The sequence below is a fragment of the Sphingobacterium sp. BIGb0116 genome (assembly GCF_024808035.1).
Lineage (GTDB): Bacteria > Bacteroidota > Bacteroidia > Sphingobacteriales > Sphingobacteriaceae > Sphingobacterium > Sphingobacterium paramultivorum.
Map to the genome: position 1 here is coordinate 230,687 of NZ_JANUDT010000003.1, position 57,671 is coordinate 288,357.

At 39.2% G+C, this 57,671-nt stretch carries 52 protein-coding genes (1 of these 52 cut by a window edge); 31 read left to right on the forward strand and 21 right to left on the reverse strand.

Going from position 1 to position 57,671, the window contains the following annotated elements:
* Positions 1 to 72 precede the first annotated feature (72 nt).
* A complete protein-coding gene (locus tag M2419_RS09825) occupies positions 73 to 762 on the forward strand; it encodes a Sir2 family NAD-dependent protein deacetylase (RefSeq protein WP_159726873.1) in 690 nt (229 codons plus the stop codon).
* A 32-nt stretch (positions 763 to 794) separates the two neighbouring features.
* On the forward strand, positions 795 to 1,892 hold the full coding sequence (locus M2419_RS09830) for a DUF2891 domain-containing protein (protein ID WP_153845907.1): 1,098 nt from the start codon (positions 795 to 797) through the stop codon (positions 1,890 to 1,892).
* On the opposite strand, the gene M2419_RS09835 is transcribed toward M2419_RS09830, so the two are convergent.
* Positions 1,881 to 2,246: a helix-turn-helix domain-containing protein gene (locus M2419_RS09835; RefSeq protein WP_120336182.1), complete on the reverse strand. Its 366-nt coding sequence runs from the start codon at positions 2,244 to 2,246 to the stop codon at positions 1,881 to 1,883. The two genes, M2419_RS09830 and M2419_RS09835, sit on opposite strands and share 12 nt — an antisense overlap.
* Before the next feature lie 91 nt (positions 2,247 to 2,337).
* Between M2419_RS09835 and M2419_RS09840 the strand changes: the two genes are divergently transcribed.
* The 4 genes from M2419_RS09840 (at position 2,338) to M2419_RS09855 (ending at position 7,194) form a co-directional block, all read left to right on the forward strand.
* A complete protein-coding gene (locus M2419_RS09840; RefSeq protein ID WP_159726871.1) occupies positions 2,338 to 2,709 on the forward strand; it encodes a DoxX family protein in 372 nt (123 codons plus the stop codon).
* Positions 2,710 to 3,708: 999 nt separating this feature from the next.
* Positions 3,709 to 4,416: a hypothetical protein gene (locus tag M2419_RS09845; protein ID WP_182332162.1), complete on the forward strand. Its 708-nt coding sequence runs from the start codon at positions 3,709 to 3,711 to the stop codon at positions 4,414 to 4,416.
* A gap of 15 nt (positions 4,417 to 4,431) precedes the next feature.
* A complete protein-coding gene (locus tag M2419_RS09850; protein ID WP_259254893.1) occupies positions 4,432 to 6,666 on the forward strand; it encodes a TonB-dependent receptor in 2,235 nt (744 codons plus the stop codon).
* Positions 6,667 to 6,747: 81 nt separating this feature from the next.
* Complete coding sequence (locus tag M2419_RS09855; protein ID WP_088161445.1) at positions 6,748 to 7,194, forward strand: VOC family protein; 447 nt, start codon at positions 6,748 to 6,750, stop codon at positions 7,192 to 7,194.
* 622 nt (positions 7,195 to 7,816) lie between these two features.
* Here M2419_RS09855 and M2419_RS09860 read toward each other — a convergent pair.
* Positions 7,817 to 8,617, reverse strand: a complete 801-nt coding sequence (locus M2419_RS09860) for a CPBP family intramembrane glutamic endopeptidase (protein ID WP_153845912.1) — start codon at positions 8,615 to 8,617, stop codon at positions 7,817 to 7,819.
* Positions 8,618 to 8,812: 195 nt separating this feature from the next.
* Here M2419_RS09860 and M2419_RS09865 point away from each other — a divergent pair, with 195 nt between their 5' ends.
* From M2419_RS09865 to M2419_RS09900, 8 genes are all read left to right on the forward strand, one after another.
* The gene (locus M2419_RS09865) at positions 8,813 to 10,165 is read left to right on the forward strand and encodes a Gfo/Idh/MocA family protein (protein ID WP_153845913.1); all 1,353 of its coding nucleotides are present in this window, start codon (positions 8,813 to 8,815) and stop codon (positions 10,163 to 10,165) included.
* Positions 10,166 to 10,296: 131 nt separating this feature from the next.
* Complete coding sequence (locus tag M2419_RS09870; RefSeq protein WP_159726863.1) at positions 10,297 to 11,223, forward strand: NAD-dependent epimerase/dehydratase family protein; 927 nt, start codon at positions 10,297 to 10,299, stop codon at positions 11,221 to 11,223.
* Positions 11,224 to 11,554: 331 nt separating this feature from the next.
* Positions 11,555 to 12,388 carry a phosphatase PAP2 family protein gene (locus M2419_RS09875; RefSeq protein WP_159726861.1) on the forward strand — a complete coding sequence of 278 codons (834 nt, stop codon included), beginning with the start codon at positions 11,555 to 11,557 and terminating at the stop codon, positions 12,386 to 12,388.
* Complete coding sequence (gene eptA / locus M2419_RS09880; RefSeq protein WP_159726859.1) at positions 12,375 to 13,895, forward strand: phosphoethanolamine--lipid A transferase EptA; 1,521 nt, start codon at positions 12,375 to 12,377, stop codon at positions 13,893 to 13,895. The genes M2419_RS09875 and eptA overlap by 14 nt, the downstream gene beginning before the upstream one ends.
* Positions 13,896 to 13,934: 39 nt before the next feature.
* A complete protein-coding gene (locus M2419_RS09885) occupies positions 13,935 to 14,789 on the forward strand; it encodes a helix-turn-helix domain-containing protein (RefSeq protein ID WP_159726856.1) in 855 nt (284 codons plus the stop codon).
* Between the two features lie 96 nt (positions 14,790 to 14,885).
* Positions 14,886 to 15,536: an HD domain-containing protein gene (locus M2419_RS09890; protein WP_153845918.1), complete on the forward strand. Its 651-nt coding sequence runs from the start codon at positions 14,886 to 14,888 to the stop codon at positions 15,534 to 15,536.
* A gap of 321 nt (positions 15,537 to 15,857) precedes the next feature.
* Positions 15,858 to 16,661, forward strand: coding sequence for a class D beta-lactamase (locus M2419_RS09895; protein ID WP_194932868.1), 804 nt, complete (start codon positions 15,858 to 15,860; stop codon positions 16,659 to 16,661).
* Between the two features lie 51 nt (positions 16,662 to 16,712).
* Entirely contained in the window at positions 16,713 to 17,330 is a 618-nt protein-coding gene (locus M2419_RS09900) for a trans-aconitate 2-methyltransferase (RefSeq protein WP_153845920.1), read from the forward strand.
* A 72-nt stretch (positions 17,331 to 17,402) separates the two neighbouring features.
* Here M2419_RS09900 and M2419_RS09905 read toward each other — a convergent pair whose 3' ends face one another.
* A complete protein-coding gene (locus M2419_RS09905; RefSeq protein WP_153845921.1) occupies positions 17,403 to 17,744 on the reverse strand; it encodes a helix-turn-helix domain-containing protein in 342 nt (113 codons plus the stop codon).
* A 93-nt stretch (positions 17,745 to 17,837) separates the two neighbouring features.
* On the opposite strand from M2419_RS09905, the gene M2419_RS09910 reads away from it, so the two are divergent.
* Positions 17,838 to 18,473, forward strand: coding sequence for a peroxiredoxin-like family protein (locus M2419_RS09910; protein ID WP_153845922.1), 636 nt, complete (start codon positions 17,838 to 17,840; stop codon positions 18,471 to 18,473).
* A complete protein-coding gene (locus tag M2419_RS09915) occupies positions 18,470 to 19,273 on the forward strand; it encodes a DNA alkylation repair protein (RefSeq protein ID WP_159726854.1) in 804 nt (267 codons plus the stop codon). The genes M2419_RS09910 and M2419_RS09915 overlap by 4 nt, the downstream gene beginning before the upstream one ends.
* A gap of 215 nt (positions 19,274 to 19,488) precedes the next feature.
* On the opposite strand, the gene M2419_RS09920 is transcribed toward M2419_RS09915, so the two are convergent.
* The 4 genes from M2419_RS09920 to M2419_RS09930 form a co-directional block, all read right to left on the reverse strand.
* Positions 19,489 to 20,640, reverse strand: coding sequence for an efflux RND transporter periplasmic adaptor subunit (locus tag M2419_RS09920; RefSeq protein ID WP_153845924.1), 1,152 nt, complete (start codon positions 20,638 to 20,640; stop codon positions 19,489 to 19,491).
* Complete coding sequence (locus tag M2419_RS09925) at positions 20,633 to 24,160, reverse strand: CusA/CzcA family heavy metal efflux RND transporter (RefSeq protein WP_310441520.1); 3,528 nt, start codon at positions 24,158 to 24,160, stop codon at positions 20,633 to 20,635. The genes M2419_RS09920 and M2419_RS09925 overlap by 8 nt, the downstream gene beginning before the upstream one ends.
* Positions 24,157 to 25,029 (reverse strand): efflux RND transporter permease subunit, encoded by an 873-nt coding sequence (locus tag M2419_RS27380; protein ID WP_310441522.1) that lies wholly within the window; start codon positions 25,027 to 25,029, stop codon positions 24,157 to 24,159. Before M2419_RS27380 ends, M2419_RS09925 begins: the two co-directional genes overlap by 4 nt.
* 107 nt (positions 25,030 to 25,136) lie before the next feature.
* Positions 25,137 to 25,514: a hypothetical protein gene (locus tag M2419_RS09930; protein WP_153845926.1), complete on the reverse strand. Its 378-nt coding sequence runs from the start codon at positions 25,512 to 25,514 to the stop codon at positions 25,137 to 25,139.
* A gap of 609 nt (positions 25,515 to 26,123) precedes the next feature.
* On the opposite strand from M2419_RS09930, the gene M2419_RS09935 reads away from it, so the two are divergent.
* Positions 26,124 to 26,597, forward strand: a complete 474-nt coding sequence (locus M2419_RS09935; RefSeq protein ID WP_182332144.1) for a hypothetical protein — start codon at positions 26,124 to 26,126, stop codon at positions 26,595 to 26,597.
* 12 nt (positions 26,598 to 26,609) lie between these two features.
* Here the strand turns inward: M2419_RS09935 and M2419_RS09940 are convergent, their stop codons facing one another.
* Positions 26,610 to 27,143, reverse strand: a complete 534-nt coding sequence (locus tag M2419_RS09940) for an O-acetyl-ADP-ribose deacetylase (protein WP_259254898.1) — start codon at positions 27,141 to 27,143, stop codon at positions 26,610 to 26,612.
* Positions 27,144 to 27,429: 286 nt separating this feature from the next.
* Between M2419_RS09940 and M2419_RS09945 the strand changes: the two genes are divergently transcribed.
* On the forward strand, positions 27,430 to 27,822 hold the full coding sequence (locus M2419_RS09945; RefSeq protein ID WP_159726846.1) for a DoxX family protein: 393 nt from the start codon (positions 27,430 to 27,432) through the stop codon (positions 27,820 to 27,822).
* A 75-nt stretch (positions 27,823 to 27,897) separates the two neighbouring features.
* On the opposite strand, the gene M2419_RS09950 is transcribed toward M2419_RS09945, so the two are convergent.
* Positions 27,898 to 28,956, reverse strand: coding sequence for a metallophosphoesterase (locus M2419_RS09950; RefSeq protein ID WP_182332140.1), 1,059 nt, complete (start codon positions 28,954 to 28,956; stop codon positions 27,898 to 27,900).
* Between the two features lie 489 nt (positions 28,957 to 29,445).
* Between M2419_RS09950 and M2419_RS09955 the strand changes: the two genes are divergently transcribed.
* Positions 29,446 to 29,799 carry a helix-turn-helix domain-containing protein gene (locus M2419_RS09955; RefSeq protein ID WP_046676278.1) on the forward strand — a complete coding sequence of 118 codons (354 nt, stop codon included), beginning with the start codon at positions 29,446 to 29,448 and terminating at the stop codon, positions 29,797 to 29,799.
* A 78-nt stretch (positions 29,800 to 29,877) separates the two neighbouring features.
* Here the strand turns inward: M2419_RS09955 and M2419_RS09960 are convergent, their stop codons facing one another.
* The 3 genes from M2419_RS09960 to M2419_RS09970 all read right to left on the reverse strand — a co-directional run bounded on the left by M2419_RS09960 (position 29,878) and on the right by M2419_RS09970 (position 33,119).
* Positions 29,878 to 31,068, reverse strand: a complete 1,191-nt coding sequence (locus M2419_RS09960; protein ID WP_159726842.1) for a hypothetical protein — start codon at positions 31,066 to 31,068, stop codon at positions 29,878 to 29,880.
* Positions 31,069 to 31,162: 94 nt separating this feature from the next.
* Complete coding sequence (locus tag M2419_RS09965) at positions 31,163 to 32,344, reverse strand: glycosyltransferase (protein ID WP_159726840.1); 1,182 nt, start codon at positions 32,342 to 32,344, stop codon at positions 31,163 to 31,165.
* Positions 32,345 to 32,642: 298 nt separating this feature from the next.
* Positions 32,643 to 33,119 (reverse strand): hypothetical protein, encoded by a 477-nt coding sequence (locus M2419_RS09970; RefSeq protein ID WP_159726838.1) that lies wholly within the window; start codon positions 33,117 to 33,119, stop codon positions 32,643 to 32,645.
* A 229-nt stretch (positions 33,120 to 33,348) separates the two neighbouring features.
* Here M2419_RS09970 and xth point away from each other — a divergent pair, with 229 nt between their 5' ends.
* Together xth and M2419_RS09980 are read left to right on the forward strand one after the other, a co-directional pair.
* Entirely contained in the window at positions 33,349 to 34,134 is a 786-nt protein-coding gene (xth, locus tag M2419_RS09975; protein WP_159726836.1) for an exodeoxyribonuclease III, read from the forward strand.
* Positions 34,127 to 34,594 carry an NUDIX domain-containing protein gene (locus M2419_RS09980; RefSeq protein ID WP_159726834.1) on the forward strand — a complete coding sequence of 156 codons (468 nt, stop codon included), beginning with the start codon at positions 34,127 to 34,129 and terminating at the stop codon, positions 34,592 to 34,594. The genes xth and M2419_RS09980 overlap by 8 nt, the downstream gene beginning before the upstream one ends.
* A gap of 34 nt (positions 34,595 to 34,628) precedes the next feature.
* Here the strand turns inward: M2419_RS09980 and M2419_RS09985 are convergent, their stop codons facing one another.
* Together M2419_RS09985 and M2419_RS09990 are read right to left on the reverse strand one after the other, a co-directional pair.
* A complete protein-coding gene (locus tag M2419_RS09985) occupies positions 34,629 to 35,039 on the reverse strand; it encodes a DUF6157 family protein (RefSeq protein ID WP_159726832.1) in 411 nt (136 codons plus the stop codon).
* A 124-nt stretch (positions 35,040 to 35,163) separates the two neighbouring features.
* The gene (locus M2419_RS09990; protein WP_075992526.1) at positions 35,164 to 35,634 is read right to left on the reverse strand and encodes a hypothetical protein; all 471 of its coding nucleotides are present in this window, start codon (positions 35,632 to 35,634) and stop codon (positions 35,164 to 35,166) included.
* A 620-nt stretch (positions 35,635 to 36,254) separates the two neighbouring features.
* Between M2419_RS09990 and M2419_RS09995 the strand changes: the two genes are divergently transcribed.
* Positions 36,255 to 38,429, forward strand: a complete 2,175-nt coding sequence (locus M2419_RS09995; RefSeq protein ID WP_259254901.1) for an ATP-binding protein — start codon at positions 36,255 to 36,257, stop codon at positions 38,427 to 38,429.
* 16 nt (positions 38,430 to 38,445) lie between these two features.
* On the opposite strand, the gene dapB is transcribed toward M2419_RS09995, so the two are convergent.
* On the reverse strand, positions 38,446 to 39,249 hold the full coding sequence (gene dapB, locus M2419_RS10000) for a 4-hydroxy-tetrahydrodipicolinate reductase (RefSeq protein ID WP_259254902.1): 804 nt from the start codon (positions 39,247 to 39,249) through the stop codon (positions 38,446 to 38,448).
* 151 nt (positions 39,250 to 39,400) lie between these two features.
* Between dapB and M2419_RS10005 the strand changes: the two genes are divergently transcribed.
* Complete coding sequence (locus M2419_RS10005; RefSeq protein ID WP_153845939.1) at positions 39,401 to 40,486, forward strand: hypothetical protein; 1,086 nt, start codon at positions 39,401 to 39,403, stop codon at positions 40,484 to 40,486.
* A 529-nt stretch (positions 40,487 to 41,015) separates the two neighbouring features.
* Here the strand turns inward: M2419_RS10005 and M2419_RS10010 are convergent.
* The gene (locus M2419_RS10010) at positions 41,016 to 41,252 is read right to left on the reverse strand and encodes a hypothetical protein (RefSeq protein WP_075992529.1); all 237 of its coding nucleotides are present in this window, start codon (positions 41,250 to 41,252) and stop codon (positions 41,016 to 41,018) included.
* A gap of 206 nt (positions 41,253 to 41,458) precedes the next feature.
* Complete coding sequence (locus M2419_RS10015; protein ID WP_259254903.1) at positions 41,459 to 42,178, reverse strand: DUF3575 domain-containing protein; 720 nt, start codon at positions 42,176 to 42,178, stop codon at positions 41,459 to 41,461.
* Positions 42,179 to 42,384: 206 nt separating this feature from the next.
* Here M2419_RS10015 and M2419_RS10020 point away from each other — a divergent pair, with 206 nt between their 5' ends.
* Positions 42,385 to 42,792 (forward strand): putative quinol monooxygenase, encoded by a 408-nt coding sequence (locus M2419_RS10020; protein WP_182332123.1) that lies wholly within the window; start codon positions 42,385 to 42,387, stop codon positions 42,790 to 42,792.
* A 108-nt stretch (positions 42,793 to 42,900) separates the two neighbouring features.
* Here the strand turns inward: M2419_RS10020 and M2419_RS10025 are convergent, their stop codons facing one another.
* Both M2419_RS10025 and M2419_RS10030 read right to left on the reverse strand, forming a co-directional pair.
* The gene (locus M2419_RS10025; protein WP_153845942.1) at positions 42,901 to 44,421 is read right to left on the reverse strand and encodes a glycoside hydrolase; all 1,521 of its coding nucleotides are present in this window, start codon (positions 44,419 to 44,421) and stop codon (positions 42,901 to 42,903) included.
* Positions 44,422 to 44,914: 493 nt separating this feature from the next.
* Positions 44,915 to 46,267: a DUF3472 domain-containing protein gene (locus M2419_RS10030; protein WP_259254904.1), complete on the reverse strand. Its 1,353-nt coding sequence runs from the start codon at positions 46,265 to 46,267 to the stop codon at positions 44,915 to 44,917.
* A gap of 235 nt (positions 46,268 to 46,502) precedes the next feature.
* Here M2419_RS10030 and M2419_RS10035 point away from each other — a divergent pair, with 235 nt between their 5' ends.
* Together M2419_RS10035 and M2419_RS10040 are read left to right on the forward strand one after the other, a co-directional pair.
* Entirely contained in the window at positions 46,503 to 46,691 is a 189-nt protein-coding gene (locus M2419_RS10035) for a hypothetical protein (protein WP_153845944.1), read from the forward strand.
* Positions 46,692 to 46,798: 107 nt separating this feature from the next.
* Positions 46,799 to 47,527, forward strand: coding sequence for a CPBP family intramembrane glutamic endopeptidase (locus M2419_RS10040; protein ID WP_200845524.1), 729 nt, complete (start codon positions 46,799 to 46,801; stop codon positions 47,525 to 47,527).
* Between the two features lie 121 nt (positions 47,528 to 47,648).
* Here the strand turns inward: M2419_RS10040 and M2419_RS10045 are convergent, their stop codons facing one another.
* Both M2419_RS10045 and M2419_RS10050 read right to left on the reverse strand, forming a co-directional pair.
* Positions 47,649 to 48,065, reverse strand: coding sequence for a DUF4440 domain-containing protein (locus tag M2419_RS10045; protein WP_153845945.1), 417 nt, complete (start codon positions 48,063 to 48,065; stop codon positions 47,649 to 47,651).
* A 76-nt stretch (positions 48,066 to 48,141) separates the two neighbouring features.
* Complete coding sequence (locus tag M2419_RS10050) at positions 48,142 to 48,714, reverse strand: Crp/Fnr family transcriptional regulator (protein ID WP_153845946.1); 573 nt, start codon at positions 48,712 to 48,714, stop codon at positions 48,142 to 48,144.
* An 803-nt stretch (positions 48,715 to 49,517) separates the two neighbouring features.
* Here M2419_RS10050 and M2419_RS10055 point away from each other — a divergent pair.
* The 5 genes from M2419_RS10055 to M2419_RS10075 all read left to right on the forward strand — a co-directional run.
* Positions 49,518 to 50,102: a helix-turn-helix transcriptional regulator gene (locus M2419_RS10055; protein ID WP_159726824.1), complete on the forward strand. Its 585-nt coding sequence runs from the start codon at positions 49,518 to 49,520 to the stop codon at positions 50,100 to 50,102.
* 338 nt (positions 50,103 to 50,440) lie between these two features.
* Entirely contained in the window at positions 50,441 to 51,613 is a 1,173-nt protein-coding gene (locus M2419_RS10060; RefSeq protein WP_153845948.1) for a HEAT repeat domain-containing protein, read from the forward strand.
* Between the two features lie 12 nt (positions 51,614 to 51,625).
* Complete coding sequence (locus tag M2419_RS10065) at positions 51,626 to 53,062, forward strand: glycosyltransferase (RefSeq protein WP_153845949.1); 1,437 nt, start codon at positions 51,626 to 51,628, stop codon at positions 53,060 to 53,062.
* The gene (locus M2419_RS10070) at positions 53,055 to 55,871 is read left to right on the forward strand and encodes a tetratricopeptide repeat protein (RefSeq protein ID WP_259254907.1); all 2,817 of its coding nucleotides are present in this window, start codon (positions 53,055 to 53,057) and stop codon (positions 55,869 to 55,871) included. Before M2419_RS10065 ends, M2419_RS10070 begins: the two co-directional genes overlap by 8 nt.
* A protein-coding gene (locus M2419_RS10075; protein ID WP_259254908.1) for a DUF4838 domain-containing protein crosses the window boundary here: on the forward strand, positions 55,858 to 57,671 show its 5' portion. 322 nt of this gene lie beyond the right edge of the window; 1,814 of the gene's 2,136 nt are visible here — the first part of the coding sequence; it begins with the start codon at positions 55,858 to 55,860; its stop codon lies beyond the right edge, outside the window. The genes M2419_RS10070 and M2419_RS10075 overlap by 14 nt, the downstream gene beginning before the upstream one ends.

A 57,671-nucleotide genomic window follows, 5' to 3' on the forward strand; every position in this document is an offset into this window, starting at 1 on the left:
ATCTACAGACATGATGAAAGTCATATAAAAAGTCAATCTTAACTATAATATGGTGTAACAAATAGACTTAAGATGGAAAAGAAAAATATTGTTGTATTGACGGGGGCCGGTATTTCGGCTGAAAGCGGTATACCTACATTTAGGGATGTCAATGGATTATGGGAAGGGCATGACGTCATGGAAGTTGCTTCAATTGAAGGTTGGCACAAAAACCCAGCCTTAGTCCAGGAGTTTTATAATCTGAGACGGAAAGCGGCTTTGGTGGCACAGGCAAATGCAGCTCATTATGCGCTGGCAAGATTAGAATCAGCGTACCGGGTGAGTATTGTAACGCAGAATGTAGATCTGCTGCATGAACAGGCGGGATCATCTCATATTGTTCATTTGCATGGCCGCTTGGATCAGGCCAAGTCGTCTATCGATGATCGCTTGGTTTATCCCGTTGTCGGTGATGAGATCAAGATGGGCGATCTTTGCGAGAAAGGTAGTCAGCTGAGGCCAAATATAGTCTGGTTTGGAGAAGCTGTGCCAGCCATTGAGGAGGCCATAAGCCTGGTTTCGAATGCCGATATTTTGATTATTGTTGGAACCTCCCTACAGGTTTATCCTGCTGCAGGACTTAAAGAGTTTGCGCCTAGTCACTGTCAAACGTTTTTAATTGACAAAAAAATACCTAGTGACAGGGCTTTACGTAATATACAGTGTTTTGAGGAGGCAGCGACAATAGCTGTTCCTAAATTGGTAGAACAATTACTTTATTAAGTATTGTATAGTAATATATAGAATAGAGGTTTATGAAAAAAATAATAGGAATCCTTTGCCTATCCGTTGCTTTCGCTGCATGTCAAAATAATTCGGAAATCAAAGTAAATACGAGTTCAAATGATCAGCCCTTGACCTTGGATAGTGTCCAAGCCAAGCATTTGCTCAGTTTGCCATTGCATTGCATCGAAGTGGAGTATCCCAATAAGTTAGGGCAGGTACTCGGGAGGGATAGTGATCTAAAAGCACCGCGCACATTACATCCAATTTTTTACGGTTGTTTTGACTGGCATTCTTCTGTACACGGATATTGGTCAATTGTGCATATTTTGAAGGAATTTCCAAATTTGGACAGTTCGGGTGAAATTCGCCGCCAATTGAACCGAAATATTACAGCGGAAAATGTGGCTGTTGAATTAGATTTCTTTCAAGATAAGAACAATAAGAACTTTGAGCGTACGTATGGCTGGGCCTGGTTGTTGCAGCTGCAGAAGGAATTATTAACTTGGGAAGATACAGATGCAAAACGCTGGGCATCGAATCTTGAACCGTTGGTGAAACACGTTGTAAAATCTTATCAAGAATATCTGCCCAAATTAGTCTATCCGATTAGAACAGGGTATCATGATAATTCGGCATTTGGCCTTTCTCTGTCCCTGGACTATGCAAGAAGTACAGGAAATGTGACGTTTGAAAAATCATTAATGACGAATGCTTCTCGTTTATATAGTCAGGATAAGAACTGCAACATTTCTTTTGAGCCAAGTGGAAGCGACTTTCTTTCTCCTTGTCTTGAAGAAGCCCTCTGTATGAGTTTGGTGTTGCAACAGGAGGATTACCGTAAATGGTTAAAGGATTTTATGCCAGATCTGTTTAATCCCGATTTCAATTTAGAACCAGGTATCGTGAAAGATCGAACAGACGGACATTTGGTCCATCTGGATGGACTTAATTTTAGTCGCGCAAACTGTTTAAACGGTATCGCAAAAGCGCTGCCTGAGTTAAGTTACTTGCATAAGTTGGCAAATAAACATTTAAAGTACTCTTTGCCCAATATTACCACCAAGGATGATTATATGGGGTCACATTGGTTAGGTACATTTGCACTCTATGCACTATCAAAGCATTGATTCGGGGAGATTATCTTCTCCCCATTTATCCATTAGTGTTAATATTTCCTCGAGTGAACGGCCGAGCGCAGTTAATTCATATTCTACCTTTGGCGGGACTTGTTGATATACTATTCGAGTGATCAGGTTGTCCTGTTCCAGCTCCTTTAATTTAGCAATCAGCATACGCTCTGATATGCCTACGAGCCTTTTTCGCAACTCACTATAGCGGAGTTTACCTTCATTTAGCAGATAGGAAAGAATGTTGATTTTCCATCTGCCACCTATGGTGGCTAAGGTAAATGCAATACCACAACGATCTTTCCAGTATAGCTCATTGATGTGATTGGTTGAATTCTCTTTTCGCGTGTTCATACGAACTTTTTTGTTGGTATCATACAATCTTGTATGTACTGTTATTCATGCAAATTAATAAAGAAATTTGTAGGAAAACAAAAAGTATAAAATGGAAATGATTAAATCAGTCGCTCATTGGTTGAGCTATGCGTATTACCTTTATGTATTTGGTTATGCATCATTGTTCAAAGTGTTTCAGAAAAGCTCCATGATGCAAAGCATGCAGTCTCTGGGTTTTAATAAGACTTGGACGGTCATTATTGGAATAGGTGAACTTATAGGAGTGGTATTGCTCTTAATAGGTTTGTATAACCCGCAATTTAAGAATGGGGCAGTACTGGTATTGTTCCCGTTTGCAGTAGCAGCATTTACAGCGCATATGGCACATCAGGAATATCATCATTTCTACAACTCATTGCTTATGTGCATACTCAGTATTTTACTGTTGGCCACAGACAGAACCTTTAAAATTATACTTTAAATCTTGCATCCGCTTAAGTATGATCGTCAGAAAATTTAGGTCATTTCTGCGGCTTAATTTTCTGATGATCTTGTGTTTATTCCGATGAAACTGGAGCTTAAGATACAGGGGATAGCCTAATGAATTTAAATTATAAGCGGGATGGCTAGTCGGTTTCCTGTGAGGTTATTGGATTCATGTACTGCTATACATGCTTTCGCTATAAATAATCTGGACTATCCTTGTTTATTTATGGCCGATAGCCACAAAATAAATGAATAATAGGTTAGAATATGAAATCGTGATTTGTGCTAGTTTGAGTCTGTTGGTTTATTCGTAAAAGCCTTGTTTTTTTATATTTTATTGGTTTATTATCGGTTTAAGCGAAGTTTTTGTCTTATTTATCTAGCTGTCTTTTCTTTTTCTAGGTTATAAAAAGGCTATAAAATTCAAGATTTGTGCTACTCTATAAGGTCAAACTTATAATAAATTTGATCTATCAATCCCATAGGGATGTGACATGCTATGTATAGGTATATAAGACATCTTTTAATGTTATTGCCCATTGTTTTTTCCTGTATATTTTTTACAGGTAAAATAAACAAGGATGTCTTTTCACATGCTGCCTATAAAAACGCGTCAAAACCGTCAATAGCTTCATCACAATCTCATTTCGATTTTTATGTCGGGTCGATCGAAGAATGCTCATTCGAATTGAGTTATGATCAACATTTAGCATATGCCGTTCGGCTCTGTGCTTTGGGACTGATTCTGCCTATTTTCTTGCTATTTACGGATAAGAAGTCGTGGCATAGTTTTTATGAACTCCAAAATAAATATTTGTCTAACAGACTACCAGACAAGTGTATCCTATACCATTCCTTTAAAATTTTCGGTTAAATCCCTTTTTCTTTTGGTGAATATCATCGGTTGAGTCGAAACACGGCTATATAACCTATGTAACAAATCGTTGCTTGAAGAAAGCGGCTTAATCATCTGCTTTGCTATTAAATTATTTATATGAACACAACACTTTACGCATTAGCTATTACAGCTATTACGATCAGTTTTTTTCATACTGCATCGGGCCCCGACCATTATCTGCCCTTTATTGTATTGTCCAAATCGAAAAAATGGTCGTTGGGGAAAACTATATTATGGACAATTATATGTGGACTTGGGCATGTTTTCAGTTCGGTCATCCTGGGGATTATTGGCGTTTATCTTGGATGGCAGCTCAATAAAATCAGCTGGTTACAGGACGTGCGTGGCAATGTTTCGAGTTGGGCACTATTTATTTTTGGACTTGGATATTTGATTTACGGGATCTGGAAAATGTCTAAGAAGCATTCCCATAAGCATTTTGATGTGCTGGGCGATGAAGTTTATGTGCATGAACATACCCATGGGAAAAGCGCATCAGGGCATCACCATCATCAAAAAACGAAGGTAACGCCTTTGGTATTATTTGCAATTTTCGTCATGGGACCATCGGAACCATTGATTCCACTTTTATTCTTTTCAGGTGCACACCGCTCAATGGCGGAGGTGATTACCCTGATTAGCACTTTTACCATCACGACAGTGGTAACTATGGTCGGAATGGTCTTGTTGGGAATTTATGGTTATAACTTGCTCAATACCGAAAAACTTGATCGATATGTACACGCCATTAGTGGCGCTGTCCTGTCAATTTGCGGTGCGGGCATGTTATTTCTGGGATGGTAATTTTTTAAATATTATATGAACAAACGTCAAATCACCTTTTTTATAGGCCTACTGGCTGCGACCCACAGTTATGCACAGCAACATGTGATTCAGGGAACTGTGAAAGATAAGGATAGTAAACAGCAATTAGAAGAAGTCAATATACGCTACCAACGTGGAATAAAGCATAGTCATACCGCATTGAATGGTGCTTTTTCCGTACAGCCGGGAACATTTCCGGACACCTTACTGTTGAGTAGGATAGGCTATCTCGATCAGATGTACATCCTAAAAGAAGCAAAGTCTCCTATTGAAATCGAGATGCAAAAAAATGAAGTGCAGTTGAGTCAAATTCAGGTGGATGCATTCAATAGCAGTAAAACATTGAGCAAAGTTGATTTAAGTAAGATTCCTGTTAATTCGGCGCAAGATCTATTACGGAAAGTTCCTGGGCTCTTTATAGCACAGCATGCCGGCGGTGGAAAGGCTGAGCAGATATTTTTACGTGGATTTGATAATGACCACGGTACAGATATTGCCATTACTGCAGATGGTATCCCAGTTAATATGGTCTCTCATGCGCACGGTCAGGGATATGCAGATCTCCATTTTATTATTCCAGAAACGGTTAAAGATATTGATTTTGGCAAGGGGGCCTATTATGCAGACAAAGGTGATCTGAATACATCGGGTTATGTTAATTTTACAACTTTGGATCATTTGGATCATAATCTTTTTAAGGTTGAAGGGGGGTCTTTTGACTCCTGGCGTACGGTAGCCATGCTTAATCTGGTGAATAACCATGAGCAGAATAAGTATGCCTATGCTGCAGGTGAGTTCAATTATTCGAATGGTCCTTTTGACATCAAGCAAAATTTTAGTCGTGTCAATCTATTTGCGAAGTATAATCAGTGGATCGATGAGAAACATTATATCAATTTCCAGGGGTCAATATTCAGTTCGGGTTGGAATGCATCGGGTCAGATTCCGGAGCGGGCCGTTCGGCAGGGACTGATTAGCCGTTGGGGGTCGATCGATTCTACTGAAGGCGGAAATACATCCCGCATGAATTTGGCGATGCAATATCGTGCGCTGATCAGTGATCAGGAAAGCTGGGAAAGCAATGTTTACTTGTCGCGCTATAAATTTCAGCTGTTTTCCGATTTCACTTTTTTTCTGAAAGATCCCATTCATGGCGATGAGATAGAACAGGTTGATGATCGATACCTGTACGGGATTGAAAACAAATACAATCACCAATTTCAGTTTGATCATAGTCAGCTTTCTTGGACATCGGGTTTTGGACTCCGAGTGGACGATATCAAAGATCTTCAACTGAACCATGTTTATCAGCGCGACGAATTATTGGATCGGCTTTCGCATATTTCGGGCGTAGAAATGAATCTGCATGCCTATAGTAATCTGGATTGGCGTATTGGTAAATGGACTATTAATCCTGCAATACGTGTCGATCATTTGATTTTCAACTTGCATGATAAGCTGAAAAGTGACCCCGCCGGACAAGAGGCTTCCGCGACAAGGATTAGTCCAAAGCTTAATTTTGGATATACGTTCAGTCATCGCGCACAATTATATTTGAAAACGGGTATGGGATTTCATTCCAATGATATCCGCGTGGTGATGGAACAACATGGAAAAGATATTATGCCTATTTCCTATGGTGCAGATCTTGGCTTGATCTGGAAGCCAACTGATAACCTCTTTATTCAGCCTGCTTTATGGGGGTTATACCTTCAGCAAGAATTTGTGTATGTCGGGGATGAAGCTGTCGTAGAGCCTTCAGGGAAAACGAAACGTCTGGGGGCAGATTTGAGTTTACGCTATCAAGCTACCCCTTGGTTATATTTTGACGGCGACATAAATTATGCTTACGCGCGGGCGATTGACGAACCTAAAGGCGAAAACTATATCCCGCTGGTGCCTTCTTTAACAAGTACAGGAGGGGTATCTGTGAAGTTACCGCTTGGCATTTCGGCCAATTTGCGCTATCGTTATATGAATACAAAACCAGCGATAGAAGATAATTCGGTACGTGCTAAAGGTTATTTTGTCAATGACCTCCTGCTAAACTATGGCCTGGGAAAATGGAATTTTTTGGTGCAGATCCAAAACTTATTTGACACCAAGTGGAATGAAGCGCAGTTTGAGACCGAGACTCGATTAAGAAATGAACAGCAGTCCGTTTCTGAATTGCATTTCACTCCTGGAACACCTTTTATGGTAAAAGCGGGTCTGAGTTATAAATTCTAAAGACTGGGCGCGATGGTAGCTTTAAAATTTTCCTTTGTATCTTTAATAGAGATTATAACTCCTTATAAATAATGATGTATTATGGAAAAGAGTAAGTTACTTCGAATGGATAATATGGGTATCGTGGTGGAGTCGTTGGACAACGCGATTTCGTTTTTTTCAGAACTTGGTTTATATCTGGAAGGGAGAGCACAGATTGAAGGTGAATGGGCAGGTAGAGTGACTGGTCTCGGTGCGCAGCATGTGGAGATCGCCATGATGGTGACACCAGATGGACATAGCCGATTGGAGCTTTCAAGATTTATTGATCCAGCGATAATTGCAGATCATAGAAATGCTCCGGTCAATGCCTTGGGCTATTTGCGGGCAATGTTTACGGTTGAAGATCTAGATGATGTACTGCGGAGGCTAATTGGCAATCATGGCGCTGTCCTCGTAGGGGAGGTGGTACAATACGAAAATGCTTATCGCCTTTGTTATCTAAGAGGAGTAGAGGGATTATTGATTGGTTTAGCCCAACCTCTATAAGGTAAATGATTGAATCGAACCTTTGTGCGAAAAAAAAGAAAATTTAAGAAATTTCTATGTTGTACAAAATAAATAGAAAACTAAGACGTTATTGATACAAATACTTTTCATAAAATAGGTTAATATATGGCTAAGACCCTAGAGTTCCCCGCTCTAGGGCTTTTTTGTAATTATACGTGTGGGAATAACGAAGTTTAGCACAATCTGTTCGGATTGTGTTCTTTCCTGATCAATAAAGTGAAATTTATCTGCTTGATGAAAGCCATGGGGAAGGCCTAAGAATCTATTTTTTTAGACTCTATTTTCAATGATGAACTCGTCATTACGTTCATGACTGGTTTTACAATTTTGCCCAAACTGGATGTAATTTAGGCAATTTTTGAACATGTGGTCATTAGTACAATCACACATAGGACGAGCAATATAATAACAGATGTGGTGTAAGGCGTTCTTCTCATAATACTTTTTTTTACTTAGTAGTTTACAAAAGCCGTGCCTTTATTTTTAGAACTTGCAGTGAGTCTGATTGTTGTAGCTTCGTGTCTACAGGATAGTCGATATAAAAAAGGGAATTATATGTTGGCAAAAGCTTTTAACGATGGTTTGTGCATCGATTTTTGGATTAATCGATCGGGCTACTATTGTTCCCCTGAAACGATGTTTTTTTTGATAGCATATAGACGATCAGAATACCTAAAAGCATTACGATGGTATAGGCAATAAACGCGATGTTTTCAGACTGATGTTCACTGCCCTTTGCAACACTTTCTACCCATAACCCTGTACTATTTTTAAACCCCAAAGCCCAATGGGTTAGGTTCCAGCCGAAGTGCAGTCCAATAGATAGTGCAATATTGCGGGTTCTTAGTACAGCAAGACCAAAAAGTACAGCTCCAAGTCCTGAACCCAGTACTGCCGCCTTTAGTGTAAAACCGGTAAATAAATGTTCTAAAATAAAAACAAGTACCATAATCGAAAAGGCTACAACAGTGCCGAGTTTATCTTTCAGGCGCCATAAGAAATAGGTTCTAAAAACCAACTCTTCCCGACAGGCGACGAAAAAGTAAAGAAGAATATGTATTGCCAATAATTTAGTGTCGATAAATGCCTGTTTCTTAAAAGATACTTCGGCAAAATTTGTTAGTATTATAACCATAAGGCCGACCATAACAATACCTAAGCATAAGCCAGCGCTAAAATTGAGCACACTCTTTTTGTTAAATCCTAACCCAATTTGAGAAAAACTAATTTTATCCCAAGCTTTAAACAGGTAAACTAAACCCAAGCTGAGGAATGTCGCGAGGCTGAGTGAAAGTAAATCGGGGAACATTGTTTGTTTGGTTATGCCTGCAGCGAAAGCAAACACCACGAGGGAGGCAAAGTAAAATAATATTACTTTCAAAAATACCATTTCTCTTTTCATGTCTTAATTGTTTAGCTCGATATGAATTTACGCTATTTTGGCTTAAATGAAAAAAAATGCTGTGCTACTTGTTGATCTTAAAGTGCAGGTCTTGTTCCTGTAGGTAGGTTCTTTTGTTTACAACGCATGTTGCCTCTTAAAACAGGTTGATTTATCGTTTGTTTTTTCTTATATTAGGCAATAAACCAATGAATTATGGCTATGGTCAATCTAAATCGGAGAAAATTTATTCAAGGAGCGGGGGCAGTTTTAACTTTATCAGCCTTAGAAGTTAAGGGGCTTTCATTTCGTGATGCGATTAAAAATTTTCGGGTCGGATTGATTGGTGCAGGTTGGTATGGGAAAAGTGATTTATTCCGTTTAATTCAGGTTCGGGATGTCGATGTCATCGCCATATGCGACGTCGACGACAATCAGCTGCAGGAAGCTGGGCGGCTGGTTAGTGAGCGTCAAATTTCAAAAAAAGTTCCAAAACTGTATAAAGATTATAGGGAAATGCTCGCCAGTCATAAATTCGATCTCATTCTCATTGGAACACCAGATCACTGGCACGCCAGACAGGCAATTGATGCGATGCGTTCGGGTGCTCATCTCTATTTGCAGAAACCGATCAGTGTTGATGTGCTTGAGGGGGATGCTATATGGCGTGCGGCAAGAAAATATAACCGGAAAGTTCAAGTGGGAACACAACGGAGAAGTACAGCCCATCTCATTGATGCCAAGAAGCGAGTGATCGATAGTGGCTTACTTGGTAAGATTTCGCATGTGGAAATGTGCTGCTATTATCATATGCGAAAGAACGGCAATCCACCGATCGAGCCGGTTCCAGATTTCCTGGATTACGAACTTTGGACCGGACCAGCACCTTTGCGGGCTTATGATGGTTTGCCTCATGGTGGCTGGTGGCGAACTTTTATGGCCTATGGGAATGGAATAACCGGGGATATGGGAATGCATATGTTTGATACTGTGCGTTGGCTTCTGCAGCTTAAATGGCCCAAAAGCGTACATGCGAAAGGTGGTATTTATGTGCAAAAAGGAGGGAAATCGACGATCGCGGATACGCAGACAGCCTTATTTGAATACGAAGATCTTAATTGTGTCTGGCAGCATAGGACATGGGGGGCAGCAGCAGACCCTGAATACCCTTGGGCATTTGTGATATATGGTGACAAGGGTACCTTAAAGGGAAGCGTGATGAAATATGAATTTATTCCAATCGGAGAAGGCAAGCCAATTCGACAGGATGTTATCTTAGAAAAGGAGAAGTTCCCCAAAGATTTGACGGAGCACCGAATCGAATTGCATACAGCGCCTGCAACGAGACAACATATGCTTGACCTTTTATCGGCAATTGAAAATAATCATCTTCCTGTAGCGGATATTGAAGAAGGCTATATATCCACCGCAAGCTGCATTTTGGCGAACTTGTCGATGCAGTTGAATCGCCCCTTGATTTATGATCCAATACAAAAAATATGTGTCGATGATCCTGAAGCAACTCAATTACTGCAAAGACCGTATCGCAGTCCATGGCAACATCCTTAATAGCATAGGTCATGGGCACTGAGCAAAGTTGAGGTCGGGAGTTATTCGGTATTGAACCGAAACGGTGCGGTAAATTGAACAAATATCAATATATTGGTATCAGATGGTCACAACATAGAAAAAGGAATATTATGCAGACTATATTGGGTGCCAATGGACAAATTGGAGAAGAACTGGCGCGCGAGCTAAAGCGAAATTTTACTTCTGCTATCCGCATAGTCAGTCGAAACGCAAAAAAAGTAAATGATACTGACGAAGTTTTTTCTGCGGATCTATCGATCCGTGAACAGGCAATCGAGGCGGTGAAGGGGAGTGATATTGCCTATTTCACTTTAGGGCTTCCTATAAGTTCGGATCTATGGGAGGAACAGTTTCCAGCTATTATTCGTCATGTGATTGATGCCTGTAAGATCAATGGTACTAAGCTTGTCTTTTTTGATAATACATATATGTATCCTCAAGACGATCGTGTTTTGACGGAGGAAAGTACCTTTGCTCCTGTTGGAAGAAAGGGGAAAGTGAGGCGGAACATGGCAGAAATGGTACTTGCTGAGATAGCATCGGGCCAGCTTGAAGCCGTTATTTGTCGAGCGCCTGAATTTTATGGTCCTGGCAAAACACAAAGCATTACCAATACCCTAATTTTTGATAACATCAAAGCGGATAAAAAACTGAAAGTGCCTTTACGGGTCGATAAAAAACGAAGTTTGATTTGGACTCCCGACGCAAGTCGAGCAACTGCACTTATCGGAAATACACCCGATGCATATGGACAGACCTGGCATTTGCCCGTGGATAAAGCGCATCCCACTTACCGGGAGTTTATCAGAATGGCAGCAGATATTTACGGTAGGGAATTCAAATATACTGTAGTTCCCAAATTTATCTTTAAAATAGGGGCTCTGTTCAATAAGCGGTTAAAGGAGTTTTTGGAACTTCTTCCACGATACGAACACAATAATCTATTTGATGATTCAAAGTTTAGAAATAGATTTCCTGAATTTGAGGTTACTTCTTACGAGCAAGGAATCGAACAGATTCAGCAAGACAAGTTTTAACTTATGCATAAATGAGAGCGCAAGCGACTTTGTTCACCTGGCAACAACCGCATCTGGTCATAATATTATGCTTAAGGAGCCAACTTTGGTCATCAGCACTTTTTCACAGCTGCTGGGAAAACTGTAAGATAAGGAAACCGATCTTCAGCCTTGTGGTCTGAGATGAAGCAAAATACGTTGAATATCGGTTTCCTTTTATGATAAAGCTTTTTTTGAGGAGCAAGTGAATCAATAATGGGCACGGAATAAGAAAACCTACCCTGCATTTGTAAATTCTAAATTTCTACAGAATTCGTTCCGTTCTTTACGCGTTTAAAAAGACGCGTGCGAGATGAATATTAATTCGGCGATAATCCATAATTATGCTAGGCTTAGAAAATCGTTGTTCTTTCTACCTATAATTCTGCTAGTTCTGCTCATTCTATTTCTTTATTTTAATCATGCATTGAATGTATATGGCTATACCGTCATTCAGAAGAGTAGCTTTTTCGCGATAAATGCTTATCTGGGGCGATATCCAAATCTTGAGTCCAATTTTACACAGTTTGGAGATTGTTTAATCAGTCTCTCGCTTTTGAGTGTCTTTCTGCGCTATGGTCCTAAATTATGGGAGGCGTTAATATCAGCATCTCTAATTTCTGCCTTCTTTTCGATCCTTTTAAAAGTACTATTTGCTGTGCCACGACCCGCAGCAGTATTTAATCATACTAGTTTTTTGATTACCGGTAAGATGCTTCTGGGGAACAATAGCTTGCCTTCTGGCCATTCCATCACGATATTTACAACGTTGACCGTTATCATGTATGCTTTTATGCCGCAACGATTGAGTTATAAAATAATGTGGTTTTTAGGTTTAACATTTATTGGGTTAATGCTTGCTTTATCTCGCGTCGCATTGGGGGCACACTATCCATTAGACGTGGTCTGTGGCTGTATTATTGGATATCTTTCGGGGCTGTTCGGAATTTTTTTTAGCAGGGAATTTAAAACATGGAATTGGGTCAACAACAAACGGTATTATCCAATTTTCATATTATTGTTCCTCGTTTTCAGTATTGTATTGATCAATAGAATAATTAATGATAATTTGCTAATATTTTATTTTACATTTATCTGCTTAATTAGTGCACTTTATAAAATCATTACGGTTTATGCTAAAAAATAGCTTAAAATTAATTCATTTTGTCCTTTTCATGAGTGTGTTGAATTTTATATTCTTCCATTTTCCATTTTATACTTTTGTTTTTAATAATGTTGATTACAGCAGCTTTGGGGGTATTGTTCTGATCGGTAGTTTAATGGTTCTGATGCTGGTGATGAATGCTTTTGTACTTTATCTATTTTTTTCGGCGTCACGTCGCTTCGGGAAATCCATACTTGTTTTGTTCTTTCTGATCAATTCAGTCGCCGTTTATTTTGTTAACACCTATAGCGTTATTTTGGATGAAACAATGATCGGTAATATCTTGAATACCCGATATTCCGAGTCCAGCGGTTTCTTTTCCCTGAAACTGATCGTCTATCTCGTGTTTCTCGGTATTATACCCAGTATCTTCATCATTAAAGCTAAAATAATAAAGGATAAACCAAGGAAATTTTTTATCACTTCCTCACTTTCGTTATTATTTATCGTTATTTTAATATTTGCCAATGCGACTAATTGGTTGTGGATCGATAAGAATTCGAAGACTTTGGGTGCACTTGCCATGCCTTGGTCTTATACCGTCAATATTTCGCGCTTTTATATTCATGAATATCAAAAAAATAAGAAAGAGATTTTATTGCCGGATGCGACGATAACTGACCACAAAAAGACAGTAGTTGTACTTGTTATAGGTGAATCTGCTCGAAGAGATAATTTTTCGTTGTATGGCTATCAGAAGAATACAAATCCTCTGCTTTCCAAAACACCCAATCTTTATCATTTTGACGCAACTTCTTGCTCTACCTATACGACAGCTGGAGTAAAATGTATTTTGGAACATAAAAATACGGATGATTTGTACGAAATCCTGCCAAATTACCTCTATAGAAATGATGTCGATGTGATCTGGCGAACAAGTAATTGGGGGGAGCCACCTGTACATATTAAAGAATATGAAACGAATGATCAACTTGCTACAAACTGTAAAGGTGAAGGATGTGCTTACGATGAGGTACTTTTAACAGGTCTAAAGGAGCGGATATCATCCAGTAAAAAAGACAAGATTTTTGTTGTGCTCCACACAAGTACAAGCCATGGACCAACATATAGCAAGAAATATCCCGCTCAATTCGAGCAGTTTAAGCCGGTCTGCAATAGTGTTGAATTAGGGAACTGTTCTAAAGAAGAATTGATAAATGCTTATGATAACACCGTTGTTTATACAGATTATATTTTGCATAATCTGATTGAGGATCTAAAGCAATTGAAGGAATATAACAGTGCCATGTTGTTCGTCTCGGATCATGGAGAATCACTGGGTGAAAATAACCTGTATATGCACGGACTGCCGATGAGCATTGCACCAAAAGAGCAATACGAGATTCCTTTTATTGTCTGGGTGTCTGATCATTCAAAACAGTTGAAACCAAATAAAACCTTGACCCAAAATCATGTATTTCATAGTGTGCTGAAATTTCTGGATATGAAGAGCCCTATCTATGACGAGAATATGGATATTTTCAAATAGCGAGCAAAAGAGATTGTCAAGGTTTATTGATTTTACAGTATGAAATCAGCTAAGAAGATTATAATCGAACCTGTAATAGATGATTCTTTTTCTATAAGTCGGATAGATCACCACCTTAACGATCATGAAACATTTAATAGACTGACCTATCATCGTATTTTTTTTGTCGAAACCGGTGCTGGCTATCTTTCTATTGATAATAATGTATTTGAGCTACATGACAATAGCATTTTTCTCTTATCCAAGGGACAGATCTATGCTTTTTCAGATCAGACTTCGGTAATGGGTTTTTCCATTTCCTTTGGAGATTGTTTTTGGCAAAAGATACCTCCGAGCGCAAGTAACTGTAAAGCTGTATTGTTCAATAACACCAGTGCAAATCCATATCTGAAGCCTAATACTACCGAAGTAGTAGAGCTGTTATTTCTATTTAATGCACTGTTGTCGGAATATTGTGGTCCCCAGTATATCAATCAGATGGATGCTCTTGCGGCGTTTTTGAAAATTATTATGATTAAACTTGCGAACGTTAAACTGACCGCGGAAGCAACTTTCGATAGTCAGGATTACATCTTGTATCGCAAATTTATGGAAATGCTCAGTGCACAGTTTGATCAATATCATGCCGTGTCGGATTATGCCAAAATGCTTCATATTTCAGCACGAAGATTAAGCGAACTTTGTAAACGATGTAGCGGGATTAAGGCGAAGGAGATCATTAATGGGCAGCTCATAGCAGAAGCGAAACGATTGCTGCAGTTTAGTGCGATAACAGTGAAAGAAATCGCCTATTCACTTAATTTTAATTCGGCGGAACAATTTAGTCATTTTTTTAAAAAGAATACAAAACTGTCTCCCCTGAACTACCGTAATCAATTTGTTGATGCAGATTGAAAGTTGCACACGGTAAATTTTGACATTTCAAACGTACTTATTGCTATTCCTATGGGGCTGTTACCATCATAACTTTGTCCTAAATATCTTAAAGTTATGGCAGTAAATCATCTAAAAAAAGTGGCCGGCATTGTTATTCCGGACAGTAAAATCGCAACGCAAGCGACAGCATTACTATTGGAACATGGTACTGAATTTATCTACAACCATTCGTTGCGTGTCTTCCTATTTTCATCTTTGAATGCAAAACGCAAAAATTTGGTCTACGACAGTGAATTGTTGTATGTAGCTTCCTTATTTCATGATTTGGGCTTAGTATCGCATTACAGCAGTGCAGATCTTCGTTTTGAAGTGGATGGCGCTAACGCCGCCCGAGACTTTCTAAAAAGCCATGGTGTAGAGTCGACGAAATTACAGCTCGTATGGGATACCATAGCACTCCATACAAGCATAGGAATTGCTGAACACAAAGAAAATGAAGTTGCCCTGATGTACTCGGGCGTTGGGCTTGATGTGATGGGAGAGGGCTATGCGCATTTAAGTGCCAAAAATAGAGAAGAGATTGTTCAAGCCTTTCCTAGGGATAATTTTAAAAAGAAAATTATTCCGACTTTTTTTGAAGGTTTTGAGCATAAGACAGAAACCACATTTGGCAATATAAAGGCAGATGTGTGCGCTTTTATGATCCCTAATTTTGAGCGAAAGAACTTTTGCGATTGTATTCTTCATTCGCCTTGGTCTGAATAGTAAGTCTAAGTCCGAGGACTGAATAACAGGCTCGGATCACATAGCTTTCGGGGCTATCTTGCTTTAGCAATAGTCCCGATCTATTTTCTCCTATTCAATACTATTGCAATAATCGATGACTGACTTCTAACCGAGCTAAAGCACATTTTGTATGTCTATCATTTATTGGAATTTGAAATTCGTTAAATTAATGTCTTAACTTTATAAAGACTCTAGTATAGTTTTCAAGTTTCAATTTGTATAATGGCTTTTTAATGGTATCAACGTATGGTTTTAAATAGTATTTATCGGATGGTTTTCAAATCGCTTTTGTTTATAACAATGACGGTGATTTCGTTTGACTTGTTGGCCCAAGCTCGAAATCCTGAGAAGAAGATCATTAGATCTGACTTTCAAAAATATTTTGATGAGTGTCATGTTAAGGGCGCTGTTGCACTTTATGACAATAACAAAAGAGCTTGGATTTTGTCCGATACATCGGACACACAAGTTGCAACATTACCTGCGTCAACTTTTAAGATTATAAATATGTTGATTGCCTTGGAAACGAAGACGATCAAAGATGAAAATAGCATTGTTCCATGGCCAGGATCAACAGATACCTTAAAATATGGCTACCGACCAGATATTTATAAAAATATCAGTGTAAAAGAAGCATTTGCGGTGTCTGCAGGTTGGGCCTTTATCGAGTTAGCGAAGAAAATTGATCGTTCTGTCTATCAGAAGTATCTCAAAGCTTGTAACTACGGGAATGTGGACCTTTCCGAATCAGGTCCCGACTTCTGGAATTTTGGTCCAATGGGCATCTCACCAATTAATCAGGTTGAATTTTTGAAAAAGCTTTATGATGGAGATTTGCCATTTTCAAAAAGAAATATGGATATTGTCAAAGGTGTCATGATTTCGGAACAAAACGCGGACTATACGGTTCGGTCTAAAACGGGCTGGACAATGGCCAATCAGATCAACACCGGATGGTGGATAGGCTATGTTGAACAAAAGGAAAATGTTTATTTCTTTGCAACGCGACTTATTCAGGACCGGAAGTTCAACAGCCCTGATTTCTCGAGCTGCCGCAAGGCGATTACACGGAAAATTTTTAGGGATCTAAAGATTTTGCCCTAAAACCAAGGTTGATCGTTATCAGTCAATAAATTTTATCAGGACAATAGACAGATGGAAAATTTCAATCGAAAAAAGCATTGGGAAGAGATATACGAAAATAAGCCGCTGGAATCAGTTAGCTGGTATCAGCCTACCCCAGAAGTATCACTACATTTTATAAATCAATCTAGTCTTCCAAAAAAGGCTAAAATTATTGATATAGGTGGTGGTGACAGTTTCCTGGTTGATTTCTTATTAAAAGCAGGATTTGAAGATATTACTGTATTGGATATTTCCAGCGCTGCCATTGAAAGAGCGCAGAAGCGATTAGGGGATCAAGCGACTAAAGTCAAATGGATTGTTTCAGATATCTTGGACTTCGTTCCCGATACACCATATGATTTTTGGCATGATCGGGCCACATTTCATTTTTTGACTGTTCGCCAGGAGATTGAACGCTACATCGAAATCGCAGATCAAGCAATTGCAGTGGGAGGTATTTTGGTTGTTGGAACCTTTTCTGAACAGGGACCAACGAAATGCAGTGGCATTACAATTAAACAATATTCAGCACAATCGATAAGCGATTTGTTCCAGACATATTTTAGGAAAATTGAATGTATAGATATTGACCATATAACACCCTTCGACACGAAACAGCGTTTTGTGTTTTGCAGTTTTCGCAAATAGCTGTTATAGCAGGGTCGAATACTTCTCTCGTAAATTGAGCATCGCTGTGTCGATCGAATCTGCCCGTTTGTGCTAACTTTTATTGGAATTTTCCAATAAAAGTTCTCCCCAAGCATTCAATTTCCAGAGTACTTCCATCAAACTTTTCCCTAAGGGGGTCAATGAATACTCCACTCTTGGAGGAAGCTCATGGAAAGATTGTTTGGTTAGAATGCCATCATTGACCATTTCACCCAATTGTTGGTTTAGCACTCGTCTATCAACTTTTGCAATACCACGAAGCATTTCACTTGGGCGTTTTTCCCCTTCATTGATACGCCATACAATCGGAATTTTCCATTTCCCACTAATCGCATTGACGGCAAATTCCAATGGACATATTTTTTGTTTTATTGCTTTCTCTGTTATACGCATAAAATTGACTTTTTTGTCCCATAGGGATAATAAAATGCGGTATTGTGATTGTGCATTTACTTTTAAAACTTTGCAGAAATAACATACAGCATCATGAAAAATTTAGAATACGAAATTGCTAAATTAAATGCGAATTTAGCAACTCTTCCTCTCGAAATAAAGGAAATATTTGGCAGATCGATTCAGGATCTACAGTCTGGGGATCTAACCGAAAAGAGCCCGCAGATAGGGGACAAGTTCCCTGATTTTAGTTTGGTGAATTCGAAGCGTGAAGAAATTGAGCTGGGAAAACTTCTGAACAAAGGAAAAGTCATTGTGGCCTTTTTCCGCGGTAGCTGGTGTCCCTACTGTAATCTCGAGTTAAGAGCTTTACAACAGAATTTGACTCATTTTACTGCTGTTGAAGCCACTCTTCTTGCAATTTCGCCACAAGTGCCTAAATTTAGCGAAGCACTTCTGAAGGACAACAATTTGGATTTCGAGTTGTTGTTTGACGAAGATAATACTTTGGCAATCAGTGTTGGCATCTCATTTGAACTTCAGGATTATGCCATTTCAAGCTATGAGCGCTTGGGAATCAATTTGTCCGCCTACAATGGTAATGACAGCAACATACTGCCGGTCCCTGCTGTTTTTGTGATCGATCCTGATTATACGATATCTTATCGATTTATGGATGTCAACTATATGAATAGGCTTAATATTGAAGAGTTAATAGCACAGCTATGAGTAAAATACAACGTAAAGGAGCAAGACGGATAGCGGATATTTCGATAGATTGCCTGGCCAGTCTGAACCGCGGAGAAATTGAAACTGCAAATCTTATGGAGTGGCTCGCTGTTGACCAACGGTTTTTACTCGAGCATATCCTTCAGCAAAATGGGCGCATTCATTACTTGAAACCAATCTTGGTACTGCTCGATCAGTTACAGAAACCGACGGTAAATTCCATCAATGAAACGATCGGGCGGGCGCTGCTCGATCTGATCACACAATATCGTGATAATACCTTCCTGACAATACTATCCAATCATGCTGCAGATCTCGTGCGTTGCTGGGCAACCTACACGGTCGGAGATGAAAAGCAGCTTGAAATTGAGAAATTACTGTTGTCAATGCGTCCTTTTGCCGCAGATCGGCATTTTGGGGTGCGAGAAATCAGCTGGATGGCGATACGTAATAGGATAGCTTTGGACTTGGAAAGGAGTATTGCCGGTCTGAGTCTATGGACGATTGAGAAGGATGAAAATTTGAGACGTTTTGCTTCGGAGGCAACCCGACCGAGAGGCGTATGGTGTAAGCACATCGATCGCTTGAAGCAGGAGCCAAGTCTAGCCTTGTCTATTTTAGAACCACTAAAATCTGACCCTTCAAAATATGTTCAGGATAGTGTTGGAAATTGGCTGAATGACGCAAGCAAAAGCCAACCCGGTTTTGTTAGGGCACTTTGTAATCGCTGGGAACAGGAAAGCGATACCAAGGAAACGCAATACATCATTCGAAAAGCACTTCGAACTATCCTGAAATAAATATGTCCGGTAGTTATCGAACAAAAAATGATGATCGCCCGCTTGAGCGACATTTGACCTCAGTTTAGGGCAATAAATCTGAGTTTGCGTACTTTAACTAAAGCAGTTTAGATGGGTGATCGGCTTATTCGAAATTAAAAGCCGCCATTCATTGTTCTTAAAAGGACCATAAATGGCGGCTATCACTTGAAATGATTTATTCGATACGTATGATTTTACTCTTCCTTATTCTGTGCTTTCATTAGTAACGCGAAAGCATTTTTTAGTGCTAATTGTGTGTTCGGTTGAATGTTATCGGCCTGAATCTGCTGTTTTCCGTTCTCTTGGATACCTAATTTTACTTCATTCATTTGAAATGAACCAGCGCTATGTTGCACAAATACAAAATATTTATTTTGCCAACGTACGATAGCCTCTTCTGGTACAACCATTGCCTTGGTATTATTGATATGAAGATCGGCATTCATGAACATCCCTGGAGTCAAAATAGCATCGGATTTTTGAAAACGGCATAACACTTCGGCCATTCTATTTTCATCAAAAGTACGGTTGACAAGAAAGACCGTTGCCGGAATTTTTCGAGAGACTTCCGTATTGGTATACGCAGAAACAGTATTTCCTATCTTGACTTTAGCCAGATCTTTTTCGAACAGCTGTAGGGAAAGATACATGTCTGATGGATTAACAATCTCAAATAGGATATCTGTGGGAGCGGTGTATTTCCCAACACTGACATTCACTTTGGTGATAAAACCATTCGTTGGAGACAATATAGGAACTTCTTTTTTGATACTTGTCGTCGTCAGTTTCTTCGGCTCGATTCCGATAAGACGCAGTTTTTCCGCCAATGAGTGAATTAGTATACGTTCACGGTCCATATCTGCTTTGGCCTGCTGGAACACCTTGTCGCTGCTTGCCTTGCTTTGATTGAGCTCGTATTGTCTTTTATATTCTGTTTCGGCGAGCACATAATTTGTCTGTGCAGTCAAATAGTCCTGTTGGAGCTGGATAAACTGCATATCTTCGATAGTTGCCAATACCTGACCTTTTCGCACGGGTTTTCCAGGGAGCATAGTCGTCGATTTAATATAGCCACCAATGGGAAAACTTAGGCTCACAGTGCTTTCCGGCGCAACAGCGACATCGCCCTGTAATGTAATTTTGCCACTGACATTTTCGATTGTAGGGGGTCCGATGACAATACCGGCTGCTGCAATCTGTTTGGGTTCAAGTTGAACACTTTGCGCTACAGGTGTAGAATCTGCCACGGGCGCTGGCTTGTTATTTTCGGTGTTTTCTCCTTGAGCACAGGCAACGAAGGAAAAAAGGATCAAACTGTATACTGTGTTTTTTAACGATTTATTCATTGTATAACTTACTTAATTGGATGGCTGCTTGATTGTAACTGTTTAATGTATTGATGTATTCGCTTTGTATGCCAATGGCTTGGTTGACAAGAATGACCCATTGTAGGTAGTCTATTTCGCCATTGACGAATTGTTTGTCGGCTGTTACAAAAATTGTATCTGCATGCTTTAATCCACGATCTTCATAATATTTTAGTACTTCTTTAAACTTCTCAACCTGCTCGATGGCATTGTTTGATTCTGTCTTCAATTCACTTTTTACGTATTCAAGTTCTTTCAACTGACCTTTCCATGCGAGTTTTGCCGCGTTTATTCGATTGGACTGCGCTCCAAAAAATAGGGGTACACTGATGCCGGCGCTGAAGTAGCTCAAACGGTCGGACGAACGGTACAATACCTCCTGACCACGGAAGGTTTGTACCCCCTGCAACGTTTGACTATTATATCCTATTGTGATTTCAGGAAGCAACTTTGAACGCTCTAATTGCCATTGAGCATGTGCTGTCTGTGTCTGAAGTTGCGCAATCTTATAGGCCGGAAGTGCTTCAGCCTGACTGGATAAGTCCGGGTGAATCGACATAACTTCTTGATATTTAATTGTGTCGGAGGCCGGGATGTAACGAATGCTGTCCTGCAATAAGAAATTGAATCTGTTCAGGATGATGTTCATATCTTTTTGAAGCAGCTTTAATTGATTATTGATTTCTTGACGCTGTGTTTGGGCTGCGGTTTGCTCCAGGATATTTGCTGCGCCAACTTCAAAGCGTTTGCTTGTCTTTGCTTCAAAAATACGATACAGACTATCTGCGCGTAACAAGAGCTCCTTTCGTTTGCCCATTGCCAGATAATCGAAATACAGACTCTTAACGGCGGTTCGAATCTCCAGGAGATTAAACTTGGTAGATTCACGCGACAAAGAGAGCTCGTTTTGTAAGACTGCTGTCTGTTTTTTATAAACAGCAGGAAAACTAACCGTTTGGCTGATACCGATGCGATTATCGGTATACGCACTATTCACATGACCGTAATCGCCTGAAATAGCTAATTTAGAAGGGTCGAATCCGGTTTTGGCCAATTTTTCCTTAGCTTGTTCATTGATCCTGAGCTGTTGGATACGCGGACTATTATGCTCTGCCCGCTGTATGGCCTGCGCTAAAGATATATGCTGTGTGCTGTTGATCGTTTGTGCCGAAATCTGAGCGTCCTGAAAAAAGGAACAAGACAATAGAACCAAAAGGACTATTTTGGTTACAGCCGAATTTGGTTTGCTAAGGGCTTTGTTTTTTTTATTAAACAACAGATATAATGCGGGCAAAACAAAGAGGGTTAGGAATGTTGCTGAGATTAAACCGCCAATAACAACCGTTGCCAGTGGACGTTGTACTTCAGCACCTGCACCATTGCTCAATGCCATTGGTAAAAATCCCAAGGACGCTACGGCGGCGGTCATCAGTACCGGTCGGAGACGATTGCGAGTGCCCACCATAATCAGTTCCTGCATGTCGGTAATAATTCCTTCCTTTTTTATACGGTTAAACTCCGAGATCAAGACAATGCCATTTAAAACGGCAACACCAAATAGGGCAATGAAACCAATGCCTGCCGAGATACTAAAGGGCATCCCCCGAAGTGCCAGGGCAAAAACACCTCCGATCGCCGACAGGGGAATTGCAGTGTAGATCAAGGCGCCATCTTTTAACGACGAAAATGCAAAGTAAAGCATACCAAAGATTAAAAGCAGGGCAATGGGCACAGCAATGCTCAAGCGGGCCTTGGCCTGTTGCAGATTTTCAAATGTACCACCATAAGTCAATGTGTAGCCTGTATCCATTTTAAGCTGCGCAGCAACCTTTTGCTGCAGTTCCTCCACGATGCTTTGCACATCACGCCCCCTGACATTGAAGCCCACGATAATACGGCGCCGCGCATTTTCCCGCTGGATCTGATTAGGGCCCTCTACTTCATCAATATGTGCAATCTGGCTAAGTGGAATCTGTATCCCTTTGGCGGTCGTTACTTGTAGATTCCTGACATCTTCAATATTACGGCGACCTTCATTACCTACGCGCACAACAAGATCGAAGCTTTTTTCACCTTCATAAATCTTGCCTGCGGAAGCTCCTGCAAAAGCCGAATTAACAGTACGATTGATGGAAGCGATATCGAGACCATATTTTGCTATCTCATCCCGGTTGTAGTCTATGACAATCTGGGGCATTCCTGTGACTGATTCGATGTACCAGTCTGCAGTTCCTTTTACTGTCTTTGCAATATCGCCCAATTGCTGCGCATAGTTTGCCAGTTTATCGAGATCTTCTCCATAAATCTTGCACACGACATCTTGTTTTGCTCCAGTCATTAATTCATTAAAACGCATTTGTACAGGAAATTGAAAGCCTGTCGTTATCCCAGGCATAACTTCCTGTGCTGTTGCCGACATTTTACCTGCCAACTCCACAAATGATTTAGCATTTTTCCATTCCGACTTTGGTTTTAAGACAATGATCATATCACCACCTTCAATAGGCATTGGATCTGTTGGTATTTCTGCGCTTCCGATCCGCGACACGATTTTTTCAACTTCAGGATAACGATTTTTTAAGGCTTCTGAAACCCGATCAATTGCATTTATCGTTGTCGAGAGATTGGTAGCAACGAGCAGCCTTGTCTCTACAGCAAAGTCACCTTCCTCCAGTTGGGGTATAAATTCACCCCCCATTTTTGAAAATACAACGATTGAAATAGCGAAAAGTGCAATTGTGATGGCAACGAGTATTTTACGGATAGCAAGTGCACCAGTGAGTGCATTTTGATAACCCCGTTCGAGACGGGTCATAATCCGATCCGAAATATTGGGTTTATGATTGAGCTTCTTGCTCACCACCAGTGAGCTTATCATTGGGACATAAGTCAAAGATAGAATGAAAGCGCCTAAAATAGCGAATGCTACCGTTTGAGCCATCGGTTTAAACATTTTCCCTTCGATTCCAGTAAGCGAAAGAATAGGCAAGTAGACAATCAAGATAATAATTTGTCCAAAAACTGCGGCATTCATCATTCTGGAGGCTGAAGAAGTCACTTCCTGGTCCATTTCCTGTTGGGATAAACTGTCGATGCCCTTATATTTTTTTGAAAAATGAATATGGTGTAAGATGGCTTCAACAATGATAACAGCACCATCAACAATTAAACCAAAGTCCAGTGCTCCTAAGCTCATTAGGTTGCCGCTGACGCCAAATGTGTTCATCATGCTGATGGCAAAGAGTAGGGATAGCGGGATGACCGAAGCAACAATTAAACCTGCCCTCAGATTACCTAGGAACAGCACAAGAACCAGTATGACAATGAGAGCTCCTTCCAAGAGATTGTGTTCTACGGTTCCAATGGCGTTGTTTACCATTTTCGTGCGGTCGAGGAAGGGCTCGATAAGGACTCCTTTGGGAAGTGTTTTCTGAATTTGATCGACTTTATCTTTGACGATTTTGATCACATCCGAAGAGTTTCCACCTTTGAGCATCATGACAATACCACCGCAGACTCGCCTTGTCCTGCCATAGTTAGTGCGCCATAACGGATCGCTGAGCCCAACCTGACTTCGGCAACGTGATGGATGAGGATCGGTACGCCACCATTATCTTTGACCACAATTTTATTGATGTCGGCTATGGATTTTGTCAAGCCAACACTTCGGATATATAATACTGCGGGGCCTTTTTCGATATAGGCTCCGCCTGTATTCTGGTTGTTGTTTTCGAGTGCCGTAAAGATGTCGCTGATGCTGATATTCAAGGCTTTCAGCTTGGATGGGTTTACTGCAACCTCATATTGTTTGAGTTCTCCACCAAATGTAGCAACATCTGCAACTCCGGGAGTTCCGAGAAGTTGACGGCGTACGGTCCAGTCCTGAATGGTGCGCAAGTCTGCTAGCGAATAGGTCTGTTCATAACCTTTTTGAGGTTTGAGGACATATTGGTAGATTTCACCAAGTCCTGTAGTGACGGGAGCGAGTGTAGGAGCACTTGCATTTTCGTTTATTTCAATTTGTGCGAGACGCTCTGTGACTTGCTGTCTCGCCCAGTAGATATCGGTGCCATCTTCAAATACGATGGTTATTAACGATAGACCGAACCGCGACATACTTCGGCTTTCCTTGATTTCGGGAACATTGCTGACAGCCAATTCCACGGGAAAGGTGATAAGGCGCTCAACGTCTTCGGCTCCAAGGGAGGGCGCGGTTGTGATAACTTGAACTTGATTGTTCGTAATATCTGGTACGGCATCGATAGGCAACTTGGTCAATTGGTAGATGCCATAGCCGACCCATACCAATATAAAAAGACCAATTGCCAGTTTGTTTCGAACTGAGAATTGTATTATTCTATTAAGCATTTTAGTAAAATCTAAATTATAAGAAATCGTGCAAACCTTATTTTGGGACAAAAAAAGATCTGCAACTTGAAAAATCAGGTTGTTTTAACATGCTGATTTAATATAAATTAGACTTGAGGCGGACGGAATAATGCGGAAATATACGATCGGGAATAATTATTCGGTTTAGGCAAACCAAAAGCACTATCCACTGCGACTTGATGCGGTCTAACATAATGAATCTTATGGTTGGACACAAAGACAAATGAAAATGCTGTTAGATCGTATTTTTTGAAGGGTAGTTTCATGTCTTCCTGCTCATCGTTGTCAGGAAGATCCTGGCCCCAATAATGCATGGAAAGAAATTCCACAAAGGTTATGGGCGGACCTATCTCATTATGGATTGTAAAATGCTGATACAGCTTGGGCAGTTTCGCCAGCTGGGACAGCATCGTTGATTCTCCAATGACCAAAAATAGAAATATGTAAAGAAAAAATCTTTTCACCCCTGTAAAAATACAGTTGTTCAATCAATTTCGCAACAAAACTATAACTTATTATGCAGATCGATCGGGCAGGGGAAGCTTTCTTTGAAACGATACCATAACGAGCCGATTTCAGACGGCCAAGTATTAATCCAAGTATTAATCTATGTGAGCCAATCGGGTACTGTTTTACTGTTTTGTGCGTTTTTGTGGCTTTGTTGCAATCGTTTGTGCGTTATAGTATTTAAATGACCGTCGAACAATATTCAAGCTGTGTTTGGGTATTGTTCAATATGACGTAATGGGGAGACAGCTTCATGATTGCTTCTTGCAAAAAAAAGGTTACCCAGATATTGGATAACCAATGTTTTAAACATATACTGGTAGGGTGTTTATTTTTTTAAATATCGTGAATTCTAATGACTTATAAAGAAATTTTAAAAAGATGGCCATATCTGTTTGTTTACTTCCTTTTTGTTCTGACTAATTTGTATCTTAATAAACTGTATAGCCATCCGCAATCTCATGTTTTAAGGCCTTAAATTGGGGTATTAACTTGTTGGTCATATTGGCTTCGAAACTTTGTCAAAGGAATATTGCTGCAGTTTAAAAATAAGGAGAAAATACGAAATGAAAAAAATTATCGTCATTGCTGTCTACTGTGTTGTATTGTTTATGTCGTGTAACAATAGGGATGAAGATAGGGGAAATGATGAGGTTGCTGAAGTATCTCAAAACGGAATAGCCTCGGTCGTAAAATCATATTTTCTCTATCATGAAATAAGAAATGTAGACTATGCTATCTATATCAATGACGTATTGGCAGGACAATCGCATGAAAATGATGGTATTCCGGGCCCCTATAAGCTGAATCAGTATATAACTTCATCAGGAAAGCAAATTGTGAAAATGATCATATCTGCCAACAGTCGAGAAAGAGAGATCACTCCAGAAATATTGGGAGAAATCAGTAAGAACACGGGTATATATTTGCTTTTAAATAAAGATTTTGAGAATATTAAGGAGCTCAAAAAACTGCAATTTCCAAACATCGAAAAGTCTGTTCCTTCCTATGAATGTATATGGGAATTTGAAACGGATTAGGATAATTTTCCCCTAGGCTTGCATTACTAGTTGATTGACCAGCCGGAAGTTATCATCGTCAAAACATACTATTTTGACTTGCGTAAGTGTTGTATCCGCCATCAGAAACTGCGTAATGACGCGGATGGATATTTGAGCAGCTAGTTCTTTCGGGAATCTGTAAATCCCTGTACTGATATTGGGAAAGGCTATCGAACGGCAACCATTTTCTGCAGCTAATCTGAGTGCATTATAATAGCAGCTTTCTAATTTTTCAACTTCGTGATTTTTCCCTCCATTCCACACAGGGCCAACTGTATGAATTACATATTTAGCGGCTAGTTTGCCTGCAGTTGTGATTACGGCTTCACCTACTTTGCAGCCTCCTTGTTTAGCCAGAATGTTACGGCAACCTTCCAGAATTTCCGGTCCGCCGGCGCGATGAATAGCCCCATCAACACCTCCACCTCCAAGTAACGATGTGTTGGCAGCATTTACAATAACATCGACTGTAATTTTTGTTATATCGCCCTTTACTACGGTTATTTTATCGGTATTATGTGACATAAGATTAATCTTAATTCAAAGATATGAAAAATAAAATAGCAGGTCTAACCAGAGTATTAGGGGGATAGTTATTGAAGTTAATGTCTCAGATAAAAAAAAATGAAATAAAATATTGTGTAGTTAAATAGCTACGCTTATATTTATAGTCAAATAACTACATAATAAGGAGCGGCCGGTAAAAGACCCAGCTTATTTTAGGAAATAAGAATAAGACCAAGTGTTGAAGATAAGAGAGGTGACTATTAACGTGAAGTAATTAACAGTATAATAAGTAAATCATAGCATTATGAAAAGAAATAGGATAATTTATTGGATAGCAACCGTATGGTTGGCTGTAGGATTATTGTCAACTGCTATCATACAGATTTTTAAAATTCAAACGGAAGGAGCAGGTGGGATACAAAATATGACTCATTTGGGATATCCTAGTTATATACTTCCTTTACTTGGGATCTGGAAGCTTTTAGCCGTGGTTGCCTTGCTTTGGCCCAAAAGGCCTCTCTGGAAAGAATGGGCATATGCGGGTATTTTCTTTACAGCTACTGGTGCTTTGTATTCACATATTGCATCGGGAGATTCTTTCGCTTTAATGGCTCCGGCACTATTATATATTATTCTAATTGCTACTTCTTGGCATTTCAGACCAGTCGATAGAAAATTTGATTTGAAATCGTGTTGAAACCTATATTGAATTTAATGAGTTACCCGAAAATATGTACTGTATTACGGATCCATCAGGAACAGTATTAATGCTTTAACCTTTACTCTTCAGATGAAATATGGTGATTTCCGGTAGTATCCCAACTCGGCTTGGATAATCCAGATAACCGAATCCAACATTTACGTACAGTGCCTGATGCTTTTCACGGTACAGGCCGGCCCATTCACGGTAAGCATATTTCACTGGACTCCACTGATAATTCGGGTGGTTATAACCGAATTGTCCCCCATGTGTGTGTCCACTGAAAGTGACGTCGATTGTGGGATATTTGGGTATTATCTCCGCGCGCCAATGGGAGGGATCGTGTGAAAGCATTAAGTTGATGGGCGAAGATTTATCTACTTTAGACATGGCCAAATCGATATTCCCATAATTTTTGGGATTATTTGCCCCCCAATTTTCGACGCCTATAATGGTAATCTTTTCGTTATTCAGTATCAGTTCTTTCGATTCATTGAGAAGTAGTTGCCAGCCTAGTTGTTGATGAATGGATTTGAGATTTGAAAGATTTTGTTCCTTGGTCAAGTTCATTTGATCAAAGAAATGATATCTGTTAAAATGATAATCTCCATAATCGTGGTTTCCAAGTATAGAGAATGTTCCTAATGGAGCCTTCACTTTATCAAATATGGATAAATAATCCTCCATTTCGGTCGCAAAATCATTGATTAGATCCCCTGTAAAAAAGATGATGTCAGGCTTCTGTGCTAATAAGAGGTCGATCCCTTTTTTTACAGCAATTGAATTAAATAGACTACCTGCATGTATATCGGAAATTTGCGCTATAGTAATTCCTTCAAATGATTTCGGTAAATTAGGTAAGATTAAATCGAGGTGGTTGACCTGGTACTTATATAAATTGAAGGCAAATCCACGTGTAAGTGCAACGATAGGGACACTAGCTAGCAGGAGGCCGCTTTTGACTATAAAATCTGATCTTTTTATAGGGGGTAAATTTCCAGCCTGTTTTGGCGAAGATTTATTTTTTTTAAAACATTTGTTGATTATTTTGAACGTATATACAATAGTATCAATACCGATAAAGAAAAGACAGATTATCTTACCAAATAGCAACGAAAGCGGAAAAAACACGAAACAGGCAGATTCAAAACTAGTCCATTTAAAAAATAAATTAAGGAATATGCACAGATAGGAAAGTATACTGACAGACCACCAGACTATGTTTAGCAGCTTTGGGTTAGATTTCCAAGTTGACAATGTCCGAATTCTTAAGAAGATTAAAAGATCTAAAAAAATGAATAGCATTAAAATTTTTAGATAGGCATAAAACTGTTGGAGCATATTCGAAGTCTAACTAATTTGGATCAGGCATATTTGGAATAAATAATTGGATTACAAAACCTAAAATAGGTGTTTTTTTTCGTAATCATAATTTCAGTATTAAATTATTTTCATAGATAAAGACTATTACGCTTTGGAGCCTATAACCTTATATTGCTTTGTGTCATAATATTGCTTTGTGTCATATTATTGACGAATGTGGTGTCACAGATGTAAGGTAGAAGTTTTAAATTTGTCCCTATTTGCAACGAATTGTACGCTATTAAGAAATTTTAAATCATGGGAAAACGAAAAGAAAATTCGACAAATAGGATTAATGAACAGTATATTATTGAATGTGATTTAGCATATGCTGTATGCAAAATCGGCGGCCGATGGAAGCTGCTGATACTTGCTAAATTGCAGCATGGAAAGTTGCGGTTTGGTGAAATTAAACAATTGATTACAGGGATTACCGATCGCATGCTCACCTTGCAGCTCAAAGAATTGGAAAAGCAAGGACTTGTTAAAAGGATTGCTTATGCAGAAGTGCCCCCCCGAGTGGAATATCAATTGACTGAAATTGCGGCAGAACTTATCCCTATTTGGTGTCAGTTGGAAAAATGGGGCGCCAAGCATAAAATGATAACGTAACGACAACGTTGTTTCCTGTAATTTTTTTATCAATACCTAAATCAAAAAAGATTATTATGGGCGCAATGGAAATTTACACTATGATTGTCTCTTAAAGATTTTTATTTCAGAAAATCGACCTTGTTTTAGATCCCAGGTATATTCGAAGGCAATGGAATAGCCTACAGATCTAATTTTCCACACCTGGTCTTTTTCATGGCCAACTATATAGTGCAAGAATCCCGACATTGCATTTTTTCCAATTTCTTCAATATCTTGATTAAAGGGGATAATGCTATTTGAAAATGAAAATAGCTGCTGTGCAGCTTCATCGGGTTGCAGCATATTGTTTTTTAAAGTTTGTGTCAATTGTATATTTTCATCGGAAGATAAATGTAATTCCTGCCAGTTCGCATCCAAATCGTTGCCTTTTTCTATATCCTTGAGTATTTCATTTTGAACTTTTATAAAACGGAGCTGATTTTTTAGGTAAAACGCCGATAATCGCTTATCAATAGTATCTTGCCAGTCTTGAGGACTGACTTGCTTTATACCTGTTGATAGATAGCTATTCCAGCGTATTTCATCCATTTCTTGATAGATTTTCTCTAATTCATTGGCTGTCTTCTGAATTACGAACGGGAACTGAAGTCGCAAATATTCCGCTTTATTGGGCAGCGTATATTCCGAATTATGGATAACCATAGTTTGTAGATCCAGGTTAAACCTAAGCATATAAAGCCTATTTACTAACCAAATTTGCCAAATATCCTCTTTTAATTGTTTAGCGAATACTTGATTTCCAAAGATATAAGCTATTGTAGATTCGTTTGTTCCTGTGTTCGATTGCTGATAAATCACAGGTTGAATAATTCCACTGATAAGTCGGCCTATTTCAAGAGGTCGATAACACTGTAGCAGGGTTACTGTCGTGAATTGTGGGGTTCCCAACATTTTTGATAGTTCCGCAGGAGGCTCGCTATCAAAAATAAATGTATTAAGTACTGATGGCGGAGCCTGTATTTTTTTAAAATATTTTTTGCGCAATCGTGTTAAGTCAGCATGCTCTTTATGAGCATACGCAACGATTGGGTTAAATAGTGCATTTTGTTGTTCTTTCGTTAAGGTAGAATCCGTTATTTTGCTTCCGATTTCAGTAATAAATTTCAAAAATTCTTTTTGCGTCCTTTCCTTTTGATCCCTCAGTTCGCGATCAAAAATCTGGCCCGTACAAGTGAGCGCCATCAATAATAAAAGAACTGTTGACAGCGCTATTTTCGAATATATCATGTGATGATGGATTTTATCTTAATGTTAGCGTACAAAGATCGTCTTTTTACTTAACATGCATATCATATAAAATGTTTATGCTTTTTCTATCATTTTACGCTTCCCTCTTTAGATCCATTGCAATATATTGTTCATAATCAATTAAAGATCTTACTGGAGTTGCTAGCCCTTGTAGAAGCTCCAGATACATTTTTGCCACATTTCCCCAAACTGTTTGTTCACCATAACTACGCGCTTTGAAACGATGCCAGGCTAGTAATCGATGTGATTGGTACAGCATTTTAATATTATCACGCATTGCGGCGATATCGTTGAATGGACTTAGGATACCACGTTCGTCTTTCAATAAATCTTTTGCATGCCAATATGGTGTCGAAATAACAGCTGCACCTGCACCTACAGCAAAAGATAAGGTCCCACTGCTGATTTGCTGTTCGTGTGGATAAGGAGACAGATAAATATCACAGGCTGTTAAATACTCCTTAAGCTCCTCATCCGTTAAGAATTTATCGATAAAAACAACCTTGTCCTGTAAACCAAGCTGATCGACTAAATTTTGGAGTTCAAAACGGTAAGATTCCCCTTCATGGGCCAGAACATTCGGATGTGTTTTTCCGATGATCAGGTATTTAAACCCTGGGAGCTCAACTTCCGACAAGGATTGAATGGCATATTCCAGTCCTTTACTTCTTCCGATGAGACCAAAAGTCATCATTACAAAATTGTGTTGAAGGTTTAATCTGTATTTGGCGAGTCCCTGATTGTAATCAAAATGTGGTACGCCATGTGGTATCACTTTAATTTTATCTGTATGGGTAGGGTCGAATTGCTCCTCTAATAATTCGATGCCTTTGGGTGACAAACTAACAACTGCCTGAGATTTCTTCAACAACAGCTCGGTGATTTCCTTCTGCTGCAATGATGGGGTTTGAAGAATGGTATGGAACACGGTTAGCAGGGGTATCTTTAGATTGTTGGCAATTTGTGTTATGAAAATGCCATCGGCTCCTCCAAATATTCCAAATTCATGCTGAATAATGCAATAATCATATTCTTCATTAATAATACGAGTTGCCTGATGATAACTATCTAGTCGATCCCGGTATATGACAAATCGTATCGATTGGTCGAAATCTTCCGAACCGAGTTTAGATACAGCGACGATATCGATTTGAACATTCGGATCGAGCTCCATTCCCTGCTTGAGATCTTTGGTAAATGTTGCTAGCCCACATTCTTGTGGAGGGCAAGTACTAATGATTGCTATTTTTTTCATATGACTTAATCCTCCTTTACAGCATTTTGTACGTCCTCAATTGGAAGATCTAGAATCGCCATTAACAATAAATAATAGCCTTTCTCTAGACCCATTTTTTTCGCTTTTTTATCGATATTTTCCATATTCAGTACTTTGTTTGAGTTTAAATTCTTTTGCTATAGTTGGATCAAAAGTTATACCCAAAGGACGTTGAAAAGCTTTAACCGTAGTTTTTGAAAGGAAATAACGTAGCTTAAGTGAGATGGTCCCGAAAAAAACAGGTCGATTACGTATTTATAGCGCTAAAGAACCTGATTTATTTTTCGACCTTCTCTTTTTTGCTTCGAGGAACAGGTGGTTTTACGCCAACTGCAGTGGTGGAACTTTTACTTTGAACATCTTTTACCTTAAGAGACTTACTTTCGATATCGTTGTGGTCTGTATTCGCTTGTTTGGCAACTGGCTTTTTTGTTGTATCAGCATTTCTATTTGCTGTACTTTTGGCGGGTACTGTGATTTTTTCTGCAGTATCATTTAGCGTAGGATCAACGGCCAGCTGATCAAGATCTTTCTTGGAGGAAGCCTTAGTCTTACTATCGATCTTTTTAAGTTCTCGATGGTTTAATTTCTTAATTTTCTTCTTTTTGATACCCTTGCTTAATAATTTAGCTGCTTTTTCTATGCGAGAGTTGAGTTTTTTGTCACTTAAATAATCTTTTAGGTACGTTAGTGAATCTTTTAGGTTAATGACAATGTCATTTCGAAAGACGTTTTTTGGGGATGTTTTTGCCATGATCTAATGCTTTATATATATGGTTATATAAATATAATATTAATTTAATGTTATTTAACCTATTTATGGAAGGTTTTAACGTGAATAGCGCCATTGGCCTGCAAGACAGGTGGAATAAAGGCCCCCTGCAGACTGGACTTGTTAAATTATAGTATTAAATTTTTCTGAGCAGTTCTCAAACAATTGAAAAGCTTCTTTGGTTGTCTATTTTAGTTAGAAGGACAATTTCATGAAAATAGCCACCTATAATATTAATGGCATCAACGCACGTCTTCCCGTGTTGTTACGTTGGTTAGCAGAAGAATCGCCTGATGTCGTATGTCTGCAGGAGTTGAAATCTCCGCAGGAACGTTTTCCATTGCAAGAAATTAATGACATCGGATATCATGCGGTTTGGCATGGTCAGAAAAGTTGGAACGGGGTTGCGGTACTTTCCAAATATGAGATCGAAGAAGTAGCTAGAGCACTTCCAGGCGATCCCGAAGATGTACAAAGCCGTTATTTGGAGGTTATGATCCAGCAAGTCGTGATTTGCTGTCTTTATCTGCCCAATGGCAATCCATTTCCGGGGCCCAAATTTGACTATAAGTTGAAGTGGATCGAGCGCTTAGCAAAGCGGGCCAAAACGCTGCTTAGTATGGATGTTCCAGCGATACTCATTGGGGATTTTAACATTATTCCAACAGAAATGGATACGTATAAACCTGAAAAATATGTCAACGATGCATTGTTTAGAAAGGAGGTGAAGGAGGCTTTCAGTCAACTTCTTGAAGAGGGCTGGCAGGATTCTATTCGTCAGCTTTTTCCAGATCAGCAGGTTTATACGTTCTGGGATTACTTTCGCCAGGCTTACAGTCGAAATGCTGGTTTACGTATAGACCATATCCTATTGAGCCCTTCAATTCAGGATCGTTTAATTGAAGGCGGAATTGATCGCGATGTGCGCGGATGGGAGAAGAGTAGCGATCATGCGCCTACATGGATTCGATTACGAAATATCAGCACGAATGGCTAAGAAGATAAATACCAGTGCGGGATTGTTATTGTATAAATTTCGGGCGTTAGAAATTTATTTTTTCTTAGTACATCCTGGAGGACCCTATTTTACTAAAAAAGATGAAGGCTCGTGGACAATCCCTAAAGGGGAAATCGATTTGAACGAAGATGAACTTGATGCGGCCAAAAGAGAGTTTATTGAAGAGACAGGCTATCTTCCCCGTGGAAATTTTATTGCGCTAAATGCTATTCAACAAAAAGGAGGCAAAATAGTTAAGTGCTGGGCAATTGAAGGAGATATAGATCCTGCTAGACTTGTAAGCAATACCTTTGAAATGGAATGGCCGCCGAAATCAGGGAAAATGCAAACTTATCCTGAAATAGATCGTGGCGATTGGTTTACATTTACGGAAGCCAGGAAGAAAATAAACGAACGACAGATTTCTTTTCTGGAGCAAGTTATTGTTCATGGGAAATGATTGCTTATTTCAACACAAGTTTATTCTGCAAACGCTATCGAGCAGATTTCATTGCTTTAACTTTTGTTGTATTTTCATCCGCTACAAATTTCCGATAAATAGCTGTTTCCATTCCGCATAACGCGACCTTGCCTTCACTATTACTATGAATCCCATACCCATATGTCTTTGTAAGAGGGGAGGCGCGCAGGCATGCTTGTCCTCTAGAGAAAAAAACTGTTCTTGCTTCGGGATATTCGTCTGGCGTTAGGTCCCTTCTTTCCGCATAGACTTGGAAAATAATATCGTCAGATGTATACTGATAAGGTGCTGCGGCGATTAACTCATATTGTCTTTCAGCTACGGTTTTATGGCGTTTTGATGGTGGAATAGTACCCTTAACTACTTTGGTATCTGTCGCAGCTTCAATTAAAGTATTGAAGTAATTTGTCGAATGGGTTTTCATAATTTTTATTTTTCTTTAATCAAAAGGCATGTAATGATAGAAACAAAAATAATAGAATATCTTGCGATCTGATAGTGGATCGCAAGATATCTTATGAATTACTGATTATTGTTGCTGTTCTATATTACAGTGCTGCTTTTATAGCGGCTAGGCAATCGGACTGATATTTCATGATATTATCTTTATCCGAAGCGGAGATTTTTCCTTCAACAAGATTTTTTTCAATCTCATTTTTTATATCCAATATCGATTTTTCTTTGTCCAATGCTTTTTCTGCAGATTCTGCATTGATGCGGTCTACCCAGGTTTTGCCTAGCTTTGTATAAAGCTCTTTAGCTTTATCATTGGAGAGGACTGGGGCAGTCACTGAAGCAATTGCTGCATTGGCCGCGGCTTTATCTGAATAAACGACTGCTTCCGCATCTTTTGTTGCAGCATCTTCTGAGGTTTTCATGGCCTCTTCATTAGCGTCAGCTGCTTTTTCCTCCGCATTTTCCATGTGCTCGGTTGCTTTTTCTTGTGGTGTTTGATTGTTACATGAAACTAGAATTGCTGCAGTCGCTAATGAAGCGAGTAATGTTTTGTTTGAAATCATAATATTATTTATTTAGTGACAATGGTTAAATGACAATTTTTACTGATGAATAGTTTTACGAACTAAAGACTAACATCCTATTTTTGCGTAAATATTACGGAAAATGTGGCTTATACTTGTTTGTTGTAAACAGTTCATTATGAGTTTTGCGGCGTTTTGCTTCAGGACTTCTCAATCTATTAGCCAATAATATAAAACCGTATAAAAATTTCGCTGATAGCTTATATTCTTTCGAATTCTTTATATGACGTTATTTATACTTTAATTGAATAATATCCAAGATAATCCAAACAAAGTCGTAAAAAGTATTGTTGATTAAATACAGACTGCTTGTCCGGTCATGAAGAAAGTTTTAAAGCTAGGCACCTTTCCAACCTAGCTTTTTTATTTTTCACCGAAATAACCAATTAATAAGCCTCAATGCCAGCCATTCAGATTATTCAGATTCTGAATAATTATTGGACAATCGTTTGATCCGCTTTTCGTAGTTATTTTTTTCTATATTAGCCTTAGATATGACATGTTTGAAGAGGGGTGCTAGATTTTATTATGCGTGGCAAATTATCTCTTTTGAGAATTTCCTATTATTAGTAAATTAAAAGATTAAAAACTAGCAAAATATGCGTCAACTGGAGTGCCACGAAGAAGAAATCCAACTATGCGGTAAGATCCAATATTTCGGTTTCCTTTGTATTTTTGATGAGAGTGGGTGTATTGCCGCAAGTGAAAACCTGTCTGCAGTACTCAATATTCCTATAAACGGAATCTTAGGGAGATCGATCGAGCAGCTACTGCCTTTGATATCGTCCGAACCGGAGTTGAATCTCAAAGAAATTGAGATACAGATCACAGGGGAGATATTTACACGTTTTGTAGAACGTATCCGTATCAAAAATGTAGATTATTATCTAAGCATTTACCGGTATGATGAGAAAACATATCTTGAAGTCGAGATCTGTAGTGAGAATCAATTAAAAGCGACCCGTTTATTCTATTATGCGAAATACCTTGAAGAGCGTCACGGTAATGCTTGGCAATCATTGACTGTACTGATCCGCCAGATTATTGGTTTTGATCGTGTCATGGTATACCGTTTCGAAGAGGACAATAGCGGACAGGTAATTGCAGAGTCCATTGCAGACGGGATGACCTCATTGATGGGGTACCGTTATCCGGAATTTGATATTCCGGCACAAGCACGCGCGCTGTATGTTAAATTCCCTGCGCGCCATGTAGCAGATATTGAGGCACCGACTATTGCTATACAGGGCCTGGAGGCTCGAGAGGTTGATTTGACACGCTGTAGCCTCAGAGCATTGTCTCCCGTACATTTACAATATCTTAAGAATGCGGGTGCACGTGCCAGTGCCAGTTTTTCCATCGTTATCGAGGGAAGACTCTGGGGGCTGGTGGCCTGCCAGAATAGTCTAGCTTTGAATGTGGACCTTGCCCAACGCCACTTATGCGCCTTCTTAACGCAGTATGCTATAAATTATTACCTTTCAGAATATCAAAGGGAAAATCTTGTCGCGCAGACTATTATGGGCGTTATGGAACGTGACCTAAAGTCTGAATTATTGGTAAACAGTGATATCGGAATCGTGCTTGAACGCTTCGCTCCGCAAATCTTGGAAATAGTGGAGGCAGACGGATTGGTGATCAAACATGACCGTGGTTCCAAAACTTGGGGTGTAGTACCGACAGAATCAGAGCAACGACAGATTGATCGTTATATAGAAAAACAGGGCGAGAATGACTTATTTTTTACATCAAATTTTGTTTATGATGGTGCTGACTTAGAACAATCGCTCATATTTCCCGGTATTTTACGTATAAATATCCTTCCCAGTAATAAATGGCACATCTATTTGTTCCGTAAAGAGCATGTATACGAAGATGTATGGGCCGGAAAACCCGAAAAAATATATCATTATGATCCCGAAAGGGAAATAGAGTTTCCGTCACCTAGGACATCTTTTGAAGCTTGGCGTGAAACGATGAAAGGCAAGTCCATCAAATGGAAAAATGCCGAGCTTTCTTTTATTGAAAAAGTTGCACAAATAACCCAACAAGCTATTGCGCAACGGGGCGGGGAGATTGCTCAGCTCAATAAGGAGCTCGTAAGATCGAACAATGCCTTAGATACATTTGGCTATACATTGACTCACGATCTTAAAAACCCTCTTTCTTCGATAAAGCTTGCTGCACAGATGATGTTGATGAAAGATGATCTTCCTAAGGATATACTACGCAAAATGGCACTAAATATTATGGATGCTACCGTGCTGATCACTGAGATGATGGATAAGGTATATCAGCTCACGCAATCTAATTATGTAGCCTTCAAAACGGAACTGATCGACCCACGGAACAAAATTCTTAATATTCTCGAAAGTTGCAAGCAACAGTTTGACAGTACAAGGTTGGAATTTGTCTTAGGGGAGACCTGGCCCATTCTTGGGGAAAGAACACTGTTATATCAGCTGTTTTTAAATCTGATCGGCAACGCTGTAAAATATAGCAGTAAAAAAGATCAGCCAAGGGTGGAAGTTTATAGTGAAAAACACGGCCATTCAGTTTACTACTATATCAAGGACAATGGCATTGGGATGGATATTCAGGATGACAGTAATATATTTGACATTTTTAAACGGCTGTCAAATTCGCAGGGCTTTGAAGGATCGGGGATTGGTCTTTCCATTGTCAAACGTATAGCGGATCGTCTTGATGCGAAAGTTACTGTAGAAAGCGAGCTCAGCGTGGGTACAACATTCTGTGTTAAATTTAGAGGTTGATAGATAATGATGTAATTTACAAATCCATTATGGTATCCAAACCACGTTTTAATCCTTTAAAGGTACCCATTTTGGCAAGGGCAATCTTAATGCCATTCAGATAGGGTGCTACACCAGTTCCAGCTTCATGTTTGATGATTAATTTTTCATCTTCCATACCAAAGATGGTCTCGACACCTAGTACATAACCCGGTAGTCTTATCGCATGCACCTGAATACCATTGATATCACCACCACGAGTCTCTTTGTTGCCAATGGTATCCTTTATGGGAACTTCAACCTTCGGCGTTTTAATTTTGGAAAGACTATAGGCTAATTCTGCGACTGTGCCGCTTGGTGAGTCTACCTTTCTTTGGGATGCATAATCTATTATTTCAAATTGATCGATATATTGAGCAGCAGTCTCCGCAAATTTCTTCAGTAAAACAGCGGTAATCGAAAAATTACCGGCAGCTAGAACGGATACCGCGCTTTCTTTCGCATGCTCTTCAATTTCTTCATAATCCTGACTTGAGAGCCCTGAAGTCCCAATAAGGACATGCCTACCTTTATCTATCGCATTCAGGATGTTCTTCTTGGCAATAAGTGGAGTGGTAAAGTCAATTAAAATATCAAAATCAATATCCTCCATCGCATTTTCTATCGTATCAAATAGGGGAATCGGAGACGTTTTTATCTTTAGAATCTCAGCGAGATTTTCTCCTGCATAAGAGCGTGAAAGCCCGCCGACCAATTTATAGTTTGTATCGTCGATTATATTTTTACTCAATTCTTTACCGACCCAGCCTGTTGCTCCTGCAATAAACACCTTTTTCATCATTGTTTTTTTAACAATTAATAACTATAGATAAGCTGTTTTTGTTTCAATAATCACCTAAATGAGGTAATACTTACTTTTATTTTACACAAACAAGAAGGATCTTTAATTTGTTGTATTAGTAAAGTGTATTCAATTTTTTAACTATTTGTCCATGATTATGACCGAAAAACAACTTCTACAAATGCTTATCCGAGTTCAGGATGAGTTATGCATTACCATTTCCATCAATACCCATCGCACACATCCTGATAACCTAAGCGACCGAATAAAGATCAAAAATTTTATCGGAGAAGCGATTGATAGACTAACGGATAAGTATGATAAGAGGGTCGTTGCTGGTCTCATCAAACAATTGGAACAGATAGCGCATGAACTTGATATTAATTATAATCTTGAAAGTCTGCATATCTTCGTTTCAGATACAATAGCAGAAGTTTTCAAGTCATCATGGGAGACAAACCAAGAAGGTGTCCATATTAGCAATACATTTGCTGTACGCCCTTTGGTTAAGGAGATTGGCCGTCAAACCAGTTATCTTGTGATGTTGCTCTCGCAAAGCGGTGTTCATCTTTTTCGTGCCTTGAATGGGCGCATTGTTGAGGATATCAGTAGTGAAGAGTTTCCTATTGCCGAAAATCAATTTTACAATACATTTCCCGATAAAAGTAGCGATGCCAAACATCTTGATGACCTCTTAAGGGAATATCTTAATCGGGTGGACAAAGCTCTCCTGCGCTATATTGGGGACACAAAGAGCGTAACACTCGTGTTTTGCACGGAGGATAATTATAGTAAGCTCTTACAGGTTGCGGATAGACCTTCTATCTATTATGGATATTTACCAATAGATTACAATAACATTGAAACACATCAGTTGGAGAGCCGTGCCTGGAATTTTATGAAACAGGAGTTGGTACGAAAAAATGAAGACTACTTTAAAGAGCTGGAAGCAGCTGTGGGCAAGGGTTTAGTGATCACTGATCTGCAAGAAATTTATCGTGCATGTCAAGACGGCCGTGGGGATATCCTAGTCGTTCAAGAGAGCTTCCATCAAGCCGTAAAGATTCTTTCAGATCAGGATATAGCGATCGTAGACAAGCCTATCGGATTAGACACGATCGACGATATTAGCAGTCTATTGGCCCTATTGATCGACGAAAGGGGAGGGCAAACCGTATATGTTCCCCAGATACCGAATGAGGAATTGCAACCTATTGCCCTTAAGATTAGGTACTAGCGGCGGTTAATTGCACAATGGTAATTAAGATGTCTATTATTCATTGCTAGGTTAATTGTTTCGTGCAAATGTAGATTTATTATAGAAAAAACGAACGACTTCGCCCTTTAATTTTTATCGTACTGAATCGCTATTTCGACGAAAAATGAGACAAGACAATCATTTCGGCTCGGAGGCTATTAAACTAGTATTTATATTTGAGGAGTAAATCAGCAATGAAACTTACAATAAATGGCAGCAGCGACGATCGGATGAGTCACTCAAAGAGCATGTGAAGCTTGAATAATTTTTATGGAAAATGAATTTTAAATGCATCGTTTAGATGAGTGTTCCAATAGTGCATGCTTTATCCCGAAAAAAAATATACCTATTTTATAAAGTAATCGATCAATTTGATTATGCAAAAGCCTCTCGATTTACCAAAAATCAGAGGCTTTGTTTTTAGCCTCAGGTCAAACGTAATCTTGAATAACAAGGCCAATTCTGTGGAACAGGCCTTGTTATTTATATTGTTCAATCTAAGTGAGTTTTAATCATTTCCATGATCTTCTGTCGCAAATGAAAATTTAACTGATTTTTGCGGATAAGCCTCCATACTCTTACGGCTTGTATTTTTGATAATGGTTTTGATACTAACGCGATCGCCCAATTTATAGTAAGTTTCTACGGTCTGATAATCCAGTAGGTAGGGACCACAAAAGTAGTTCCCATTATCATCTTTTTCGATGATTCCCTGATAAAGCCCTGTTCTTGTCTCTTTTGGCATGTTAATTTAATTTGAAGAACAAAGGTAGCAAGAGTATTTGGAGAAATGATATTAAAGATGAAATTAGGGACATTTTATTAAAATCTGGAAAGACGGCTCCCTTAGGCCGTTCTATATATAGTATATGTTTTCGTTCCATAGGGCGCGAATGTAAAAGGGGAAGCGCTTATTGGAATGGATGACATGAAGAGGGTAGGATTTTGTAATTAAAACCGGTAACCTATGGATAATGCGGTGCGGATACCGGCAAAGGGTCCGCTAGTGCTTAGTGTTACACCATCAGCATTTACTTCTTTTTTGATCTTCATGAGATTACTGTCAAATTCATCCAGTTGTCTCTTTACTTCGCGTTGCTCGTCAGCATTTAATGGGGTTTTCCCTTCGAACTTTCCATTGTTGAAGCCATAACTGGGACCGACAATGCGCCAATCTAAATAGATATTTTGTCCAAGCCTCCATTGATTACCGACAGCGACACCAGCGGTAAAAGCATTTAAGGTACCCGATATAGGTACTTCTTTGTGATAATTTGATTCGTCGACGGTAATCTTTGTGTGTACACTGTAATTGGCGTATTTGACAAAGGGTGCGATATAGAATCCCTTTAACACTTCTTTATTATTGATGTAGAAACGTACTTCTGGGGTGATGGAAAAAGCCCCTAATTTAGCTTCACCCAAAATATTATTATCATCGTCAAAAGCAGATTCCCATAGGGATTTAAAGGGTAAGTTGGCATTTGGACGATAACTGATCGTTCCATTGATCGATAGATGCTCATTGAGCGATCTTTCATACTCCAGTGCAATATTCCCAACAGATAGAGGCCAAAGATTTAATTTGATAAGATTTGATTTTTCTTGTGCTTTTAATCCAGAGATAGTACATATCCCAAGTGTAAGCACCGCAAGGTAGTGCAATTTCATCGTAGTTTTTTCAAAATTCAGGTAGCAAAGATATTGGAATATATGATTTCAGAGAAATCTAAGACATCGATATTTTGACCTAAATGCGTAAAACTGGTAGATATTTCTGTAATATATATATTGGTGTTATCATCTAGTATAACGAAATTTGTGAAGGGCCTTGATTGCAAAAAATGATCAGGCCCAAAACTTTTAAACTTAATCACATGAAATCATTATTGCCTTTGCCCTTAACGCTAATCATACTTTTCTTATGCGGGGATATTGTTCGTGGACAAGATAAGGAGTCTATGGTACGTATTTCTGAAATTGAGGTTTATGTTGAACACCTCGAAGAATACAAGACCATTTTAAAAGAAGAGGCTGCTGCATCTATGGCGCTCGAAGAAGGTGTTGTTGCGATCTTTCCAATGTTCAAAAAAGATAATCCGACACAGATACGTATCTTGGAAATCTATCGGGACAAGCAAGCCTACCTTGCCCATTTGAAAACAGCACACTTTTTAAAATATAAGTCAACTACACTCCATATGGTGAAATTATTGAAGCTCATTGATATGGACGTATTAGATCCAGAAACTGCAAAACTTATGTTTACAAAAATGAAAGAATAGGTGCGGTGCTGAGAAGGAATTTGACGATCAGTAACATGTAGGATTTAAAGCATATCGGATTTTAAATTATATGCTGAGGGAGCGTACTCCCTCAGTATAATTAACAAATTAAAGTTTGTTGCCTTCTAAAGTACTTATACTTTTAGCAGGTATTGTTAAAGAGTAGACGCCTGAACTATTCGGATTCACAGCGCCGACGTTACCCCAATGACCCGAACTACTTGAAGTGGTTTGGTAATTGTTCAATGCGCCGCTTGCAAAACCTGTAAGGTTGATATCCAATGGAACAGCTGCAGTACCCGTGTTAGTGACAACTAAAACAAACTTACCTGTTTGTGGCTCTTTGTAAGCCGAAATCAATAACCCATTTCCATTTTGAACCGCTACATTGATTCGCATATAACCTGCTTTGATAAATCTGGAATAATGTCCCATCACATCATACGTTTTTGGAAATTCCAAGGAACCATCACTCTTTGTACAAATAAGCGCCTCATTATTTTGAAATGCTAGCATACCTAGCCAAAACACATACGCATTGGCGTTACAATCCGCAAGAAGCTTGTGCATATTAACCGCCAGTTTCAGGCCACCTTCAATGCCATTGTCATAATTGCCGCCATCATCGGAAGCTTCTGTTACCCACATCGGTTTACCTCCAATACTAAAATTCCACATGGAAGGACTCTGGTTAAATCCACGTTGACCAGTGATGATGCCGCTTATCTCTACGTAGCCATGCCCGGCGAGGATGTCGACTTTGCTTCTGTCCATGCCTGAAAGGAAATTATCGGCTGTTCCCCAGGCCGCATTCTCAGAAGATATGATCTTGGTGGATTGAAGGCCCGCACTGTTTAATTCGGGACGGAGGTTGTTGGTAATAAACTGTCCCAGATGTGAAGAGTCCCAATAAGAAGCATCCCAGTCAGAAAAGACATTTTCAGGCTCATTTGACGGAGAAATAGCATTGATTGTAATTCCCTCGTTCTGAAACGATTTTACAAATCCAGTCAGATAGCGAGCAAAAGCTGTTGAAGAAGTATTAAAATTAAGTCCATTAAACCATTTCGCGGAAATACTACTCGTATTGGTCTTCATGTATAATGGCGGAGTCCAAGTACTTGCCATAACGAAGGGAACTTCATAGCGTTCTTTCGCTTTCTTGATGATCCAGACCTGCCCAAGCTGTTCTTTTTCGTCTGCTGTCAAATTCTGATAAGTCGTACTATTGGGATCCACGTCAATCGAAACTCCTGCCGGTTTAATGGTAACGACCTTGGTCTGTTGGTTAAAAGGGTAGGTATGAAGTACCTTACCACGAAGGATATTCAGTTTCAACCCACTGCCTCCCCATAAATAATCCAGGATACTATCTCTTTTTGCGGATTCAAAGAATGGAACAATCCGACCTCCGAATGCACCAAATCCATCAATCTTTTGATAGGTTTGATCCCAATTCAATGTTGCAATTGTAGCTCCTGCTTGCGCAGATACTGCAGCTTTTTTGTTAAGTTGCGCCTCCGGACTCTCAAGAGTCAATGAATTTTTTTGGCAACTAAAAATAGAAAATGTGGAAACTACGGCCAAAACAGTATAAAGTCTGTTCCAGCGACTGGTTAATTTTAACATAACTTAGTTTTTAAGATTTGTGAATGAATCATTAATTTAATTGTGCTTGGTTTTCCAAGCGGTTCTCATCGTCGTTGTTTTGTTTGCCTCCTTTCTTTAGTTAAAAAAATAAACATTCACCGATTTCCACATTGGTTAGTTTCCGAAAATTAATAATATTTTGGGAGAATTTATTATTACTCCTATTATTTTAATTTTATTTTTTATTGAATTAAAGATAAATACATATTTTTTTAATGATAACTTAATTCTATTCCTTCTTTTCTGCCGAAGATGAAGATTAAGCTTGTCATTGATTATGCATTAAAAACTGAAATCCATCGTCTTTGCTATAAGTCAGATGGTCAGCTATTTATAATAAAGTGTTATTGAAAGGTACGAATTGTTACTGTAAATATGACAAGGTTGAGTTTAAAAGGGACGATACTTCTTCATGAAGTATTGTCCCTTTTAATGGATGTAAATTAAGAATAATTTGCTGTAAATATGCTTGTTAAGGTAGAGTTGTTAAATTTATTGAAGGTGCTGTGCCAGAACCCGGTTGTGTGAACTTCGTTCCTGGATTTACGACGGTATTGAAAAAACCGCCATTTTTCAGGAAGAAGCTATTTCCGGTTGTTCCGCCAATAGCGTCTATACGTTGGTTGTTTGAATAGGTCGCATCAACTGTAAAGGTACTTTCCACGACTTTCAGCCAAGTTCCAGTAGCTGTACGAACCCATTGATTACGATATTCTGCAGAACGGCCAAGGAAGCCGTTGTCGGCATTGAAATTTTCGAGGAAGCTATGAAATCCCGTTAAATAGGTGTTTGTTTTGGGACGTTTCCAGCTTGCAATGAGTATCCAATTGTTGGTCGAAGGATCATTAAACCATGCCGTAAAATCAGTACTTCCATTGTTATCAGGTTCTCCCTTCAATAAAAATTTATAAGTAGTGGCGGCAGTCCAATTATACTTGAGGTAGCTTTGTCCACCAGAACCTTCGCCACCAAACTCACCTGTTGTCGTATTTGTCCCTTTTCTATTTAATGTGATGCGATCCTCTGCTGGTATTTGGGACGGGTTATCGGTGCTATATGGACTCCAAACAGAAAATAGTATTCTGCGCTCTGTCGCTGAATTGACCTGCATACCGAAATATCCTTGGCCGAACCCGTTTGCCATAAAGTAAGAACCTATCTTATCTTCTCCGGCAGGCACTTTCACCTCGCTATAATAATAGGATACTTGCTGATTTGTTGGAATGGTATAACTAAAATGGCAGGATGGGCCCCGTCGCGACCAATAGTAAGTATTATCTACATTATTGTCACTATAAATTACAGTGCCATTTGTTGCCGAACTGTCTAAAATCAAGTGTGATACATCTGCAAAATAACCGCCTGACTTGGTCACACCTTGAAGATCCATTTTTATATATCCCGCCGTATTTAGCGAATAGGTACCGACCGTGTAATCCTGTAATGTTCCACCCTTAAGTTTGATTTGCTTGCTTACACCGTTGATTGTTAACTTCACCGTACTACTATCGCCTGAAGGTAACACTTTAGCCCTTATTTTAACACGTAAAGCGCCCGCTTGGGGGACCTTAGCATAGGTACTGATCACGCTATTGGCATTGGTCCAGTTTGCCAATCCATTGCTATTGATGACTTCTACTGCACCGGAAGGTGCCGAAGTAACAAAAGCATTGCCACCTAAGGGAACTTCGTATCCGCTTAGACCAGGGGATGCGGCCCGTAGTGATAATTTCTCTTCTAAATTTGTTTGTACCTCGCTTTTTTGGCAAGAAAGAAAGCTTGCCAATACTGTACAGAGCAGTAGCGTAATTTTAGGATATCTCATAATTTAAATTTAATTGTTCACCCTAATTTTATAAATACAATTAAATTAAACGAAAACTATGCGATGCAATCGTTTGTGTGAATTGCTTTTGTAACAAAAGGGATACTTTAAGTAATAGTCATTATCCATTTAATGAACTGTCGTTAGGTAAACATTGCAATGCGCAATAGTTTAAATCGTCCCCAATGGTTGGTTTCAAAGAAATGGGCTGAGACCAATTATAAAAATTAAGCCAATGTCCGAAAATAATTTTGCTGAACTTTATAAAACTTGGTCGACGGATCAGTTGTTGTCTGTGGTAGACAATCCCGATCACTATGAGCCTTCTGTGCTTGAAGCTGCCGAGATAGAATTAAAAAGTCGACAGTTGACCACCGAGGAGTTGACGGCAGCAAGATATGTGCTTAAGCAATTTTACTTATGAATGCAAACCTGCTTTCGTCGTTTTTTTGTAAGTTCGCGACTTCAAATTTGTGGACGTTATTAAACAATGAACAGTTGCTGTAGGGACAATAGACTAATAAATAGTGTATGAATATTATTGAAAGCATAAAAAAGACGAATTGGTTGCGTATCGCATTATTTTACGGGTTGCTGATATTGGGAACTTTTGCCATACGAAAGCTTCCTAATATTTTCCAGATGGCTATGAAAGATGTTTTTAGTTTTCCATTGCCTTGGAATATGAATCACGGATTTATTATTCTGATTATCTCAGCATTTTTTTATGCTTTGTCAAAAGTCGTTTCCACCGTTACACTTTTTGGTCCTAATAAAATAAAGTCACTTTTGTTTCCATTCCTTTTATTTGCAGGATATGGTATTTATGGATTCAAAAATAATTACGGTGTCGATGAGCACGTATGGGCATTGTTGTTCTGCCTGTTTACATTGCTGTATGATATCATGGAGGAATTTACTTGGCGGGGCTATTTGAATGATAGTCTAGGAGAAATAAAATGGCCCATTAAAAGTGTGATTACGGGAATATTTTGGGCGATTTGGCATCTTTTAATTTTTGATAATTTTAGCCAATTTGGTGGCTTTGCCGGATTTGTGCTTTTGTGTATTGTCTTTTCGTTTGTATTGACTTTCTCCACCATAAGAACCAATTCAATTATAGCTCCAGCTACTTTACACGCACTGTTGGGGAAGACAAATTTAGTCACCCTGTTATTATTTATACTGTTTATTATTTTATTACTCTTTTGGAATAAGAAATTCAAGGGATCAACCAGCGATGCCGAACTCAAATCGTAGGAAATCGCTGGTGGACCATTGCTGCACGTAGCCGATCAATTTTGAGTATCTGACCATAAGGAGCAGAGGGCACAAACCATAGCGATCTATAAATAAACTGCTGCTTCCTAGGTCATTTAGACTATTCGGACAGTGTATCGGCATGTCGATGCATAAGCTTCCAGCTACCTTGCTCTTTTCTGAAGATTTCGGTGATTCTGAGATTGAAAATCACCACGGTATCTTGCCCTTTTATGTTGACGGACGAACGTTGTATACCCGTCCAATAGGCTAGTGTATCACTTGCATCTTGATGGATCACTTCAAATTTGTTTTGTGCACCCGGAAGGAAATTGGAAGCTCCTTTTTGGTTAAAATCATTGACCTGTAATAGCCCAGAAATGTATATTCCATTGGGCGGAAAAATTGTTGCAGGCTCATTTGAGACAGAAATATCTTTTAGGGAATCAAAATGACCCTCCACAAAATCTGTTGAGGCTTTTAAACGGATAGCCATAAATTTTTCGAAATCCAAGAGTGCATTATTAGCTGTTTTCATATCTTTTATCTTTGTTTAATTGATACAAAGTTCCCAAAATGAAATTATTCTAACCCGTGACTATCGTCACATAATATCAAGAGTTTAGCCTTCTCCTACGAATTCTGCTTAAGGTTTCTCGAGCTACTCCCAAAAAGGAAGCCAATTGAGAAAGTGGCACACGTTGTAGGATTTCAGGATATTTGCGTTCTAGATAAGACAGGCGTTCAGCAGCCGAATAGAGTTTAAATAGATTGGCAAACTCTTCCTGGCGTGAAGCAAACTGCCTGATACAATGCCGTCCCAACCGCTCTATTTCTATAGCCTGTGCAGCAAGTTCAAATAGTGTCGACTTATCAAAAATAATGGTCCTTAAGTCCTCACAGGCTACGATGTTAAATTCGGATTTTTGCCCACTGCCAAAACTTTGAATATTGGTAGCGATGTCGTTTTCAAAGAAAAATCCTGTGTTTTTGACAGTTCCATCAATAACATAATAACTTCTACAATAGCCTTTGTCGATAAAAAAGAGCGAATTGCAAACTTTACCCTGTTTCAGCAGTAAATCATTTTTTTTGAAGTTACGCAATGTCAATGCTGGCTGCAGCAAGTGCCAGCTATCCGTCGAAAAGTCAACCAGTGCGTGAATGTAATTGCGAAGATTGTCCATGGTCAAAATTAAAAAAAAAATTGAGTGCGCCTAAAGCCAATTTTTCTACTGTCGAAATTTTGGGAACTATTTTTTGAAGAGTTGTAATTATTTACTTAATGGCTAAGGTTTTCTTAGCGAGCTGTTTGTAGCGCTTCGGCTACAGGTTTTTTGAATATCGATTTTAACTTATTGTTTAACTTTTTTTTGAACTACATTTATGATACCTATTCCGTCGAAACCTACACCTTAGTGTATCTTCTTCGCTGGATATCGATGTTATTAACGTAAAGAATATGCTTTTATCTGTAGTTGCTGTTTTGGTATTTTTATTGAATGTTACGCTTGTTTTCCTCAGTATTCGACGAGAAAATACATTATTTCAGAGACACCTTATGATTATTCTCTCATTGGGTTTGTTTCAGATTCTGTTCGGATTTTTATGCAACCACTTGTTTCCTGAGTGGCTATATCTTTTGCTGATCTTTCCTAATGGATTATTGTATGGACCCGCTTTGGCACTATTAGTTCATGATCTCATTGCCGGATCTACGGTATTTGGTTTGTGGAAGCATATGTTCCCTTTTTTTGGAGCCATGCTTATCTTTGTATTGCTATGCAGCAATTTTACCCTTCGATACCAGTATAACCTCGACTATTCCATCTTTCTTAATTTTTTATCTTACATCCATCTACTAGGGTACATGGTTTGGTTGTGGTTTGAAATGCGGAAAAACGATTTTTTAAAATTTAACCTTAAAAGAATAATCTTTTTTGCTAGTATAATTGTTTTTGTTTTTTTGTCCTCTTTTTTGATCTTTAGAATGGCCTATTTTGATGTTAATTTTAATATTCATCGGGGATTCAGTATAGGCTTATATGTGATCTTCCTGTCAGCAATCAAGTTTGTTGTGCCTCCAGATGCAAAGTTAATACAAACAGAAGCCTTTAATGCAAGTAAAATTTCTGTAATTCCACAACAGATACTCAAGCTCGATATAGTGCGGCAGTTGGAAAAACAGAAAGGCAAACTTTCTCTTCCTCCAATGAGTGCAGAAAAACAGCTAGAATATAGAAAAGCCATTGACTATTTTATACAAACCTTAGCATATTTGGATAGCGATCTCAATAAGGAAAGCTTCTGCCAGCAAGTGGGTATTCCTGTACATCAGGTAGGGGCTTTTCTCAAAGATGAGTATGATAAAGGGCTGAATGGATTTATCAATCAATTGCGACTAAGCTATGCAGCCAAACAGCTGCGCTCACAGGAACTCGTCTACACCATCAGCGATCTGGCTTTTGTTTGTGGTTTTAATTCTAGGGCTTCTTTTTATCGCAATTTCCAAACTGAATTTGGTTGTTCTCCCCATCAATATCGCTTAGGTTGTCTTTCAATGGTATGTGGATAAATTTGAATTGTCTCAATTTGTGGGGGCAATTTTATTTTTTCACAAAAGAAATGTTTTCTTTTTATCGTAAAAACAGTTGTCCCGCCTTAAGGGACATTAGGCTTATTTTCTTTTGTAAGAAGCTTGTTATTAATTGTTTACGGTTTATTCCTTTTTGTATTATCGCTGAGCGATAAATTTATCCGCGATGATATGTCCTTTGTTTGAGACATGCTATTCCGATCGATTGATAATCTTTGTCAATAAGTTTTTATGTCTTTGACAATGAATCTATTCGTATCTGAATGGATGTAAGGTAGAAAACTGAGGACTGTTTATCAACCCAAAAAAAGAAGATTATGTATTACGATTTTTATCTGTATTATTTGAGCTACCTGAGCTCTCTTTACAATGGATATCCCTTAATTATTCGAATGACCTTGGTGATGGTCATGTTGTTGGCAGTAATTACACTATGTGGCATACTGCGCTTATTGTTTATAGGGTATAAAATAAATCGGGAAGAACGGCGAAAGAACAAAACGAAACAACATTTTGAGGAGAAACTGGATTTTGTTATGCGTAACAAAGCGAACTATGATGTCGAGGAAATCCAGGCTCTTCTGGACTATGATGTAAGTAAAGTGAAAAAGTGGAAATGGGAATTGGTGACCGATCTTGTTCTTTCGGTCAAAAATACGGTAGAGAAGGCAAGTGCACTTAATGTTATTAATTATAAGAATTGCCTTGAAGCGTTGGGATTGACGCGTTTTTGGGAAAAACGTATGCGCGTTGCTGCCATTGACCGTCGGCGTGAAGTCTTACAAATTGTGGGTGAAATAGATAATGGAGTGAATAGTGGGGTGCTCTCCAAGTCAACATTTCATAAAGATATCCAACTGCGTAAGGCAGCACGTGACCTGTATACCAGTCAAGACACCTATAACCCATTCCGATTTATGGAGGAAAACTTTGATGAAGCTTTCACTCAGTTGGATAAATTACGTCTTCATGCCACATTGATTAAAAAGTCAAATGAAGGTAAATTGCCCAATTTACTTCGCTGGATTAATAATTCAAAAAATCCAAATTATATCATTTTTGTGCTTCGTGAGATTGGTTTCTTCAAACAATATGAGGCTTCAGCAACTTTATTGACACTTCTTGATAAACAAGAGAATAAGGATGTGCGGGCACAGATCGTAATGACGCTTGGAGAACTCGACTATTTTGAATGTGCACCTGTGTTAATCGATAGGTTCGCCTTGGAGAATAGCAGTGTCAGAGAGGCTATCATTAAAGCGCTGGGTGGTCTGCGTGATGAACACACGTTGGCTTTCCTTGTAGAGACCTATCAGTCAACAGCAGATGTAAATATCAAATTGCTTGTGGCGCGTTCTATTAAATGTCATGGTGAACAAGGAAAGCAGAAACTTCATCAGCTAAAAGAAGACGCCCGATTTGGCGCCAAGGAGAAAGAGCACCTGCTGCTGGATCAGGTGTTTTCAGAAAATATTTTCGTATCAGCCTAAACTTTTAGAAAAATGGTATACTTCTTTACTTATCTTATTTACTTTTATGCAACTACACTTGCTATTTTCTATATAGCATTGCTCGTAATGAGCTATTTTAAAACGATACATTATCGTTATTCTTACACAAAAAGAGACGAACATTATCTAAAAAACTTTCCGAAAGAGGCGCCAGGAATATCTATTGTTGCGCCAGCATTCAATGAAGAAGTGATTATCTCTGATAGTGTCAACTCTCTTTTAAATCTCGATTATCCAACCTTTGAAGTAATTATTGTTAACGATGGTAGTAAAGACAAGACCCTAGCGATTTTAATAGACGAATTTGAACTAGAAGAAGTTCCTTATTATTATGTCTATAAAGTATACTGTAGGCCTGTTCATCGCATATTACGATCCAAAAACCCGGCTTTTAGTAAGCTCATTGTGGTCGATAAGGAGAATGGTGGAACAAAGGCGGATGCAATGAATGCAGGTGTTAATATGGCTCAATACGCCTATTTTATCAATACCGATGTTGATTGTATTCTTGCCAAGGATACCCTGAGCAAAATTATTTTGCCTGTATTGGATAGTGAACAGCATGTGATTGCAGTCGGAGCGACCATGCGTATGGTGAATAGCTGTTCGATAGACAAAGGACAAATTACACGTGTAAGACCACCAAAAGGCCTTATTCCTCTTTTTCAGGAAACAGAATATCTCCGATCTTATCTGGTAGCCAAAATGGGCTGGTCGATGCTCAATGCTATTCCAAACGTATCCGGCGGGTTTGGTCTCTTTGATACTCAAGTGGTGACCTCTGCAGGCGGCTTTGATTCGGCTTCTCATGCCGAAGATATGGATATGACGGTGCGGATGGTAGCCTATATGCGGGAAAACCGAAAGAAATACAAGATTGCACAATGCCCATATAGTCTCTGTTGGACAGAAGGACCACCAAATATAAAAGTGCTGAATAGGCAGCGTACCCGATGGGGACGTGGTATGCTGCAATTCATTATCGATCATCGGAAATTCTTCTTAAACAAGGACTATGGCCGGCTTGGATTGCTTGTGATGCCTTACATTGTTTTTTTTGAATTTCTGGCTCCAATAATCGAGTTTACTGGATTTTTATTCCTGTTGTTTTTATTGTTTACGCATCAGGTCAATTTTGATACATTTTGGATGATGTTGCTTTATGCATACCTCATTGGTCTCTCTGTATCTATCATTACGGTATCGTATGATCTGGTATTGAATAAGCTTTACAAAAACTTTTGGGAATACCTCAAGCTCGTGCTGTTTTCAGCATTTGAAGCTATTATATACCATCCTTTGGTCGTGGTTTTTACCCTTAGAGGATACATTCAATATTTAACTAAACGAAATTTCAAATGGGGACAGATGACCCGTCAAGGGTTTTCGCCTTCAAAAAATGTTAACGCTGCCAATAACAATGTTTAAGAAGTTTACATACGCCAGTCTTTTTATAGGAATTTCTGGCGCTTTACTGCTGGCAAATCCCAGCTATGCCCAAAGGGCCGGAACGACAATTGAACGAAATAAAGATGCCAACGAAATTAATGAACTCTATAGCCAGGGAAAGTGGGAGGAAGGAAAGAAAAAAGTCGATGAATTTCTTAAAAAAAATCCCAAAGATTCCGATATGCGGATGCTGCTCGGGAAATATTATCTTCATCGGCAACAGTACGATAAAGCGCGATATGAGCTTGTAAAATCACTTGAATATGCTCCCGCAAATGTGGAGTCCAAGCATATGCTTGTTGCTGTGGAGACCGAAACACAGCGCTATTCGAGCGCGATCTGTTATATCAATGAACTATTGGAAGTTAATCCTTATTGGAAAGGCTTGTGGCGCAAGAAAATTGAATTGTACCGGACCATGGGCAACCAGGTCGAGGCAGATCGCTTATTGAAGCGTATCGCCCAGATTTATCCAGAGGATACCGAACTTAAATCGGATCAGAATTATCTCCTGGAGAAACGTAGCGCAGAAATTAAAAAATCAGGCAAGCTTGATCAATCCATTGAAATGGGCAAAAAATTGGTCGAAGATCAACCTCGAAAACAGGATAGTTACTTTTCGATTATCGATAACTATATCAAGGCGGGCGATTTTAATAATGCACTGGTCTACACCGAAAGGGCACTAAATCAGTTTCCCCGAGATGCTGCTTTTGTGCAGAAGAAGATTGCAATATTAGAGCATCAACAACGATATCCTGAAATCCTGACATTTTTGGATGATCAACTTAAACATGGTGGTAGTGGCAGTTTGCGATCGCAATACAATTATTTTTTGCTTGAAGCGGCACGAAATGCTAAAAATAATGACCCTGCGAGCTTATACGGAAAAATATTTGATGGCGCACCTGGAAATAAGGAGGCTTTTGATTATGTGTATAATGACCTAATAGCAAAAGAGCAGTATGAAGGTGCTATTGTTGCTTTAACTAAACATCGTCGTAGTGTAGGCGGGAGTAAGGAGTTAGACATGAGAGAATTGACGGTGTACAAGCGTATGGGGAGTCAAGCCAAAGTATCAACTTTGACGAAAACCTATTTTGCAAAATATCCCGGAGATACCGATCTCCGTGAATCCTATGTCACGCTCACTTTACAGCAGGCGAAAACGAGTTTTCAGGATGGAAAAATTGGGGTAGCCATTAGTGATTGGAAAGATGTCATACGTTATGGGGATGATGCATCGATAGCGATAGCGCAACAGGGATTGTACAATGCTTATGTGACAGAAGGTCGGTATCAGGAGGCGATTGTTGTTTTGGACGATATTCTCCTTGACGAGCCAGGCGATGCAACACTGCTGTTAAAGAAATCGGATCTGTACAATAAGCAGGGACGCTACGATCAAGCGCTTTTGATTTACGAACAGGTGTTGGGTAGAGCGAATGAGGAAGAGCGTCAGCGTTTGTTGAGCGGCTATAGTGACATCATGATACCACGTGTCAAAAACCTACTTGAAGCGTATAAACTCACTGAAGCGCAACAGTCTGTCGACAGGTGGCTCACCGTTGATCAATATAATCAAGATGCACTGCTTTATATGATCAATATCTGTTATCAGCTGAAAGACAACGATGCCATGTTGCGTTATGCACAGATTGCCGAAGGACAATATGCCGATGATGTCGCGTTTAAGATAAAACTCGCTGAAGCAATGACTCATAAGGTAGAGAAACTTGCGGACTCTTGGGCACTTTTACATAGCCAGGTAAAACTCAATCCCTTCCACATACCTTTGGTAAATACTTTCACAAATACGACAGAGGAATACGCCGGACGCTTGCTAAAGGGAAAGGAGCATGAGATGGCCTTGAACGTCATCGACACTGCATTGCACTACAAAGACAACAAGGTGCTGAAATATATGAAAGGCCTAGCTTATGAGGGACTAAGAAATTACGATTCGGCATACTATTATCAGAAATTTTATGAACCCTCACTGCTGGAATTGGATGATTTCAAAAGCCACCTCAATTATTTGGGGCAAAAATCTTTCCATAATACGGTTTCAGTATCGCATTTAAGGGCTAGGTTTGGTGATGACTATGCTATTTCAACGATCTCAACAATCGATTATACCCGACTAAATGCAGATGGGAGCACTTACACGGGGCGGGTAAATTATGCTGGTCGTGCTGAAGGCAAGGGAGTTCAGGGACAATTTGAATGGGCAAGACCATGGACAGCAGATTTGTCCAGTCGCATGGATGTCGCTTGGGCCAATAAGTATTTTGCTAAAATTGCCTTGAATGCAGCCGCAATTTATACCTGGAAACCCTCTTGGGAAGCCGAGGCGGGATTGGGTTTTCGGAGTTTCTATACCAAGCAAAATCTGTTTAATCTGAATCTCGGAATCAGCAAGGAAATCGAGGATTTTCGCCTTAATGCCAAGTTGAGCAATTTCTATCTGAATAGCGCTGGTCAAGGGCGATATCTCTATAGTCTAATGGGAAAAGCGCAGTACTTTATGAATAGTCCCAAAAACTATGTATTAGCCATGGGAAGTATTGGTAACTCCCCCGATATTGACTTGTTGGACAATCAATTCTATAATAGTTTTAATTTCTTCAATGCGATGGTAGGAGCAGGATTAGGACGATCTATCAGCCGTAATATTGGCGTGAGCGCAATTGGTACCTGGTATAATTTCCAAACAGGAAAAGAGTTGGACAACAGTACTTACCGAAATTTATATAATCTATATCTTCAGTTAAATGTATCTTTTTAAGGTCGCCATATTATTTATTTTACAAATTTTGCTGTTAAGCTGTGCGGGTGAGGCGAGTACATTCAAGTTTGAGTCGCCACAGCTCACCATAGCATCCAATGGTGATAAAAGCAGTCGTAATGCGGCAGATTATTTATACTATCACCTAAAAAAACGCATTCAAAATAGAACGGCCTTTCAGGTAAAACGTTCGGATCAGATCAATCTTCAGGGAGCAAACACGGTGTACCTGGAGCTTGTTCCGGATTTGGATTCCGATTATGAAATCCGTAATGAAAAAGATCGGCTTTCTATCTTTGGACGCGAGTATGCTACACTATGTTGGATTTCCTATCTTTTAATTGATCATTTTTCAAATTTCCATCAGTTGGATGTCGCTGACCTGCCACCCAACTACCTAAATTTTAACAGTCATAAAGGGCATTTTTCGATGCAATACCGCGAGCCTCATTTACCATCAAATCTGGACGCGGACTATGCCGGGATACTGTTGACCAAAGCTACAGATCGCGACTGGGGAATTTGGGGGCATAATCTAAAACGCGTTTTTGGAAATAGCATACCGACCAATTCCTATGCATTCGTAGACGAAAAGAGAATAAATGAGCAGTATTGTTTTTCAGCACAGGAAACCTACAATGCGATTAGTTCATATATAAGAGATCAATATGGCGATGGAACAAAGGCACCAACCCATTTTATGATAGCTCCAAATGACAATGACTTGGTTTGTACCTGTAACGACTGCCAAAAAAAGGGGAATACGAAAACCAGTGCCACTGCAGCAGTTGGCGATCTGCTTAATCGGCTGGCACAGGAATTTCCAAAACACCATTTTTTTACCCTCGCTTATCGATCCACTGCCGAAGCGCCGAAAAGAATATTAATGGAGAATGTCGGTGCATTTGTTAGCACGATCGATTTGCCAAAAACTGCATTTCTCGATTTGAATTCGGTTGCTGTGTCTAGTTTTTCAATACTAGCGAACAATTGGAAAACAAAGGTAAGGCATCTGTACGGCTGGGATTATGTTTCAAATTTTGACGACTATCTCACGCCATTTCCGGTCATGGAGCGTGTAAAGAAACAGCTACCTTTTTTTAATAGCCTTGGCATTGATGGGCTATTTCTAAATGGTAGTGGCTATGATTATAGTTCGTTCGAAGATGTAAAAACTTATGTATTTGCCGCCTTAATGATCGACCCATCGTTGGAAGTGCCACAATTGATAACAAACTACCTGCAACGGTTTTATCCAAGTACCGGAAACTTGCTATCAAATTACTTAATTGGACTGGAGCGTAGCGCCCTTAAAAGAAACCACCCAACGGATGTTTACTCCTCCTTTCGCGAGGCTTTACGGACGTATATTGACCAGGAAGAGTTTTTTCATTTCTATGAGAAATTGATCCAATTGAATAAGTTCACCGTGGGTAATGAACGGGAGAAAATCGACAAATTATTAACGGCATTGGCTTATACCAAACTTCAAATTCAGTATGCTAGCGCAGGAAGAATGCAGGGCGATATGAAAAGGACGCCAAATTTGGAAACCAATAGCGATAACAAAGAAGAGGCACTGGATAGACTGTCTGCCTATACAACCTATGCTGACCTGAAGAACTACAAGGAAGAGGATGGAGCAATTCATAGGTATATCCAGGACTGGAAAGCGTTTGAGGAAAATTCCTTCAAGCGGAATGACTTTGCGCAAGCACAAGCAACAGGGTTGATATCGAAGCAAAGTTGTGAAGATAGTTACTTATTAAGTGATGGGTTAGACGGTTTTGCCAGTGATTT

Coding starts and splice junctions, on each gene's coding strand:
- M2419_RS09825 (WP_159726873.1), top strand. CDS start 73: ATGGAAAAGAAAAATATTGTTGTATTGACGGGGGCCGGTATTTCGGCT.
- M2419_RS09830 (WP_153845907.1), top strand. CDS start 795: ATGAAAAAAATAATAGGAATCCTTTGCCTATCCGTTGCTTTCGCTGCA.
- M2419_RS09835 (WP_120336182.1), bottom strand. CDS start 2,246: ATGAACACGCGAAAAGAGAATTCAACCAATCACATCAATGAGCTATAC.
- M2419_RS09840 (WP_159726871.1), top strand. CDS start 2,338: ATGGAAATGATTAAATCAGTCGCTCATTGGTTGAGCTATGCGTATTAC.
- M2419_RS09845 (WP_182332162.1), top strand. CDS start 3,709: ATGAACACAACACTTTACGCATTAGCTATTACAGCTATTACGATCAGT.
- M2419_RS09850 (WP_259254893.1), top strand. CDS start 4,432: ATGAACAAACGTCAAATCACCTTTTTTATAGGCCTACTGGCTGCGACC.
- M2419_RS09855 (WP_088161445.1), top strand. CDS start 6,748: ATGGAAAAGAGTAAGTTACTTCGAATGGATAATATGGGTATCGTGGTG.
- M2419_RS09860 (WP_153845912.1), bottom strand. CDS start 8,617: ATGAAAAGAGAAATGGTATTTTTGAAAGTAATATTATTTTACTTTGCC.
- M2419_RS09865 (WP_153845913.1), top strand. CDS start 8,813: ATGGCTATGGTCAATCTAAATCGGAGAAAATTTATTCAAGGAGCGGGG.
- M2419_RS09870 (WP_159726863.1), top strand. CDS start 10,297: ATGCAGACTATATTGGGTGCCAATGGACAAATTGGAGAAGAACTGGCG.
- M2419_RS09875 (WP_159726861.1), top strand. CDS start 11,555: ATGAATATTAATTCGGCGATAATCCATAATTATGCTAGGCTTAGAAAA.
- eptA (WP_159726859.1), top strand. CDS start 12,375: ATGCTAAAAAATAGCTTAAAATTAATTCATTTTGTCCTTTTCATGAGT.
- M2419_RS09885 (WP_159726856.1), top strand. CDS start 13,935: ATGAAATCAGCTAAGAAGATTATAATCGAACCTGTAATAGATGATTCT.
- M2419_RS09890 (WP_153845918.1), top strand. CDS start 14,886: ATGGCAGTAAATCATCTAAAAAAAGTGGCCGGCATTGTTATTCCGGAC.
- M2419_RS09895 (WP_194932868.1), top strand. CDS start 15,858: ATGACGGTGATTTCGTTTGACTTGTTGGCCCAAGCTCGAAATCCTGAG.
- M2419_RS09900 (WP_153845920.1), top strand. CDS start 16,713: ATGGAAAATTTCAATCGAAAAAAGCATTGGGAAGAGATATACGAAAAT.
- M2419_RS09905 (WP_153845921.1), bottom strand. CDS start 17,744: ATGCGTATAACAGAGAAAGCAATAAAACAAAAAATATGTCCATTGGAA.
- M2419_RS09910 (WP_153845922.1), top strand. CDS start 17,838: ATGAAAAATTTAGAATACGAAATTGCTAAATTAAATGCGAATTTAGCA.
- M2419_RS09915 (WP_159726854.1), top strand. CDS start 18,470: ATGAGTAAAATACAACGTAAAGGAGCAAGACGGATAGCGGATATTTCG.
- M2419_RS09920 (WP_153845924.1), bottom strand. CDS start 20,640: ATGAATAAATCGTTAAAAAACACAGTATACAGTTTGATCCTTTTTTCC.
- M2419_RS09925 (WP_310441520.1), bottom strand. CDS start 24,160: ATGATGCTCAAAGGTGGAAACTCTTCGGATGTGATCAAAATCGTCAAA.
- M2419_RS27380 (WP_310441522.1), bottom strand. CDS start 25,029: ATGCTTAATAGAATAATACAATTCTCAGTTCGAAACAAACTGGCAATT.
- M2419_RS09935 (WP_182332144.1), top strand. CDS start 26,124: ATGAAAAAAATTATCGTCATTGCTGTCTACTGTGTTGTATTGTTTATG.
- M2419_RS09940 (WP_259254898.1), bottom strand. CDS start 27,143: ATGTCACATAATACCGATAAAATAACCGTAGTAAAGGGCGATATAACA.
- M2419_RS09945 (WP_159726846.1), top strand. CDS start 27,430: ATGAAAAGAAATAGGATAATTTATTGGATAGCAACCGTATGGTTGGCT.
- M2419_RS09955 (WP_046676278.1), top strand. CDS start 29,446: ATGGGAAAACGAAAAGAAAATTCGACAAATAGGATTAATGAACAGTAT.
- M2419_RS09960 (WP_159726842.1), bottom strand. CDS start 31,068: ATGATATATTCGAAAATAGCGCTGTCAACAGTTCTTTTATTATTGATG.
- M2419_RS09965 (WP_159726840.1), bottom strand. CDS start 32,344: ATGAAAAAAATAGCAATCATTAGTACTTGCCCTCCACAAGAATGTGGG.
- M2419_RS09970 (WP_159726838.1), bottom strand. CDS start 33,119: ATGGCAAAAACATCCCCAAAAAACGTCTTTCGAAATGACATTGTCATT.
- xth (WP_159726836.1), top strand. CDS start 33,349: ATGAAAATAGCCACCTATAATATTAATGGCATCAACGCACGTCTTCCC.
- M2419_RS09980 (WP_159726834.1), top strand. CDS start 34,127: ATGGCTAAGAAGATAAATACCAGTGCGGGATTGTTATTGTATAAATTT.
- M2419_RS09985 (WP_159726832.1), bottom strand. CDS start 35,039: ATGAAAACCCATTCGACAAATTACTTCAATACTTTAATTGAAGCTGCG.
- M2419_RS09990 (WP_075992526.1), bottom strand. CDS start 35,634: ATGATTTCAAACAAAACATTACTCGCTTCATTAGCGACTGCAGCAATT.
- M2419_RS09995 (WP_259254901.1), top strand. CDS start 36,255: ATGCGTCAACTGGAGTGCCACGAAGAAGAAATCCAACTATGCGGTAAG.
- dapB (WP_259254902.1), bottom strand. CDS start 39,249: ATGATGAAAAAGGTGTTTATTGCAGGAGCAACAGGCTGGGTCGGTAAA.
- M2419_RS10005 (WP_153845939.1), top strand. CDS start 39,401: ATGATTATGACCGAAAAACAACTTCTACAAATGCTTATCCGAGTTCAG.
- M2419_RS10010 (WP_075992529.1), bottom strand. CDS start 41,252: ATGCCAAAAGAGACAAGAACAGGGCTTTATCAGGGAATCATCGAAAAA.
- M2419_RS10015 (WP_259254903.1), bottom strand. CDS start 42,178: ATGAAATTGCACTACCTTGCGGTGCTTACACTTGGGATATGTACTATC.
- M2419_RS10020 (WP_182332123.1), top strand. CDS start 42,385: ATGAAATCATTATTGCCTTTGCCCTTAACGCTAATCATACTTTTCTTA.
- M2419_RS10025 (WP_153845942.1), bottom strand. CDS start 44,421: ATGTTAAAATTAACCAGTCGCTGGAACAGACTTTATACTGTTTTGGCC.
- M2419_RS10030 (WP_259254904.1), bottom strand. CDS start 46,267: ATGAGATATCCTAAAATTACGCTACTGCTCTGTACAGTATTGGCAAGC.
- M2419_RS10035 (WP_153845944.1), top strand. CDS start 46,503: ATGTCCGAAAATAATTTTGCTGAACTTTATAAAACTTGGTCGACGGAT.
- M2419_RS10040 (WP_200845524.1), top strand. CDS start 46,799: ATGAATATTATTGAAAGCATAAAAAAGACGAATTGGTTGCGTATCGCA.
- M2419_RS10045 (WP_153845945.1), bottom strand. CDS start 48,065: ATGAAAACAGCTAATAATGCACTCTTGGATTTCGAAAAATTTATGGCT.
- M2419_RS10050 (WP_153845946.1), bottom strand. CDS start 48,714: ATGGACAATCTTCGCAATTACATTCACGCACTGGTTGACTTTTCGACG.
- M2419_RS10055 (WP_159726824.1), top strand. CDS start 49,518: ATGGCCTATTTTGATGTTAATTTTAATATTCATCGGGGATTCAGTATA.
- M2419_RS10060 (WP_153845948.1), top strand. CDS start 50,441: ATGTATTACGATTTTTATCTGTATTATTTGAGCTACCTGAGCTCTCTT.
- M2419_RS10065 (WP_153845949.1), top strand. CDS start 51,626: ATGGTATACTTCTTTACTTATCTTATTTACTTTTATGCAACTACACTT.
- M2419_RS10070 (WP_259254907.1), top strand. CDS start 53,055: ATGTTTAAGAAGTTTACATACGCCAGTCTTTTTATAGGAATTTCTGGC.